Consider the following 55,442-nt stretch of genomic DNA (forward strand, 5'->3'; position numbering starts at 1 on the left):
CGAGATGTAGGCCGGGACGTCGATGGCGGAGGTGCCGTCGGCGCACTTGCCGAAGGAGCCGTCGAGCTCCTCGAGCTTCAGCGCGCGGTCCGAGCCGGCGAAGTCGGCGCCGCCGGCGATGAAGGCCTCACGGCCCGCGCCGGAGCCGTCGGGGGAGTAGTTGACGGTGACGCCGGTGTTCGCCTGCTGGAAGGCGGAGACCCAGGCCTCCTGGGCGGAGCCCTGCGAGGAGGCGCCGATGCCGTTGAGGGTGCCCTCGAGGGTGCTGGCGGAGCCGGAGGAGGACGAGTCGCCGGTGGCGGCGGGCCCCTCGTTGGCAGCACAGGAGGTCAGCGTGATGGCTGCGACGGCGGCGATGACGGCCGCCTGGCCGAGACGCGAGAAACGCACAAGTATCCCTTTCGGGTAGGAAAGCAGGGGGATGGACGGGCTTGGTGCGGCCCGCCAGCGAGAGTACGGAGGGGTCGTGTCCTGGCCCCGTCCGCTCGGTGAACGCGCGGTGAACGACGGGCCGCCCTCAGGCGCCGCCGAGCGCGGAGGAGCAGTATTCGCGCGGCAGGTCTGCGTCCCGCGCGCGGGCTCACTCGAGCGGTGCGTGCGTCTCGATCGCGACGATGCCGGAGCCCGGGTGCTCGACCGAGAGGTGCACGACCGCGAAGCCGCCGGTCGGCAGGTCGGAGGCCTCCTCGAGGTACGGGCCGATCGGGGTCGCGGTGGCCAGTGCCAGCTCGCGCAGGATCTCGGGGATCACCGGACCGTGGCTGCAGAGCACGGCGCTCTTGCGCGCGCGGACCCGCTTGCCGACGACGGAGCGGACGTCGGCGGTGCCGTGCTCGTGCGCGTCCTGGCTGAGGTCCTCCGAGAGGCGGACCGGCCGCTTGAGCAGCGCGGAGAGCGGAGTGATCGTGGTGCGGCAGCGCTTCGCGGTGCTCGAGACCAGCCGGCGGGGCCGCCACGCGGCGACGGCGCGGCCGGCCGCGGCCGCCTCCTCCTCGCCGCGGCGGTTGAGGCGCCGGGTCGAGTCGCGACCGTCCCAGGAGGACGCGGGGACCGCCTTCGCGTGCCGGAGCACCACGACCGCGAAGGTGTCGTGGGTGCCGCGCGAGACGATCCGCGAGAACTCGTCGACGATCTCGATGTCGTGCGGGTAGGTCAGGTAGCTGCGGGCGCGCTTGATCGTGACCCACTCGAGGGCCTCGACCTCGCGGTTCGGCACGAAGTCCGAGGCGAGCACCGCCTTCTCGGTCACCCGTGCCGCCCAGTAGTGCACGGTCTTCGGTCGCCCGTTCGGCAGCGCGTACTGCACGGTGCCGAGCGGCACTCCGAGCGCGACCGCGAACCCGGTCTCCTCGCGGATCTCGCGCACCGCGGTCTCCGGCAGCGACTCGCCCGGATCGACCTTCCCCTTGGGCAGGCTGACGTCCTTGCGGTGCGGCCGGTGGATCACCAGGACGTGCAGACGCCCCTCGATGATCCGCCAGCACACGGCGCCGGCCGCGTAGACGGTCCCCGTCACGGCGTCAGCGGGTGGAGGCTCGGGAGCCGGTCCGCGTCGCCGTGCGCTTGCGATGCGTGATGTGCGCCATCAGCCGGTTCTGCAGATCGGAGAGGGGTGCGCCGTCCTCGTCGAGGTGGTGCCGCGTCCAGATCCCGTCCGGGCCGAGCCACCAGGAGGCCGTCTTCTCGTCCATCGCGCGGTCGAACATGTCGGCGATCTCGCTGAGGTGCGCGGGCTCGACGATCCGCACCAGCGCCTCGACGCGGCGGTCGAGGTTGCGGTGCATCATGTCGGCGCTGCCGATGAAGACCTCGGGCTCGCCGCCGTTGACGAAGCTGAAGATGCGGGAGTGCTCGAGGTAGCGCCCGAGGATGGAGCGGACGCGGATGTTCTCCGAGAGTCCCTCCTGCCCGGGCTTCAGACCGCAGATGCCGCGGACCCAGACGTCCACGGGCACACCGGCCTGGCTCGCCCGGTAGAGCGCGTCGATCACGGACTCGTCCACGATCGAGTTCATCTTGATCCGGATGCCCGAGGGGCGGCCGGCGCGGGCGTTCTCGGTCTCGGCCGCGATCCGCTTCAGCAGTCCCTTGCGCAGGTGGCGCGGCGCGACCAGCAGGCGCTTGAACTTCTTCTCGATCGCGTAGCCGGAGAGCTCGTTGAAGAGGCGGGTGAGGTCCTTGCCGACCTCGGGGTCGGCGGTCAGGAGGCCGAGGTCCTCGTAGATCCGCGAGGTCTTCGGGTTGTAGTTGCCGGTGCCGATGTGGGAGTAGTGCCGCAGCACTCCGCCCTTCTCCTGGCGGATGACCAGCGCGAGCTTGCAGTGGGTCTTCAGCCCGACGAGGCCGTAGACCACGTGGACGCCGGCCTTCTCGAGCTTGCGGGCCCACGAGATGTTGGCCTTCTCGTCGAAGCGCGCCTTGATCTCGACGAGCGCGAGCACCTGCTTGCCGGACTCCGCGGCGTCGATCAGCGCCTCGACGATGGGGGAGTCGCCCGAGGTGCGGTACAGCGTCTGCTTGATCGCCAGCACGTCGGGGTCGGCCGCGGCCTGCTCGAGGAACGCCTGGACGCTCGTCGCGAAGGACTCGTAGGGGTGGTGCAGCAGCACGTCGCCGCGCGAGACCGCCTTGAAGATGTCCTGGCGCTGGTTCGGCTCGCTCGGCGAGAGCTGCACGGCCGTCGTCGGGACGTGGTTGGGGTACTTGAGGTCCGGTCGGTCGATCTTCTGCAGGCTGAACAGGCCACCGAGGTCGAGCGGCGCGGGGAGCTTGTAGACCTCCTGCGTGGTGATGTCGAGCTCGCGGACGAGGAGCCCGAGGGTCTCGTCGTCCATGTCGTCGGTCACCTCGAGGCGGATGGGCGGGCCGAACCGGCGGCGGAGGAGCTCCTTCTCGAGCGCCTTGATCAGGTTCTCGGTCTCGTCCTCGTCGACCTCGACGTCCTCGTTGCGGGTGACCCGGAAGACGTGGTGGTCGAGGATCTCCATGCCCGGGAAGAGGTCGTCGAGCTGGTTCGCGATCAGGTCCTCGAGCGAGATGAAGCGCATCGGCTCACCGGGAGCGGCGACGCCGGCGATCCGCACGAAGCGCGGCAGCATCTGCGGCACCTTGAGGCGGGCGAACTCGGTCTTCTGGGTCTTCGGGTTGCGCACGCGCACCGAGAGGTTGAGCGAGAGCCCCGAGATGTAGGGGAACGGGTGCGCCGGGTCGACGGCCAGCGGCATCAGCACGGGGAAGACCTGCGCCGAGAAGTAGTCGTCGAGCACCTCGCGCTCGGCGTCGCTGAGCTCGCTCCAGCGGACGATGTCGATCCCGGCGTCGCGGAGGGCCGGCTCGACGAGCTCCTTGAAGGCGCGCGAGTGCCGCTGCTGCAGCAGGTGCGCCTTCTCGGAGATGTCGGTCAGCACGTCGACCGGCACCCGGCCGATGTTGGTGGGCAGTGCGAGGCCGGTGAGGATGCGGCGCTTCAGCCCGGCGACGCGGACCATGAAGAACTCGTCGAGGTTGGACGAGAAGATCGCGAGGAAGTTGGCCCGCTCGAGCGCCGGGACCAGCGGGTCCTCGGCCAGCTCGAGCACGCGCTGGTTGAACGCCAGCCAGCTCAGCTCGCGGTCGAGGTAGCGGTCGTCCGGGAGCAGGGGGTCGGAGTGACCCTCCTCCTCCTCGTCGAAGTCGTCGTCGAGCTCGTCGCTCAGGCCGTCTTCGAGAATCAGGTTGTCGCCGTCCATGCGACCATCCTGGCACCGCGCCGGACGCGCCCGCGCCGCCCGTGGTGAATGCCGGGTGAACCCGCCCTGGGGAGGAGCCGCGGAGCCGGTGCGCCGCTCAGCGCACCGCGGGGCGGCGGTGCAGGTACTGCACGTCGACGGCCGCGTCGGTGAAGCCGAGCGAGCGGTACAGCGCCACGGCGGAGCGGTTCTCCGCCTCGACGTAGAGGTCCGCGACGGTGCAGCCGCGCTCGAGCATCCGGGCGAGTCCCGCCCCGAGGAGCGTCCGCCCCAGCCCGCGACCGGCGGTCTCGGGGGCCACGCCGAGGACGTAGATCTCGCCCGTCGTCGACTCCGGCTCGATCTTCAGCCAGTCGTATCCGACGAGCGCGCCGTCGGCGTCGCGGAGCAGGAGGAAGTCCCCGTCGTCGTACCAGGGCTCGGCCCGGCGCGCGGCCAGGTCGTCCTCGGTGATCCGGCCCTGCTCCGGGTGCGCGGCGAAGACCCGGGCGTTGAGGGCGACCCACTCGGCCGGGTCGAGGTCGCGGCCGTCGGAGAGCGCGAAGCCCTCGGGGACGCTCACCTCGGGGGCGACGAGCGGATCGAGCGCGAGGTGCAGCAGCGTCCGCACCGGCGCGAAGTCGTGCGAGGCGGCGAGGGCCCTGGCCGCCGGGTGGTCGCCGTGCGCCCAGGCCAGGAGCCCGGTGCGCCCGCTCGCGAGCACCTGATCGAGGACGGCGCGGCCGAACCCGACGCCGCGCCACTCCGGGTCGACGACGAACTCGAGCTCGCCCTGGCCGAGCACGGCGGCCGCCACCACGACGTCGGCGCGCAGGCCGACGAGGAGCGTGCGCGACCCGGCCCGCGCGTCGATCAGGGTCTGATCGCTGAACGGGGGCCGGCCGTCGAACCAGGCGGCCCGGCCGATCAGGTGCTCGAGCCCCGCGGCGACGGCGGGATCGGCCAGGTTCTCAACCGAGAGATTGAGCGACTCGTTCATTGTCCTCTTCGTACACGTTGAAGCGGTATCCGACGTTGCGGACCGTCCCGATGAGCGATTCCAGATCGCCGAGCTTGGCGCGCAGGCGCCGCACGTGCACGTCGACCGTGCGGGTGCCGCCGAAGTAGTCGTACCCCCAGACCTCGCTGAGCAGCTGCTCGCGGGTGAAGACGCGCGACGGGTGCGTCGCGAAGAACCGCAGCAGCTCGAACTCCTTGAAGGTGAGGTCGAGCGGGCGCCCGTGCACCTTCGCGGAGTAGCTGGCCTCGTCGATCACGACGCCGGACGCCTGGATCCGCGACGTCGACTGCTCCTGCGCGAGCCGGCCGATGACCAGCCGGATGCGGGCGTCGACCTCGGCGGGGCCGGCAGAGTCGAGGATGACGTCGTTCACGCCCCAGTCCGCGGAGACCGCGGTGAGACCGCCCTCGGTGAGGATGAGGATGAGCGGGACGTTGATCCCGGTGGTGGTCAGGATCTTGCAGAGCGACTTCGCGCTGGCCAGGTCCTGCCGGGCGTCGACGAAGATGAGGTCGCAGCTCGGGGCGTTCACGAGGTGCGCCGGCTCCGCCGGGATCTGCCGGGTCTTGTGGCTGAGCAGGCCCAGTGCGGGGAGGACCTCCGAGCCACCGGCTGAGGTCAGTATCAACAACTGCGCCACGGATCCTCCAGGATTGGTCTCCGGCAATACTAGCGGCGGGTCGGAGAGGCCGATTCCCTGGGGCACAATTGAGGGATGGGCAGGGATCGCGCGGGAGTGGCAGCGGTCTGGGTGCTCGCGCTCCTCGGCTCCGTCGTCACCCTGGTGATCGCCCCGGCCGCCTCGCAGCAGCTCTGGCTGGCGCTGACCTTCGGCGGCTGCGTCCTCGCGACCTTCGCCGTCCAGCTCGCCGTGGCGAAGGCGGACGGCTATCTGGTGCGCACGATGACGAGCGTCGTCGGCGCGATGGTCGTCGTCGCGGTCGCCAGCGGCATCGCCGCCCTCACCTCGCTCTGATCGGGCCTCCTCCACCCCGTCGCGTCGGTGCCGCCGGATAGGATGGGGTCATGCTTCTCGCCCTCGAACTCTTCTATCTCGGACTGCTCGGGCTCGCCTCCCTCGCGATCGCGTGGGTCTCCGGCGTGGTCGTCTACAAGCTCTACCGCGGCCAGCGCTAGCCGCCGCCGGAGCAGGTTTGATCTCCCTCCCCTCGGGCCTCCCGCCCGAACTCGTCCCGCTCTCCTGGCTGCTCGGCGTCTGGGAGGGATCGGGTGTCATCGACTACGCCGTCGGCGACGACTCCGTGCAGGCCGAGTTCGGCCACCGCGTGAGCTTCAGCTACGACGGCCTGCCCTACCTCAATTACAGCTCGTACACCTGGCTGCTCGAGGACGACAGCGAGGTGGGCCACCGGCCGCTCGTGAGCGAGATGGGCTACTGGCGGCTCAGCCGCCCGCTCACCGACGCCGACGCCGGTCCCGCCATGCTGCCGGGCCGCGGTGCGCCCGCGTTCCCCGACGCCGAGTCGGTCGAGACGCTGCGCAACGGCGCGGGCGGCTTCGACATCGAGGTGTCGCTGGTGCACCCCGACGGCGTCAGCGAGCTGTACCTCGGCCAGGTCAAGGGCCCGCGGATCGACCTCGCGACCGACGCCGTCATGCGCACCGCCGCCGCGAAGGACTACGCGGCCGCCACCCGCCTCTACGGCCTCGTCGACGACCACCTGCTCTGGGCGTGGGACATCGCCGCGCTCGGCCAGGGGCTCCGCACCCACTCCTCCGGAAGGCTCGCCCGTGTCGAGTGAGACCGCGTCCTCGGAGCGGCTGCCGATCTCCCCGCTCCTGTCGGTCTCGGGCGCCGTCGTCGGCACGAGTGCGGCCGAGCCGGGCGTCGCCGCGCACTACGGCGAGCCGTTCCGCGAGCAGCGGGCGCTCGCCGCGGGCACCGCGATCGTCGACCTCTCGGGCCGCGGCGTCGTCACCGTCACCGGCCCGGACCGCCTCACCTGGCTCGACTCGCTGACCAGCCAGGCGCTCGCCCGCCTCGCCCCCGGAGACTCGGCCGAGACCCTGCTGCTGGACCCGTCCGGCCGGATCGAGCACCTCATCCGCGTCGTCGACGACGGCGAGACCGCCTGGCTCCTCCTCGACCGCGACGAGACGCCGGGACTCGCGGCCTGGCTCGACCGGATGCGCTTCATGCTCCGCGTCGAGATCGCCGACCGGACCGCCGAGTTCGCGACCCTCGGGACCCTCGGCGACGGCCCCGCGACCGCGCTCGCCCTCGAGCTCGCGGGGGAGTCCGGCGTCAGCTGGCTCGACCCGTGGGCGCAGGTGCAGCCCGGCGGCTGGCAGTACGCCACCGCTCCCACGCATCCCGCGGCCGGCTGGACCGCCCGCGAGACCCTCGTGCCGCGCGCGGCGCTCGACGGGCTCGAGGCCCGGGCCCGCGCGGCGGGCGTGGCGCTCGCCGGCTCCGACGCCCTCGAGGCGCTCCGCATCGCCGCCTGGCGCCCGCGGCACGCGACCGAGGTCGACGACCGCTCGATCCCGCACGAGCTCGACCTGCTCCGCTCCTCGGTCCACCTGGCCAAGGGCTGCTACCGCGGACAGGAGACGGTCGCCAAGGTGCACAACCTCGGCCACCCGCCCCGCCGCCTCGTGCTGCTGCAGCTCGACGGCTCCGACTCCGCGCTGCCCGGCCACGGCGACGTCGTCACGGCGCTCAAGGGCGGCGAGCCGGTCGAGGTCGGCACCGTCACCGCGAGCGCCTGGCACTACGAGGAGGGCCCCATCGCCCTCGCCGTCGTCAAGCGCTCGGTCCCCGTCGACCTCGAGCTCACCGTGCTGGCCGGCGAGATCCGCGTCTCCGCCGCCCAGGAGGTCGTCGTGCCGCCGGGCGCCGGCGCCGAGGCGGGAGTGCCCCGCCTGCCCCGCCTCGGGGCAGCGACCAGGTAGGCCACGCCGTGGTGGCCGCAGGACCCGCTCGGCGGGACCGGGCGGCCGCGCGGATCCGGGCGCTCGTCCGCCTCGACGACGTCCGGCCCGGCCGGGGCGTCGCGCGCGCCGTGGCCTCGCTGCCCGCGGTGCTGCAGATCGTCCTCGCGGCGATCCTCGCCTACTCCGTCTCGCGCTTCGTCTTCGGGCACCCCGCCCCGGTGCTGTCGCTGACGGCGACCATCTCGAGCCTGGGCATCGCGCGCGACACCCGGCCGAAGCAGGTCGCCGAGACCGCGATTGGCATGCTGATCGGGATCACCGCGAGCGAGGTGCTGCTGCTGCTCTGGGGCACCGGCGTCTGGCAGCTGGCCGTCGTGCTCGGGATCGTCTTCACCGTGGGGCGGGCGCTCTCGCCGTCCCCCGGCTTCGCCGTCGCGGCCGGCACGCAGGCGATGCTGGTGATGATCCTGCCCGCGCCCGACGGGGGAGTGTTCACCCGGAGCCTCGACGGGCTGGTCGGCGGACTCGCCGCGCTGCTGTGCACCGCGATCGTGCCGCGCAACCCGCTCCGGGCGGCGCGCGCCGAGGCGCGGCGGCTGGTGTCGGCACTGGCGGAGACGATCGACGCGCTCGCCGACGCGCTCCGCCGAGGCGACCAGGCGGCCTCCGCGGCGGCGCTGGAGCGCGTCCGCGGCACGCAGCCGGTGATCGACGGTTGGACGGCCGCCCTCGACTCGGCGATCGGCGTCGCGCGGATCTCGCCGTTCGTCCGGCGGCACCGCGCCGAGCTGGAGCGGCAGCGCACGATGCTCGCCGCGCTCGACCTCGCGACGCGCAACCTCCGCATCGTCGCGCGGCGCACCGACTTCCTGGTCGGCGACGCCGTGCCGCGGCCGGCGCTCGCCGACGTCGTCGCGGACTTCGGCCCGGGGATCGCCCTGCTCGGCCGGGCCGTCACCGAGCCCGCGGTGCTCGCGCTCGCGCGTCAGGACCTCGTGCTGCTCGCGACGACCCTCGACCCGCAGGCGCTGATCCCCGAGGCGCGGCTGGCGGAGAAGACGCTGCTGGTCATCCTCCGCCCGCTCGTCGTCGACCTGCTGACGGCGACCGGGGCGAGCTCGGCCGAGGCGCGAGCCGCGCTGCCCGAGCTCGCCTGACCGGTCGGGCTCCTCCGGCGCTCACGCGTTGGTGGCGTCCTGCACCTCGCCCACGAGCTCCTCGATGATGTCCTCGAGGAAGAGGACACCGGTGGTGCGGCCCTCGGCGTCGACCACCCGGGCGAGGTGCGCGCCGGTGCGCCGGAGCGCGGCGAGCGCGTCCTCCAGCTCGTCGCCGGCCGAGACCGCGGCGAGCCGGCGGATCCGCTTGCGCGGCACCGGCATCTCGGTCGCGTCGAGGTCGGAGACGTCCTTGAGGTGCAGGTAGCCGCCGGGCAGTCCGTCGTCGTCCGCGAGCAGGTAGCGCGAGTAGCCGTGCTCGGCCACTGCGCGGCGCACGTCCGCGGGCGTGGCCTCTGCCGGCAGCAGCACCATCCGCTCGAGCGGTACCGCGACGTCCGCGACCCGCTTGGTCGTGAACTCGAACGCCGCTGTGACGGTGCCGGACGCGTCGACCAGCACGCCCTCGCGGGTCGACTGGCGGACGATCGCGGCGACCTCGTCGAGCGTGAAGGCGCTGGTCGCCTCGTCCTTCGGTTCCACCCGCACCAGGCGGAGGATGCCGTTGGCGACTGCGTTCAGCGACCAGATCACCGGCTTCACCAGGCGCGAGACGAGCACGAGCGGCGGAGCGAGGAGCAGCGCGGCCCGGGTCGGCACCGAGAACGCCAGGTTCTTCGGCACCATCTCGCCGAACACGACGTGCAGGAAGGTGACGAGCAGCAGCGCGGCGACGAACGCGATCACGCCGATCGCCTCCGCGGACAGCGCCGTGAAGCCGAGCGGGATCTCGAGCAGGTGGTGGATCGCCGGCTCGGAGACGTTGAGGATGACTAGCGAGCAGACGGTGATGCCCAGCTGGCTCGTCGCGAGCATCAGGGTGGCGTGCTCCATCGCCCACAGGGTGGTCTTCGCCGCGCGGCTGCCCGCATCCGCCCGCGGCTCGATCTGCGAGCGGCGCGCGGAGATGACGGCGAACTCGGCGCCGACGAAGAAGGCGTTGACGATCAGCAGGACCACGAGCCAGGCGATCCCCGGCAGGTACTCACTCATGGACGGCCCCCTCGGCTCGGAGCGCGGCGACGCCGACGGCATCGCCTCCGTCGGGACCGCCTTCGCCGGCGGCCGGGGTGAAGCGGACGCGGTCGACGCGGTGGGCGGCGACGCGGTCGACCCGCAGCACGCCGCCGGCCACGGCGACCTCGTCGCCGAGCTCGGGCACGCGTCCCAGCGTCGAGGCGAGGAAGCCCGCGACCGTGTCGTAGTCCTCGCCCTCGGGCACCACAGCGCCGAGGCGCTCGGCGACCTCGTCGGGGCGCAGCTCGCCGCCGAAGGTCGCCGAGCGGCCGGAGCGGACGACGCCGGCGCGGCTGCGGTCGTGCTCGTCCTCCAGCTCGCCGACGATCTCCTCGACCAGGTCCTCGAGCGTCACCACACCCGCGGTCCCGCCGTATTCGTCGACGACGACCGCGATCGCGAGGCCGCTGCCGCGCAGGGGAGCGAGCAGGGCGTCGGCGCGAGCGGTCTCGGGGACGCGCATCGGCGCGATCATCAGCGACTCCGCGGTCGCCTGCGCCCGGTCCTCCGGTGCCAGTGCGAAGGCGTGCTTGACGTGCAGGACACCGCGGACGTCGTCGGAGTCGCGGCCGATGACGGGGAAGCGCGAGAACCCGGTGCGGTTCGCGAGCCGGACCACGTCCTCCGCGGTGCTCGCGAGCGGGACGGAGGCCATCCGGACCCGCGGCGTCATCACGTCGGCGACGCTGCGGCTCGAGAAGCGGAGCGTGCGGTGCAGCAGGTCCGCGTGGTCGCGGTCGAGCGTGCCCTCGAGCACCGAGCGGCGCACCAGCGAGCCGAGCTCGTCGGCGCTGCGGGCGCCCGAGAGCTCCTCCTTGGGCTCGATGCCCATCGCGCGGATCAGAGCGTTGGCCGTGTTGTTGAAGAGCAGGATCACCGGCTTGAAGACCGTCGTGAAGAGGATCTGGAACGGCACGACGACCTGCGCCGTCTTCAGCGGCAGCGCCAGCGCGAAGTTCTTGGGGACCAGCTCGCCGATCACCATCGAGAAGACGGTGGCCAGCAGGACGCCGACGACCGTGCCGATGCCCGGCACGATCTCGGCCGGGATCCCGAGCGAGCGCAGCGGATCGCCGAGCAGCGAGCTGATCGCCGGCTCGAAGGTGTAGCCGGTGAGCAGCGTGGTGAGCGTGATGCCCAGCTGCGCGCCGGAGAGGTGGGTGGAGGTGATCCGCAGGGCGGAGATCGTCGGGTCGAGACGCTTCTCACCGCGGGCGCGGCGCTCCTCCAGCTCGTTGCGGTCGAGGTTGACCAGCGCGAACTCGGAGGCGACGAAGAGACCGGTGCCGACGGTGAGGAGGAGGCCGATGACGACGCCGAGCCATTCAGGCACCCGCGGCACCGCCGATCAGGGTCGAGGTCGGTGCGGCGGGCGAAGGTTCAGGGGGAGGGTCGTCCATGGGGCATGAGGGTAACGACCTTAAATATGAGAATGCTCACAGGAGCGACGGGGCCGGGTCGAGCGGAGCCACCGCCTCCCACGCGACGGTCACCTCCCCGAGCCGCCACCGCCGCCGGCCGCCGAGGATCGGCCACTCGCCGCGGAGCGACTCGACGGCGGCGATCCAGCGCTGCGTCGGCCCGTAGACGGCGAGCGGGGCGGCGTGCAGCCAGGCCCGCTCGAGCGCGAGCAGGAAGGCGTGCACCGGCTCGCCCGCGACGTTGCGGTGGATCAGCGCCTTCGGCAGCCGCTCCGCCGCGATCATCGGCGAGGGCGTGGCGCCGAGCCGGAGCGACAGCGTGAGCGAGCGCGGCCCCTCGGGACCGATCTCGATCCAGGTGCAGATCCGGCCGATCTCGTCGCAGGTCCCCTCCACCAGCACGCCGTCGGGGGTCAGCCGGTCGGTCATCGTCCGCCACGCCTCCGCGACCGCCGACTCGTCGTACTGCCGGAGGACGTTGAAGGCGCGGATCACGCTCGCCCGCTGCCGCCCGGGCAGAGGGACCTCGAAGCCGCCGCGCTCGAAGCGCACCCGCGCATCGGCCGGGAAGGCGGTACCCCCTTGGCGGACCCGCTCCAGCTGTCGTCGCGCGGTCTCGACGCGGGCCGGCTCGATCTCGAAGCCGACCACGTCGACGCCGGGCGCCGAGCGGACGAGGCGGCGGTGCAGCTCGAGCGTGGTGACCGCGCTCGCGCCGAAGCCGAGGTCGACGACGACGGGCTCCGGGGTGGTGCGCAGCACCGGCAGCTCGGCCAGTCGGCGGTCGACCCGGCGGAGGCGGTTCGTGCCCGTCGTGCCGCGGGTGACGGCTCCGATCGGCATGGTCTCCAGCGTATCCGTGGGCGCAGGGGCCGCCTCTAAGCTGGACGCATGTCCGAGACCTACACCCTCATCCTCGTGCGCCACGGCAACAGCGAGTGGAACCAGAAGAACCTGTTCACCGGCTGGGTCGACGTGCGGCTGACCGAGCAGGGCGTCGCGGAGGCGACTCGCGCCGGCGAGCTGCTGGTCGAGGCGGAGCTGCACCCCGACGTCGTGTACACCTCCCGCCAGACGCGTGCGATCCAGACCGCGAACATCGCGCTCGAGACGGCCGACCGCCTCTGGATCGACGTGAAGCGCTCCTGGCGCCTGAACGAGCGCCACTACGGCGCGCTGCAGGGCAAGGACAAGGCGCAGACCCTCGCCGAGTACGGTCCCGATCAGTTCATGACCTGGCGCCGCTCGTTCGACGTGCCGCCGCCCCCCATCGACGACGAGGACCAGTACTCGCAGGCGCACGACGAGCGCTACGCCGACCTCGGCGACGACCTGCCCCGCACCGAGTCGCTCAAGCTGGTCATCGAGCGGATGCTGCCGTACTGGGAGTCGGACATCAAGCCGGATCTCGCCTCGGGTAAGACCGTCATGATCACCGCGCACGGCAACTCGCTGCGCGCGCTGGTGAAGACCCTCGACGGCATCTCCGACTCGGACATCGCCGAGCTGAACATCCCGACCGGCATCCCCCTCGTCTACACCCTCGACGAGAACTTCGAGCCGATCGGCGAGGCCCGCTACCTCGACCCCGAGGCCGCCGCCGCCGGCGCCGCCGCCGTCGCCGCCCAGGGCGCCAAGAAGTAGCCCACCCCTCGCACCCCCGCACGGCCCGCCGGAGTCCCGACTCCCGCGGGCCGTCCGCGTCTGTCCCCTCGCACGCCGGTCGAGCAGCCGCGGCACGCGTCGTACCGAGACCCCGCCTCCGTTCGACGGCGGATCTCGATACGCACGCTGCGCGCGCTACTCGATCAGCATGAATGAGCAGGTCGCGGAACGCGCCTCTTGCAGGGCGGCGCGACTCCATAAGCGTGGACGCGAGAGCGAGGTCGCGGAACGCGCCTCCATGCTGTGCAAAAGAAGGCCGCGGAACGCGCCCCTTCCCTGCTGGTCGAGTAGCCGCGGCACGCGGCGTATCGAGACCCCGCGTCCGTACGACGGTGGATCTCGATACGCGCGCCGCGCGCGCTACTCGATCAGCATGGAAGTGCGGGCGATCGACCAGCGAGGCACGGTAGCTGTCACTCGACGCCCGGGCGTTGAGCGTGCAGACCAGCCGCCCCGCACGAGGCGAACGGGCGAATCGCGTGCCAGCGATTCGTCATAGCCGTTCGCGCCCCGCTCTGCGGAACGCAAGCACGCGGTCTGCCGACCGCGGTCGATATCGCGCTCGCGCGACATCGACGAATAAGCTCAGCCCCAGTCGCCCGAGATGAGGTACTGGACCTTCTTCGCGATGGACACCGCGTGGTCGGCGAAGCGCTCGTGGTAGCGGCTGGCGAGGGTGGCGTCGACGGTGTCGGCGGCCTGGCCCTTCCACGCCTCGCTGAGGACCTTGTCGAAGACGCTGACGTGCAGCTCGTCGATCTTGTCGTCCTCGTCGCGGATCTCCTCGGCGAGGCGGGGGTCCTGCGTGCGCAGCAGCTCGGTGAGCTTGTGCGCGACGACGACGTCGAGGCGGCCCATCTCGACGAAGGTCGGGCGCAGCGACTTCGGCACGACCTTGTCGGGGAAGCGGTAGCGGGAGAGCTGAGCGATGTGCTCGGCGATGTCGCCCATCCGCTCGAGTGAGGCGCTGATCCGCAGTGCGGACACGACGGTCCGCAGGTCGCGGGCGACGGGGCCCTGGCGGGCGAGGATGTCGATCGCGAGCTCGTCGAGGCTGATGGCCAGCTCGTCGATGCGGGCGTCGCTGGCGATGACCTCCTCGGCGAGGGACACGTCGGAGTGGTTGAACGCCTGGGTCGCCTTCTCGATCGCGATCTCGACGAGTCCGGAGATCTCGACGAGCCGATCCTGGACCTCGGCCAGCTCCTGCTGGAAAACTTCGCGCATCTTCTTCTCGACCCTCTCTGCGGCACGCACGGAGACCGGTGCCGATCCGCGCCGCGCACGGCGCTGCGACTGCACCAGTCCGGCGCAGGCGCAGCCATGATGACCACGGCAGGTTAACGAACGGTGCCGAGCGTTTGAACAGTACTCGACCCGCGACCCGTCGCCGGGCATCCGGTAGGGAGACGCGCGGTGGATGGATAGCCTGGGAGCGTGGATCCGGGCCTGATCGTCGTGCTGTCGCTCGTTCTCGGCATCGTCATCGGGATCGTCCTCACCAGCGTCGTCACCCTCGCCGCGCGCCAGGGCCGGATCGCCGCGGAGGTCGTCACCGTCGGCCTGCCCGAGGGCATCGGCGCGATCATCGACGCCGTCGGCGCTCCCGCGTTCGTGACCGACCCCTCCCACAACGTGCTGAAGGCGTCCGCCCGCGCGATCTCGCTCGGCCTCGTCTCCCAGGACACGCTGCTCCACCCGGACCTGGTCGCGATCGTCGACCGGGTGCGCCGCTTCGGCGACGACATCGAGCAGGACCTGGAGCTGGCGACGAGCCCGCTCTCGGACGCCGCGGTCACCCTCGTCGTGCACGCCACGCGGCTCGGCTCCCGCTTCGTCCTCGTCCTCGCCGAGGACCACACCGAGGCCCGCCGACTGGAGGCGGTGCGCCGCGACTTCGTCGCCAACATCTCGCACGAGCTGAAGACGCCGATCGGCGCGGTCGGCCTGCTCGCCGAGGCTCTCGACTCCGCCGCCGACGACCCGAAGCAGGTCCGCCGGTTCGCGCACCGCCTCACCCAGGAGTCGCACCGCCTCGCGAAGATCACCCGCGAGATCATCGAGCTCTCCCGCCTGCAGTCGGCGGACGTCGCCGGTTCCGCCGAGGTCGTCCGCGTCGACGACATCGTGGTCGCCGCGCTCGAGACGACGCACGTGATGGCGGAGTCGCACGACGTCACCCTCGTCAAGGGCGGGATGAAGAAGGCGTACGTCGCCGGCCAGGAGAAGATGCTCGTCTCGGCGCTGCACAATCTGCTGGCCAACGCCATCCAGTACTCCCCGCCCGGCTCCCGCGTCGGGATCGGCGTCCGCTCCACCGGCGGCGTCGTCGAGATCGCCGTCACCGACCAGGGCATCGGCATCCCCGAGGAGGACCTCGACCGCGTCTTCGAGCGCTTCTACCGCGTCGACCAGGCCCGCTCCCGCCACACCGGCGGCACCGGGCTCGGCCTCAGCATCGTCAAGCACGCCGTGCAGAACCACGGCGGCGACGTCCGCGTCTGGTCCAAGCCGGGCCGCGGCAGCACCTTCACCATCCGACTCCCCGAAGTAGACCCGGCCAGGACGCCCTTCGCGTCCGCCGCCCCGATAGGAGACACCGCGTGACCAGCATCCTGCTCGTCGAGGACGAGAGCGCCCTCAGCGAGCCGCTCAGCTACCTGCTCGAACGCGAGGGCTACGACGTCACCGTCGCCGAGGACGGCCTGCGCGCCGTCGCCGCCTTCGACGAGGGCGAGTACGACCTGATCCTGCTCGACCTCATGCTCCCCGGCATGCCCGGCACCGAGGTGTGCCGCGAGATCCGCACCCGCTCCGCGATCCCGATCATCATGGTCACCGCGAAGGACTCCGAGGTGGACATCGTCGTCGGGCTCGAGCTCGGCGCCGACGACTACGTCACCAAGCCGTACTCGACCCGCGAGCTGCTCGCCCGCATCCGCGCCGTCCTCCGCCGCCGCACCGAGGACCCGGGGGAGGAGCGCATCGTCGTCGCCGGCCCCGTCCGCATGGACATCGAGCGCCACACCGTCGAGGTCGACGGCGTCGAGACCCCGATGCCGCTCAAGGAGTTCGAGCTCCTCGAGATGCTGCTCCGCAACGCCGGCCGCGTCCTCACCCGCGGCCAGCTGATCGACCGCGTCTGGGGCAGCGACTACTTCGGCGACACCAAGACCCTCGACGTCCACGTCAAGCGCATCCGCTCCAAGATCGAGAAGACGCCCAAGGAGCCGGTGCTCCTGGTGACCGTCCGCGGCCTCGGCTACCGCTTCGACGCCTGAGATCGCGGGGCCTGGCAGGGGCGTCTGCGGCGTTGTCGAGCAGGTGCGGTGGAACATGCTGGTCGAGTAGCCCCGCAGGGGCGTATCGAGACCCGCCGTCGCCGGCGTGCGGAGTCTGCAGACCGGGCTTCTGATGCCGGTGGATCTCGATACGCCCGCTGCGCGGGCTACTCGATCAGCGAAGAGGAGCCAGTGCGCGGGACTACTCGATCAGCATCTGGTCGCACGACGAAGGGCCGCCCACCGAGGTGGACGGCCCTTCGCGGGAGCGGGTGCTACTCCGCCGGGGCGTCGACGCCGGGCTGCACGGTCGGGGTCGGCAGCGCCGTCTGTGCCGGGTTCGGCGTGGGCGTGAGGGTCGGGCTGGCCGACGGGGCCGGGGTCAGCGTGGCGTAGGCCTCGAGGGCGTTCGTCAGGATCGGGACGAGCAGCTCCTCGCCCTCCTCCGAGCCGTACTGGAAGTAGACGGGGAACAGGCTGCCGGGGATCGTGTCGAGGCCCTCCATGGTGACCGACTCGGTGCTGCCCGGGCGGACCTCCGTGCGACCGGGGACTGCGTCCACCGTGTCGCTGGTGCGGCCCGTGCTCGCCTCGTACTGCACCTCGACGCTCACCGTCTCGTCGGTGTCGTTGACCAGGGAGACGACCAGCGTGCCGGTCTCGCCGTCCTCGGAGATGATCATCGCGTTGCGGATGGCGAGATCGCCGATCGTCGCACCCACCCCGTCGCTCGGGTCGTAGATGGCCCGCGTCGCCTGCGGGGCGACCAGGTTGCAGCCGGCGGTGGCGAACGCGACGCCGACCGCGAGAACGACGGATGCAGCGATGCGCGCCTTCACGGGTTCCTCCAGATCATCGGCTCCGCCCGCCCCGGACAGGGCGGAATCGAGGTGCAGGAGCCGGAAAAAGACTAGCGCAGCCTCGTCGGCGTCCCGGCCGGGCTGCCCCCTCCTCCCGGCCGCTGCTACTGTGACCGGCGGCGAAAGGACGTCCCGTTGAACACCGTCTCCGGATCGGCGCCGACCGCGGCCGTCGTGATCGTCGCCGCCGGCAGCGGCACCCGTCTCGGGCGGGAGCTGCCCAAGGCCTACGTCGAGTGCGCCGGCGTCACGATCCTCGAGCGCAGCCTCCGCACGGTCCTCACCCTCGCCGAGCCGGTCCAGGTGGTCGTGGTGGCACCGGAGTCCCTCGTCGACGCGACCGTCGAGCTGTGCCGCCGCGCCTCCGGGCCCGCCGTCGAGGTCCTCGTCACCGCCGGCGGATCGACCCGCCAGGACTCCGTCGCCCGCGGACTCGCCCTCCTGCACCCGGGAGTCGACACCGTCCTCGTGCACGACGCCGCCCGGGCTCTCACACCCGTCGCGCAGTTCGAGCGCGTCCTCGCGGCCGTCCGCTCGACCGGCGGCGGCGCGATCCCGGGCCTGCCCGTCACCGACACCATCAAGCTGGTCGGCGCCGATGCGGCGATCCTCGACACGGTCGACCGCTCGCAGCTCGCCGCCGTGCAGACGCCGCAGGGCTTCCCCCGCCGCCTGCTCGACGAGGCCTACGCCGCCGCCGGCCGGGAGTTCACCGACGACGCCGCCCTCCTCGCCGCTCACGGCCGCGGCTCCGTCGTCGTCCCCGGCGATCCGCTCGCCTTCAAGATCACCACGCCCTGGGACCTCGCCCGCGCGGAGCAGCTGCTCGCGCCGACGCCGTCGTCCGCGGTACCGCGGGTCGGCATCGGCACCGACGTGCACGCCTTCGACGACGCGTCGCCGCTCTGGCTCGCCGGACTGCACTGGCCGGGGGAGCGCGGCCTCTCCGGGCACAGCGACGGCGACCCCGTCGCGCACGCGATCTGCGACGCCCTGCTCGCCGCCGCGAACCTCGGCGACATCGGCTCCCGCTTCGGCACCGCCGATCCGCGGTTCCAGGACGCGCACGGCGAGGTCTTCCTCCGCGCGACGCGCGAGCTCGTCGAGGCGGCCGGCTTCACGATCGGCAACGTGTCGGTCCAGCTGATCGGCAACCGCCCGAAGTTCTCCCCGCGGCGGGACGAGGCCCAGCAGCTGCTGTCCGCGCTCCTCGGCGCCCCGGTCAGCGTCGCCGCGACGACCTCGGACGCGCTCGGCTTCACCGGGCGCGGGGAGGGGGTCGCCGCGACGGCCACGGCACTCGTCCTCCCCACTCCCGGATCCGCGCACTGATCCACCGCGCCAGCCCGCCGCCAGGGCGCGCCCGCCCCGCCCGGTAAACTCGCGGCGTGACTCTGCGACTGCACGACTCGAAGGCCCAGGCCCTCGTCGACTTCGTCCCCCTCCGTGAGAACGAGGTCGGGATGTACGTCTGCGGACCCACGGTGCAGTCGTCGCCGCACATCGGGCACCTGCGCTCCGCCCTGGTCTACGACCAGCTGCGCCGCTGGCTGGCCCACCGCGGCTACCGGGTCACCCTCGTCCGCAACGTCACTGACATCGACGACAAGATCCTCGCGATCGCCGAGCAGGCCCGCCGCGCGGCCGGGGAGGACGAGCCCTCGGAGCAGTGGTGGGCGCTCGCCTACCGCGTCGAGCTCGAGTTCACCGCCGCCTACTCCGCGCTCGGCATCCTGCCGCCCACCTACGAGCCGCGCGCGACGGCGAGCATCGCCGAGATGGTCGCGCTCGTGCAGCGCCTGATCGAGCTGGGCCACGCCTACCCCGCTCCCGACGACTCCGGCGACGTCTACTTCGACACCCGCTCCTGGCCGGACTACGGCGCGCTCACGCACCAGCGCCTCGAGAGCATGGAGGCGGCGACCGACGCCGACCCGCGCGGAAAGCGCGACCCGCACGACTTCGCGCTGTGGAAGGGCATGAAGCCCGACGAGCCCGAGTCCGCCTCCTGGGCCTCGCCCTGGGGGAGGGGCCGTCCCGGCTGGCACATCGAGTGCTCCGCCATGTCGACCAAGTACCTCGGCACCCAGTTCGACATCCACGGCGGCGGGCTCGACCTGCGCTTCCCGCACCACGAGAACGAGCTCGCCCAGTCGAGCGCCGCGGGCCACGCCTTCGCCAGCTACTGGCTGCACAACGGTCTCGTCTCGGTCACCGGGCAGAAGATGAGCAAGTCGCTCGGCAACTCCGTCTTCGCCTCCGAGCTGCTCGACTCCGCCCGCCCGCTGGTCGTCCGCTACTACCTCGGCTCCGCGCACTACCGCTCGACGCTCGAGTTCCACGACGGTGCGCTCGAGGAGGCCGAGGCGGCGCTCGAGCGGATCGAGGGCTTCCTCGACCGCTCCCGTCGGCGCCTCGAGGGCACCCGCTTCGCCGCCGTCGGCGAGCCGGTCCTGCCCGACGAGTTCGCCGAGGCGATGGACGACGACCTCTCGGTCCCGCAGGCCATCGGCGTGCTACACGAGACCGTGCGGGCCGGCAACGCCGCCCTCGACGCGGAGGATCTCGGCACGGTGTCCGCGCTGCGCACACAGGTCCTCGCCATGGCATCGGTCCTCGGGATCGACCCGGAGGCCCCCGAGTGGGCGCGCTCCGACGACGAGCCCACCTACCGGGCCCTCACCGTGCTCGTCGACCGCCTGGTCGCCGAGCGGCAGACCGCGCGCGAGCAGCGCGACTGGGCGGCCGCCGACCGCATCCGAACCGATCTCGCTGCTGCGGGAATCACGATCGAAGACACCCAGACGGGTGCGCATTGGAGTCTCGATGGCGAATAAGCCCGGCCGCCCAGGAGCGGTCCGCAAGAAGAGCAAGGGCAAGGCCGTCGGTTCCGGCGGTCAGGGCCGTCAGGCCCTCGAGGGCAAGAAGCCCACACCCAAGGCCGAGGACCGGCCGTACCACCCCGCGGGCAAGGCGAAGCTGGCGCGCGAGCGCTTCGTCGCCGCCGGCGGCAAGGGCCGACCCGGAGCGGCGCTGAACGGCGCGGCCCGCGGCCAGGGCCGTCCGGCCCCGTCGCGGAAGCCCAAGAGCGGCGACGAGTCCGAGATGGTCACCGGCCGCAACTCGGTCCTCGAGGTGCTGCGCGCCAAGATCCCCGCGACGACGCTCTACCTCGCGACGCGCATCGAGATGGACGACCGGGTCAAGGAGGCGCTCAAGCTCGCCACCGCCCGCGGCATCCCTGTCCTCGAGGTCATGCGCCCGGAGCTCGACCGCCTCGCCGGCCCGGACTCCGTGCACCAGGGCCTCGTGCTCAAGGTCCCGCCGTACGAGTACGCGCACCCGAGCGACCTGCTCGAGCGCAGCGTCTCGCGCGGCGTCGTCCCGCTGTTCATCGCGCTCGACGGCATCACCGACCCGCGCAACCTCGGCGCGATCATCCGCTCCGTCGCGGCCTTCGGCGGACAGGGCGTCATCGTGCCGCAGCGCCGCTCGGTCGGACTGAACTCCGCCGCCTGGAAGACCTCGGCCGGAGCCGCCGCGCGCGTGCCCGTCGCGATGGCGTCCAACCTCACCGCGATGATCAAGGACTACAAGCGCGACGGCGTCTTCGTCATCGGCCTCGACGGCGACGGCGACACCATGCTGCCGGGCCTCGAGCTCGCCGACCGGCCGCTCCTCGTCGTCGTCGGCAGCGAGGGCAAGGGCCTCTCCCGCCTCGTCACCGAGCAGTGCGACGCCGTCGTCTCCATCCCGATCAGCGCCGCCACCGAATCGCTCAACGCCGGCATCGCGGCGTCGGTCGCGCTCTACGAGATCTCCAAACTCCGCGCCGCCTCCGAGTAGCGCGGGCAGCGCGGGCGCCGGCACGGCGATCTGCGGTGTTGTCGTCGGGCGCGATACCGCCGGTATCGCTTCCTCCTCCGCCTTGCAGCTCACCGCGCCGGTGCCCGCGCTGACGTCGGGGGAGGGGGAGGGGGCGCCGCCTTCGGCGAGCGAGGGCGCGGGCTGATCGGTCACCACCGGCCAGGGGGCGCTTCATGCTGATCGAGTAGGCCGCGGAGCGGGCGTATCGAGATCCGCGTCGGCACGCGCCGTAGACGATGGAGGGCTCACCCCGGATCCGGGATCCGCACGAGCCCTCCGGTGGGCCGGGTCAGACGTTCTTCATCCAGTCGACGTCGGCGTCCTCGTCGGTCAGCTCCGCGTCGCCGGCACCGTCGATGACGAGGTTCGGCAGGGTGATCGCCTCGGTCGGCGGGGCGATGATCGTCGCCTCGTCGCGGCGGTGCCGCAGGATGTCGTTCACGTAGGCGGTGACCGCCTCGGCCAGCGGCACGTCGCGCGCCTGCTGCTGCGACATGAACCAGCGGTGCTCGAGCAACTGGTGGAACATCTCCGCAGGCTCCAGCCGCCCCTTCAGGTCGCGCGGGATCGAGCGGATGACCGGCTCGAACACCTGCGCGAGCCACTCGTGGGCGACCATCTCCTCGTCCAGCCCCTGCTTGTCGTAGGTGGCCGTGTACGAATCGAGGTCGTTGAGCAGGCGGCGCGCCTGGTTCTCCTGCGCGTCCAGCCCGGTCAGCCGCAGCAGGCGGCGCTGGTGGTGACCCGCGTCGACGACCTTCGGCTGGATCCGCACCGTGGAGCCCGCCTCGTCGGTCTTGATCGCGAGCTCCTCGATGTCGAAGCCCAGCTCGTTGAGCCGGTTCACCCGGTCGTTGATGCGCCAGCGCTCGGAGGTCGAGAACGACTCCGCGCCGGTCAGCTCCTTCCAGAGACTGCGGTACGCGGCGACGATGCCGTCGGACACCGTGATCGGGTCGAGGTCGTCGTCGACGCGCCCGCCCGCCTCGAGGTCCAGCAGCTCGCCGGCGATGTTGACCCGGGCGATCTCGAGGTCGTTCTCGCGCTGGCCGTTGGAGAGGCCGCCCGAGTAGAGCTGCCCGGTCTCCGCGTCCACGAGGTACGCCGCGAAGGCGCCCGCGTCGCGCCGGAAGAGCGTGTTCGAGAGCGAGACGTCGCCCCAGAAGAAGCCGATGACGTGCAGGCGCACCAGCAGCAGCGCCAGCGCGTCGACGAGGCGGGTGGCAGTGTCGGGACGCAGCGTCTGCGAGAACAGCGCGCGGTAGGGCAGGGAGAACTTGAGGTGCCGGGTGACCAGCACGGCGGGCAGCTCGTCGCCCTCGTCGTCGGTGCGGTTCGTGATCACGGCGCCCGGCACGACGCACGGGACGTCGAGCCGCTGCAGGGTCTTGAGCATCTCGTACTCGCGCCGCGACATCTCCGCCGTCGTCTCCTTCACGGCGACGACGTGGCCGGAGAGGTGCGCGAAGCGGACCGTGTGCCGCGAGATGCCCTTGGGCAGCGCGGCGATGTACTCGTCGGGCCAGTCGTTCAGCCGCAGGTTCCACGGCAGGTCGAGAAGGGCGGGGTCGACCGTGGCCGAGGTGATGTTGAGGGAGCCGGACATAGCGCGCCGTTCGTGTCGGGAGTCGGACGGTGGAGGGGCCCGGACGAACGCTGCCGCCGCCTCGGAGGAGACGGCGGCAGCGTGTGCGCGGGGGCGGAGCCTAGGAGAGGCGCAGTCCCGACTCGCCGTCGAAGATGTGCACGCGGTGGTTCGCGGTCACGTAGACGCGGTCGCCCGCAGTCGGGTGCACGCGGCCGTCGACGCGCGCGACGATGTCGGTGCGGCGACCCTCGACCTCGGTGTGGCCGTAGAGGTAGCCGTCCGAGCCGAGCTCCTCGATCAGGTCGACCTCGATCGGCAGGCCGCCGGGCTGGGTCGAGACGGTGACGTCCTCGGGGCGCACACCGAGCGTGACGACCTTCTGGGTGGTCTTCGCGAGCGCCTCGCGGGCGATCGGGAGGACCGTGTCGCCGAACTTGACGCCGCCGTCGGTGACGTCCGCGTGGAACAGGTTCATCGCGGGCGAGCCGATGAAGCCGGCCACGAAGACGTTGTTCGGGTTCTCGTAGAGGTCGCGGGGCGTGCCGACCTGCTGGAGCAGTCCGTCCTTGAGGACCGCGATGCGGTCGCCCATGGTGAGCGCCTCGGTCTGGTCGTGGGTGACGTAGACGGTGGTGATGCCCAGGCGGCGCTGGAGCGTGCCGATCTGCGTGCGGGTCTGGACGCGGAGCTTGGCGTCGAGGTTCGACAGCGGCTCGTCCATGAGGAACACCTGCGGCTTGCGGACGATGGCGCGACCCATCGCGACGCGCTGACGCTGGCCACCCGAGAGGGCCTTCGGCTTGCGGTTGAGGTAGGGCTCGAGGTCGAGCATCTTCGCGGCCTCGAGGACCCGCGCGGCGCGCTCGTCCTTGTTGATGCCGGCGATCTTGAGCGCGAAGCCCATGTTCTCGGCGACCGACATGTGCGGGTAGAGCGCGTAGTTCTGGAAGACCATCGCGATGTCGCGGTCCTTCGGCGGAACGTCCGTGACGTTGCGGTCGCCGATCAGGATGCGGCCCTCGTTGACCTCTTCGAGGCCGGCGAGCATGCGCAGGGAGGTGGACTTGCCGCAGCCGGAGGGGCCGACGAGGACGAGGAACTCGCCGTCTCCGACCTCGAGGTTCAGCTTGTCGACCGAGGCACGCGTGGCCCCGGGGTAGACGCGGGACGCGTTGTCATAGGTTACGGACGCCATTGTTCTTGCTCCTTCACCGGCAGGTACGTGCCGGACGATCCGAGTGAATGGAAGTGACGGTCGTCGTCGCGTGGGCGACTCCGACCAACCGTCACAGTATGCCACGCGCCACTGGACGGGGGGAGCCGCGGTCCGACGGCGGGCGCCGGGACCCGGCGGTATCCGTCGTTTGGAGGTTTCCCAGGGCTCGCGCGTAGGATTCCGGCGAGTCGCAGCCCGGCGGCACTTCTTCCTCTCTCATTCGGAGCGTTCTTGTCATGACCATCGGCGGAGCCAACGACCGTCTCTCGAAGAACCAGCGTCGAGAGGCCGCCCGCGAGAAGGCCCGCCGACTCCGCGAGCAGCAGAAGCGCCGCGATCGCGTCAGCCGCTTCGCCCTGCAGGGCGGTCTCGCGATCGTGGTGATCGCCATCGTCGCGGTCGTCGTCTTCGCCGTCACCTCGAGCATCCGCCCGGCCGGCCCCGGCCCCGCCAACATGGCGAGCGACGGCGTCCTCGTCACCGAGGGTCTGGTCGCCTCGACCACCCCGGCGATCCCGGCCGACGGCACCCCGACCCCGAGCGTGCTCGACACCTCCACGGGCACCGTCGACATCCGGGTCTACCTCGACTACCTCTGCCCGTACTGCGGCCAGTTCGAGCAGACCAACGGCGACCAGATCAAGGAGTGGGTCACCAGCGGTGCCGCGACGGTCGAGATCCACCCGATCGCCATCTTGACCACCCGCTCGAACGGCACCAAGTACTCGGAGCGCGCGGCCAACGCCGCGGCCTGCGTCGCCGACCGGTCGCCCGACTCCTTCTTCGACTTCAACGCGGCGCTGTTCGCCGAGCAGCCGGCGGAGGGCACCGACGGCCTCTCCGACGACCAGCTCAAGCAGGCCGCCGCCGACGCGGGCGTCGAGGACACCGCCGCGGTGAACTCCTGCATCGACGACCAGTCCTTCGTCAGCTGGGTGCGCGCGGCCACCGAGCGCGCGACCTCCGGCCCGCTGCCGGGCACCGAGGTCGCGTCCGTCTCGGGCACCCCGACGGTCCTCGTCAACGGCGAGGCCTACACCGGCTCGCTGACCGACGCGGACGCCTTCAGCTCCTTCGTGCTCTCGGCCGCCGCCGACACCTACTCCTCGGCCACGCCGACCCCGACGCCCGCCGCGGGCTAGACCGCGAGCCCGCTGAGACGGGTCGGAACACACGAAGGGCCCCGGGAGACCGGGGCCCTTCGTCGTGCTCCTCGGGAGGCCTGAGCCCGGTCGCCACGGGGACGCGCTGCGGGACGGAGGACGGTCCACGATCGCGCGACAGCCGATTCCGCGCCTCCGCGTCGGCTATTCGCGCTCGTGGATAGGCTCACCCGATCTCTCCGGGGGGCCCCATGACCACGCCGCACATCGTGACGCCGACGACCGCCGGCACACCGATCGTCGAGGGCGTCCAGGCCCTGCGCTTCGTCGCGGCTCTCCTGGTCGTCATCGCGCACGCGACGTTCTACGCGCACGAGCGCCTCGACGACTCGATCGCCGTCTGGAACGGTGCCGCAGCGGGTGTCGACGTCTTCTTCGTCGTCTCCGGCTTCGTGATGGCGGTCACCGCGGGTCCCTTCGAGGTGCGGGGCGGCTGGCGGTTCTTCGCCGTCCGCCGCGTGATCCGGATCGTCCCGCTGTACTGGATCGCCACGACCCTGAAGATCGCGTCGCTCCTCGTCCTGCCCGGGGCAGTGCTGCACGCCGCCCTCACCCCGTGGTCGGGAGTCGCGTCCTACCTCTTCCTGCCCGCGCGCAACCCCGACGGCGCTGTGGAGCCGCTCCTCGGCGTCGGGTGGACCCTCACCTACGAGACGGCCTTCTACGCGGTCTTCACTCTCGGGCCGCTCCTGCGGCGGAACGTCCTCGTGTTCGCGTCGACGGTCGTGCTCGTCGTCGCGTCGGGCCATCTCCTCCGCCCCGCCGAGGACTGGCCGGCCTGGGCGGTCTACTTCGACCCGCTCGTCCTGTACTTCGCGGTCGGCATGGCGATCGGAAGGATCGCCGGGCTCCCGCGCGCGCGCCGCGGCCTGCTCCTCGCGCTGGGCGCCGCCGCCGTGTTCACCGTCGTCGCGGCTCTCGCGCCGGAGGGGATCTCCTGGGAGCGCGACGCGCTCTTCCGGAAGGGGATCGTCACCGCCGCGTTCGTCGCGGTGGTCCTGGCCGAACCGCTCTTCCGGCGACTGGCATCGCGTCGTGGCGCGAACCGCGTCCTCCGGCGACCGCTGCTCGCCCTGGGCGAGGCGTCCTACAGCCTGTACCTCTTCCATCCCTTGATCGGGCCGGTCGTGCCCGCCGTCCTGGCACTGATCGGCCTGCGATCGGGAGTGCTCTCCGCCGCGGGCACGATCGCCGTCTCGCTGGTCGCCGGGATCGTCATCCACCGCTGGCTCGAGAAGCCGATCACGCGGAGGCTGCGAGGACTGCCGTACGCCGGGCTGCCGCCGGACGGCCGGACGCAGCAGGGGGTCGCGGGGGAGCGGGTGGTCGATCGGCTGCTCACGAGGCCGCCTCGGAGCCGACGACGGGACTTGAACCCGTAACCGCCCGATTACAAGTCGGGTGCGCTACCAATTGCGCCACGTCGGCAGGTGCGTCACCGCACCGGGCCACCCTATCGCGGGGCCGGAAGCCGCCTCGGCTCCGGCCCGCGCGGGCGGATCACGGCTCGAGGATGCTCAGGTGCCGCTCGGCCGGCGTCGGCCGCTTCGGCCCGCCGATCTTGCCGTCGGGCCGGCCGACGTACAGCCAGCCGAGGAGCTCCTCGCCCTTCTCCAGGCGGTGCGCCTTCCGCACGGCCTTGGCGCGGGTGTACGAGCCGGTGCGCCAGAAGACGCCCCACCCGGCCTCGTCGAGCAGCAGGCTGAGCAGGTGCGCGACACCCGAGGCGACGGCCTCCTGCTCCCAGGCCGGGACCTTCGACTTCTTCACGCTCACGACGACCGCGAGGAGGAGGGAGGCGCGGTGCGTCTTCTCGATGTGCTTGCGCGCGTCCTTCTTGTCGCCGGACGCGGCGGCGAAGCTGCGCCCGATGCGGTCGCGCGCCGCCCCGCGGATCTCGATGACCCGCCAGGGCCGGAGCGAGCTGTGGTCGGCGAGCCGCGAGGCGGCCGAGACGTACGCCGCGATCTCCTCGTGCCCCGGCGCCTCCGCGGTCACCTTCGAGCGGGAGCGCCGGGCCAGGACGGCCTCGAGCACGGGAGTCGCGGACACGGTCACTCGCCCTCGGTCGTGAAGTTCATCGCGATCGAGTTCATGCAGTAGCGGTCTCCCGTGGGCGTGCCGAAGCCGTCCGGGAAGACGTGGCCCAGGTGCGAGCCGCAGTTGGCGCAGCGGACCTCGGTGCGGACCATGCCGAGGGTGCTGTCCTCGATGAGCTGCACCGCGTCGGGGCGGATGGACTCGTAGAAGCTCGGCCAGCCGCAGCCGGAGTCGAACTTGGTGCCGCTCTTGAACAGCTCGGCGTGGCACGCCGCGCAGGTGTAGAGCCCCTCGCGGTGCTCGTCGAGCAGCTCGCCGGTCCACGGGCGCTCGGTGGCGGCCTGGCGCAGCACGGAGTACTGCTCGCGGTCGAGCTCCTCGCGCCACTCGGCGTCGGTCTTGTTGACGGAATACGACGACATGGGTCTCCCTAGGAATCCTGGTCAGTGTACGGGGGAGGGCGCTCCCCTTACCTCTCGTAAACTCTCCGCCGTGCAGCTGAATTCCGTGATCTCGAAGGCGTGGAGCGAACTCACGACCGAGGAGGTCTACGCGTTCGCGCGGCTGCGGACCGACGTGTTCCTGCGCGAGCAGCGGGTCGACGACGAGGAGCTCGACGGCCGCGATCTGGAGCCGACGACGCGGCACTGGTGGATCGCCGACGAGCGCGGCACGGCGGCCTACCTCCGCACCCTCCGGGACGAGCGGCCCGAGCACCGCGACGCCCACCGGGTGATCGGGCGGGTGGTGACCCGGGCCGACCGGCGGGGCGAGGGCCTCGCGCACCGGCTGGTGAGCGCGGTCCTGGAGCGCCACGGGGACGAGCCGCTCCTGCTCCACGCGCAGTCGTACATCGCGGGTCTCTACGCGCGGTCGGGCTTCGAGCCGTTCGGCGACGAGTTCGACGAGGCGGGCATCCCGCACATCGGCATGTACCGGAGCGCCTCAGCCGCCGCCGAGCCGTCCCTCCCTACTGTGGAGGGATGAGCAGGGCCACGGACGTCGAGCGCAGCACGGGCGCCGTCCTGTCCGAGCGGGACCGCCGCGTCCTCGAGTTCGAGGGCGAGTGGACGGCCCGCGCCGGGGACAAGGACGACGCGATCCGGGAGAGGTTCGGCCTCTCGGTCGCCCGCTACTATCAGGTGCTCAGCGCGGTTCTGGCCTCACCGGCCGCCCTCGCGCACGACCCGATGCTCGTCAAGCGGCTGCAGCGCATCCGCGACGGGCGCGCCGGCGCCCGCGCCGCGCGCCGCCTCGGGCGCCCCGAGTAGACGAGCTGCTCGGGCCCACTGACGGAAGGCCGGCCGTACCGACGATGACCACCACCGCTCCGAAGGACCGCTTCGACGAGATCCCGGCCACCGAGGGCCGCGTCGGCGCCCACCGTCGCCCGCCCGCCCCGCACGCCCGGGCCGTCGCCCTGGCCTGGGCGGCGCTGGCGACCGGAGTGGTCGTGCTGCTCGGGTTCATCGGACTGCTGGTGATCGACAACCGGGTGCAGTTCAACGACGTCTTCACACCGCCCACCGGCATCGCCGAGACGGAGGCGACCCCGGCGGTGACGCCGACCGTCGACCCGACCCTCGCGCTCGCGGTCCTGAACGGAACGGCGACGGCGGGCCTCGCCGCGAACGCCGGGGAGGCGCTGGCCGCTGCGGGCTGGAGCGTGCCCACGGTCGCGAACGCGAACACCGAGGACGAGGCGGCCACCACCGTCTACTACACCGACCCGCGACTCGAGGGAGCGGCGCTCGGCGTCGTCCAGTCGCTCGGCGTCGGGACGATCGTCCTGACCGCGGACTTCGTCGAGACCGGCGCCGTCGTCGTCGTGCTCGGCTCGGACTACCCGACGCCGTAGCGAGAGGCCGCGAGCACCCCCGGAACACGGTCGTCGAGCCGCTCTCCGGGGGTGCTCTGTTTCCGGCACGTTTAATTCATGTTGAATCCCGGACAACTCTTTCCCCCGGGCGCTTTCCGCCCCATTCCGGGCCGAAACGCTGGCTTATGCTCCCTAGTCAGGCACCTGCGCATCGCTCGTGTCGCAGGCAGCACAGCACTTTGGGAGTGAGAGATGGCGAACGGAACCGTCAAGTGGTTCAACTCTGAGAAGGGCTACGGCTTCATCACGGTCGACGGCGGCGGACAGGACGTGTTCGTCCACTACTCCGCCATCGACATGTCGGGATACAAGGTCCTCGAAGAGGGCCAGCACGTCGCGTTCGAGGTCGGCACCGGGTCCAAGGGTCCGCAGGCCGAATCGGTGCGCGTGGTCTGAGGCCCCCGCCCTGCCTGGAGCCGTCGTCCGCCTCGTGCGGACGGCGGCTCCTCGCGTTGCGCCAGGCGCCGACGTCACTTGCACTCCTCCCGGGTGAGTGCCAGAATCGCTGTTGGCACTCGCTCCAGTCGAGTGCCAACGACGGAATTCCCCTGACGTCCGGGAGGGACGAAGAACACACATGGCCAAGATCATTGCTTTTGACGAAGAAGCCCGCCGCGGCCTCGAGCGTGGACTCAACACCCTGGCCGATGCGGTCAAGGTGACCCTCGGCCCGCGCGGCCGCAACGTCGTGCTCGAGAAGAAGTGGGGCGCCCCCACCATCACGAACGACGGCGTCTCGATCGCCAAGGAGATCGAGCTCGACGAGCCGTACGAGAAGATCGGCGCCGAGCTCGTCAAGGAGGTCGCCAAGAAGACCGACGACGTCGCCGGCGACGGCACCACCACCGCGACCGTCCTCGCCCAGGCGCTCGTCCGCGAGGGCCTGCGCAACGTCGCGGCCGGCGCCGACCCGATCAGCCTGAAGAAGGGCATCGAGAAGGCCGTCAAGGCCGTCACCGCCGAGCTCGTCGCCGGTGCCAAGGCGATCGAGACCAAGGAGGAGATCGCGGCCACGGCCTCCATCTCCGCTGCGGACCCCGAGATCGGCGCGATCATCGCCGAGGCGATCGACAAGGTCGGCAAGGAGGGCGTCGTCACCGTCGAGGAGTCGAACACCTTCGGCACCGAGCTCGAGCTGACCGAGGGCATGCGCTTCGACAAGGGCTACCTGTCGCAGTACTTCGTCACCGACCCCGACCGCCAGGAGGCCGTGTTCGAGGACCCGTACATCCTGATCGTCAACTCCAAGGTCTCGAACATCAAGGACCTCCTCCCCGTCGTCGACAAGGTGATCCAGGCGGGCAAGCAGCTGCTGATCATCGCCGAGGACGTCGACGGCGAGGCGCTGGCGACCCTGGTCGTCAACAAGATCCGCGGCATCTTCAAGTCGGTCGCCGTCAAGGCCCCCGGCTTCGGCGACCGTCGCAAGGCGCAGCTCCAGGACATCGCGATCCTCACCGGCGGCCAGGTCATCTCCGAGGAGGTCGGCCTCAAGCTCGAGAACGTCACCCTCGACCTGCTCGGCTCGGCCCGCAAGGTCGTCATCACCAAGGACGAGACCACGATCGTCGAGGGTGCCGGCGACGCCGAGGCCATCGCCGGTCGCGTCGCGCAGATCCGCGGCGAGATCGAGAACACCGACAGCGACTACGACCGCGAGAAGCTCCAGGAGCGCCTCGCGAAGCTCGCCGGTGGCGTCGCGGTCATCAAGGCCGGAGCCGCGACCGAGGTCGAGCTCAAGGAGCGCAAGCACCGCATCGAGGACGCCGTCCGCAACGCGAAGGCCGCCGTCGAGGAGGGCATCGTCGCCGGTGGTGGCGTCGCCCTCATCCAGGCCGGCAAGCTCGCCTTCGAGAAGCTCGAGCTGGTCGGAGACGAGGCGACCGGCGCGAACATCGTCAAGGTCGCCATCGATGCGCCGCTCAAGCAGATCGCGCTGAACGCCGGTCTCGAGCCCGGTGTCGTCGCCGCCAAGGTCCGCGAGCTGCCCACCGGACACGGCCTCAACGCCGCGACCGGCGAGTACGTCGACCTGATCGCCGCCGGCATCATCGACCCGGTCAAGGTCACGCGCTCCGCTCTGCAGAACGCCGCCTCGATCGCCGGTCTGTTCCTCACCACGGAGGCCGTCGTCGCCGACAAGCCCGAGCGGAACCCCGTCGCCGCAGGCGGAGACCCCACGGGTGGCATGGACTTCTAGTCCGACCCGAACGACGCAGAAGGCGGTTCCCCTCCGGGGGAGCCGCCTTCGGCGTTCCCGGGCGGCGTCCTCGGCCCGCAGACGGTCGAGGACGCCGCCGGCGGGTCAGAACGCGAACAGGCGCGCGTTGGCCTCCTCGGTCTCCGCGTACTGCTGCCCCGCCGCCCCCAGGGCGAGCGCGATCGACTCGAGCCCGTCGTCGACCTGCCCCTGCGTGGTCCGCCAGAGGCCGACCACCCCCTGGAACGCGGTCGAGGCCTGCCCCGTCCACGAGCTCTCGAGGCCGGTGAGCAGGCCGAGCATGCCGGCCACCTCGGCGCGGATGCGGTCCGCGGAGCCGTGGATCGAGCCGCTCGCGGTGCTGATCGCCTCGATGTCGGTCTGGAAGTGGGTCATGTCAGGTCCTCTCACTTGTCCGCGCCGTTCGGCGCGTGGGAGAGAACCTAGGGCGGACCGCGTCGGCCGCGCGGGCCGTCAGGCCGCAGCTGGGGACGGATCGCCGTCCGGGTCGACGGTGAGGAGAGGCAGGGCGACCCGGAAGGTGGCGCCGCCGCCCGGAGTCTCGACGACGTCGACACGGCCCTTGTGCGCCGCGACGATGGAGGAGACGATCGCGAGCCCCAGGCCGCTGCCGCCGGTCTCGCGGGTGCGCGAGGTGTCGGCGCGCCAGAAGCGCTGGAAGATCTTCTCCCGGATCTGCGGCGGGATGCCCTCGCCGTGGTCGATGACCTCGAGGAACGCCAGCCTCCGCGCGCGGTCGACGGCGACGCCGACCTCGATCGGGGTGTCCTCGGGGGTGTAGCGGACGGCGTTGCCGATCAGGTTGGTCAGCACCTGGCGGATCTTGTTCTCCTCCGCCATCACGAGCGCCGGGACGCCGACCTGCTCGGGCTCGGGCGCGGTGCCCGCGGCGAGGTCCTCGGCCGGCACGCGGCGGGGGCGGCGGCGGAAGCGCGCGAGGCGCGCGCCGGCGGCCGCGATCGGGCCGGTGAGCCCGGCGGCGGCCGGAACCTCCATGGTCTGCGTCGCGGTGCCGGACGGCTCGTCCATCTCGAGCGCGGGCGTCTCGACGGGGGTGTCGTCGCGGGTCTCGACGCCGAAGTCGCGGTCCGGCCAGGAGGCCATCGCGTCCATGGCGGCGTCGCGGGCGAGGGGCATCAGGTCGACGGGGGAGAGGGCGAGCGGCTTGGTCTCGTCGAGGCGGGCGAGCTCGAGGAGGTCCTCCACGAGGCCGCCCATCCGGATCGCCTCCTTCTCGATGCGCTCCATCGCCTGGCCGACCGCCTCGGGCGTCTGCAGCGCGCCCATCCGGTAGAGCTCGGCGTAGCCGCGGACGGAGACGAGGGGGGTGCGCAGCTCGTGGCTCGCGTCGCCGACGAAGCGGCGCATCTGGTCGATGGTGCGGGCGCGATCGCGGAAAGCGCTGTCGATGCGCACCAGCATCGCGTTGAGCGAGCGGTTGAGGCGGCCGACCTCGGTGTTCGGCGTGGTGCCGTCCAGGCGCTGGCTGAAGTCGCCGTCGGCGATGGCGGCGGCGGTCTGCTCGACCTGGCGCAGGGGAGCGAACGTGGTGGTGACGAGCAGCCGCGTCAGCATCGCGCCGATGACGACGATCGCGACGCCGAACCCGAGGAAGATCGTCAGGTAGATCGTCATGATGTTGTCGATGTCGCGGGTCGACGTGGCGAGCAGCAGCGTCTGGTAGTCGTTCCCGCGGGAGTAGACCGTCGAGACGGCGTGGTACTCGATCCGGTCGTTGACGCTCATCAGCGTGTTCGGCTCGCTGGAGGCGTTCAGGGCCTCCTCGATCGTGTAGCGCGAGGGGAAGGCGGGGTCGGTGCCCTGCGCAGCGTTGGAGTAGACGAGCGTCCCCGAGGAGTCGTACACGGCGCCGTAGTAGTCGTCGGACTCGGAGAACTGCGAGACCCCCTGTGCCGACAGGTCGGTCGCCACCTTCTGCACCTTGTCCGCGAGCTGCGCGTCGAGCTGGGAGATCAGCTGCGGCTTCAGCATCGTCATCGTGCCGATGCCGGAGACCAGCAGGCCGAGCGTCAGCAGGAGGACGGTGACGGCCGTGATCTTCGTGCGCAGCGAGATGGAGTTCCACCGCTCGGCCAGACCCTGGTGCATGGCGGTGGAACTCCCTCGAGATCGTGCGGGCGCCCGCCCCCTCACGGGGCCGGCGCCGGGGCGGCGGAGGTCAGACCTTCGCGACCTTCAGCATGTATCCGAATCCTCGCTTGGTCTGGATGAGCGATTCCTCCGAATGCGTGTCGAGCTTACGTCGCAGGTAGGAGATGTAGGACTCGACGATGCCCGCATCGCCGTTGAAGTCGTACTCCCAGACGTGATCGAGGATCTGCGCCTTGCTGAGCACCCGGTTGGGGTTGAGCATCAGGTAGCGCAGCAGCTTGAACTCGGTCGGGCTCAGCTCGACCGGCTCGTCGCCGACGAGGACCTCGTGCGTGTCCTGGTCCATCGTGAGCTCGCCGGCGCGGATGACCGCGTCCTCCTCGGCGTGCATCGTGCGGCGGAGGATCGCCTTGATGCGCGCCACGATCTCGTCGAGGCTGAACGGCTTGGTGACGTAGTCGTCGCCGCCGACGGTGAGACCGGTGATCTTGTCCTCGGTGTCGTCCTTCGCCGTGAGGAAGAGGATCGGCGAGGTGTAGCCGGCCGAGCGCAGGCGCTTGGTGACGCCGAAGCCGTTCATGTCCGGCAGCATCACGTCGAGGATGATGAGGTCCGGCTCCTCCTCGAGGACTGCGGAGATCGCCTGGGCGCCGTTGCCCACCGCGCGCACGGCGAAGCCGGCGAAGCGGAGGCTCGTGGTGAGCAGGTCGCGGATGTTGGGCTCGTCGTCGACGATGAGAATGCGGGGTCCGTCCATGCGGACAGTATCTGCGCGTGGCCTGGATGAAGTCTGGGAGTCGCGTGACCGGTTGCTCGTCGAGGGCTCGGCACGGCCGGAGAGGTCTCCGCTAGGAGGAACGGCGGCGGCGGACGCCGACCACGAGCATCGCGATCATCATGAGGAACGCGATCGGCAGGCCGACGAGCGGCAGCGCGAGGACGAACTGCCAGAGGCTCCCGCTGTAGTCGCGGACGCCCATCATCGGCGCGACGAGGACGGCGATGAACGCGATGACGGTCACGACGATGATCGCGACGAACATGTAGGCGAGCACGCGCTCCGCGCGTCCGATACCCGCGGGCTGCTGTGGCTTCACGGGTCAAGGATAGGGCGGGTGCCGTCCTCTAAACTGATGGCTGCTTCATTTCCAGGAGGGGTTCTGCATGCCTACCGGCAAGGTCAAGTTCTACGACGAGGAGAAGGGCTTCGGCTTCATCAGCACTGATGACGGCCAGGAGGTCTTCCTGCACGCTTCCGCGCTGCCCTCCGGGACCGCGGTCAAGGCCGGCACCCGCCTCGAGTTCGGCATCGCCGACGGCAAGCGCGGTGCGCAGGCCCTCTCGGCCCGGATCATCGACACCCCGCCCAGCATGGTCAAGCTCAGCCGCAAGTCGGCCGACGACATGTCCGTGATCGTCGAGGACACGGTCAAGCTGCTCGATGGCATCGGCACCGGCCTCAAGCGCGGCCGCTACCCCGACAAGGCCCACGGGCGCACCATCGCGACGCTGCTGCGCCGGGTCGCGGACGAGCTCGATGCCTGACGCCGGCGAGACGACCGGCGATCCTTCGCCCGAGACCGACGAGACTCCGGACACCGGGTCCGAGGCCACGACCGAGGGTCCCGTGGACTCGCAGGACGGCGTCCCGGCGTTGCGCACTCCCGTGCCGGCGGTCTGGAGCGACGAGATCGACGAGGAGGACGAGGACGACTCCGACGAGGACTCCGACGACGGAGGAGACCCGGACGCCGGGTCCGCAGCGGCCGCCGGAGAGCTGGAGCCCGCGCCCGTGTACGAGCTCGACGCCGTCCTCGCCGGCTCGGAGGACCGAGCGCGCGAGGCGCTCCTCGACATCACGACCGCCGACACGATCGGCGACCTGGTCGCGACGCTCGCCCAGGGCGAGCACGTGGTCTCGCTGCAGTTCACGAATCTGATGCGCGGCTACCCGGGCTGGCTCTGGACGGCGACGCTGTCGAGGATCGACGAGTCCGGGGACGTCAACGTCCTCGAGGTCGAGCTGCTGCCGGGCGAGGGCTCGGTGCTCGCGCCCGACTGGGTGCCGTGGTCGGTCCGGCTCGCGGACTACCGCGCGGCGCAGGACGCCAGCGGTGAGCGCGACGAGACCGAGGACGACGAGTACGACGACGACACCGTCGTCGACGGCGACGCGGCGGAGGCGGACGAGGACGAGATCCTCGACGACGACGAGGCTGACGACGACTCGGACGAGGACGACTCGGACGACGACGACGACGACGACTCCGACGACTCCGACGAGGACGACTCCGACGACGACGACGACTCCGATGAGGACGACTCGGACGGCCAGGACTCCGGCGCCGAGGACGGGTCGGTGGCCTCGGCCGCCGGACGACGCGGCGGCAGCGGTCGCGGACGACGGCGCCGCCGCCGGTGAGGACCCGGCCGAGCGGGGACGCCCTCGCTCGGCCACGGCGCCGACCTCGCGCACCACGCGCGCGGACGCCGGTGGATCAGCGGCGGTTGCGACTGTAGAACAGGCCGATCGTGCCGAGGACGACGCCGATCACGACGGTCGACAGGACGAGCGGCGGTACGGACGCGCCGGCCGCCACGGCGATCAGCACGCCGACGAGGGCGAGCACCCAGACGATGCAGCCTGCGAGGAGCGCCGTCGCGTCGTCGGAGGCGTAGGGCGGGGGAGCGGGGCGGCGCTCGTCCGGACGGAGCCAGAGCCTCATCCCGCGCCTCCCCGTTCCCCGGTCGCTCAGTCGGCCAGGCGCTCGATGACGTGGTCGATGGAGCCGAGCAGCGAGCGGACGTCGTCCGGCTCGATGGCGACGAAGGTCGCCACGCGCAGCTGGTTGCGGCCGAGCTTGCGGTACGGCTCCGTGTCGACGATGCCGTTCGCGCGCAGGATCTTCGCGATCAGCGCGGCGTCGACGGAGGCGTCGAAGTCGACGGTGGCGACGACCTGCGAGCGGTGCTCGGGCACCTCGACGAACGGGGTCGCGACCGGCGAGGCCTCGGCCCAGTCGTAGATCGCCGACGAGGACTCGAGGGTGCGCGCCGACGCCCAGGCCAGTCCGCCGCTCTCGTTCATCCACTGGAGCTGCGACTCCATCAGCAGCAGAGTGGAAAGGGCCGGGGTGTTCAGCGTCTGGTTCAGGCGCGAATTGTCGACGGCGTTCTGCAGGCTCAGGAACTCGGGGATGTAGCGGCCGCTCGCCGCGATCCGCTCGATCCGCTCGATCGCGGCCGGCGAGAAGAGGCCGAACCACAGGCCGCCGTCCGAGGCGAAGTTCTTCTGCGGAGCGAAGTAGTAGACGTCGGCCTCGGCCGCGTCGAAGTCGATGCCGCCGGCGGCGCTGGTCGCGTCGATCACCGTGAGCGCGCCCTCGTCGCCGTGCACGCGGCGGACCGGCGCCATGACGCCGGTGGAGGTCTCGTTGTGCGGCCAGGCGTAGACGTCGACGCCCTCGAGGACCTCGACCTCGCTGCGCGATCCGGCCGGGGCCGAGACGACGTGCGCGGGCTCGAGGAACGGCGCGGACGCCGCCTTCGCGAACTTCTGGCCGAACTCGCCGAAGGTGAGGTTCTCGGCGCGGCGGTCGATCAGCGAGAAGGCGGCCGCGTCCCAGAAGGCGGTGGAGCCACCGTTGCCGAGCAGGACCTCGTAGCCCTCGGGGATGCGGAAGAGCGTCGCGAGGTGCTCGCGCACGGACCCGACCAGGTTCTTCACCGGGGCCTGCCGGTGCGAGGTGCCGAGGAGGTGCGCGCCCTGCGTCGCGAGGTGCGCGAGCTGGTCGTGCCGCACCTTGGACGGGCCGCAGCCGAACCGCCCGTCGTGGGGGAGGAGCTCGCGAGGAATGGTGACGTCCGGCATGCGTTAATACTAGGGTTCCCGGCCCGCCCCGCCTTCGACCATCGGAGGCCCTGCGCCCTGCCCCGTCGACGGAGACGGGACACGGTGCCCAGTAAGGTTGTGCGCGCTGAGACCGGAAGGCTGAGATGACGGATCTGATCGACACGACCGAGATGTACCTGCGCACCATCCTGGAGCTGGAGGAGGAGAACATCATTCCCCTGCGGGCCCGCATCTCCGAGCGGCTCAGCCACTCGGGCCCCACCGTCTCGCAGACCGTCGGCCGGATGGAGCGCGACGGCCTCGTCGTCGTCTCCGGCGATCGCCACCTCGAGCTGACCGGCGACGGACGCCGCAAGGCGATCCACGTCATGCGCAAGCACCGCCTCGCCGAGCGCCTCCTCCACGACGTCATCAAGCTCGACTGGGAGTTCGTGCACGAGGAGGCGTGCCGCTGGGAGCACGTGATGAGCGAGCAGGTGGAGCGCCGCCTCCTCGAGATGCTCGACCACCCCACCGAGTCGCCCTACGGCAACCCGATCCCGGGGCTCGACGAGCTGGGCGACACCCCGGCGTCGCGCTTTGCGGACGGCGTCATCAGCATCCCCCGCTTCGTCGCCGGCTCGGCCGAGCCGCAGCGCGGCACCGTGCGCCGGCTCGGCGAGCCCGCGCAGGTCGACCCGGAGCTGCTGCTGCAGCTCAAGCAGGCCGGCGTCGTCCCCGGGGCCGAGGGCGAGTTCTCGGCGCTCAACGGCTACGTGCTCGTGCGCATCGACGGCGCGGAGGCGGGCATCGAGCTGCCGAACGAGGTCGCTGCGCACATCTTCCTCGTCAGCTGAACGTCCGCTCCACGCGCACTACAGCATCGGAGGGTCGGAGCGGGACACGATCTCGTCTCCGGTTGGTGACAAATCGGTAACGGTCGCTTACGCTCTGTGGAGCCCTGCGCCCGAACCCCGGTCGTGAGGCGCGGGGTCCGACGTCCCTTCCCGTCTCGGACTCCGTGAACGCCGATGCTTCGCGCACTCGAGACGGGACAGCTGCCTGGGCTGGCGGGACGTCGGAGGTCCTCCCCCTTGCCCCAGAACCCCACCACCCCCGCCGGTTCCCCCGACCGGTTCCGCTCCACCCACCCGGACAGCCCCCGCAACGCGTCCTCCTTCGAGAACCGTCCGCCGGTGATCCGCGCCCGCTACACCGACGAGGCGCCCGTCGCCCGCCGGGCCGTGCCCACGGCGCCGTCCCGCCGGGCCGACGTCACCGACTTCGTCCCGACGCCTGCCGGCTCGCCGCGCAAGCGCAGCCGCGGCCGCACGATCGGCAAGGTCGCCATCGTCGGATTCGCCGGAGCGCTCGTCGCGACGATGGCGCTGCCGGCCTACGCCTTCTCGCCCGGCACCGAGAGCGACGGGCTGTTCGCCGCCTCGCAGGCCGACCTTCTGCGACAGGGCGACGCGCAGACCGTCGCCGTCGCCGGGGGAGTGGTCCAGGCCGCGATCGCCCGCGACGGCTTCACCGCCGAGGCCGCGCCGCCGCCGCCCGAGCCGGAGCCGGTCGTCGAGCCCGTCGTCGACACCAGCGACGTCGCCGAGGCCCGCGCCGAGACCGCAGAGAGCTTCAACTCCTACGAGGGCGCCTCGGCCAGCGAGCTCGCGGCGAGCGCGCCGAGCACGAGCTACAGCCTCTCCGCCGTGTTCGACACGGCGCTGCAGTACCAGGGCGTGCCCTACGTCTTCGGCGGTGCGGACCCGAGCGGCTTCGACTGCTCCGGCCTCGTCATGTACGTCTTCGCGCAGTACGGCATCTCGATGCCGCACTCGGCGGCCGGCCAGGCGGCCATGGGCACGCAGATCCCGGTGTCCGAGGCGCAGCCCGGCGACCTGGTGATCATGCCCGGCCACGACGGCTTCTACGCGGGCAACGGCAACATCCTGCACGCGCCGTACGAGGGCGCGAGCGTCCGCGTGCAGCCGATCTGGACGACCGACTACACGATCGTCCGCATCTCCGGCTGACGACGACCGCGAGCATCGGCCGAGAGCCCGTCCCCTCACCGGGGCGGGCTCTTCCGCGTGCCCGGCAGTGCCGGCCCACCGCGCGCCGTGTGAACTGCGGATGACGAAAACCCCGGTTCCTCTGGTGTTCCGGGCGCGAAGGGTTAATCTGAATCTCAGTCCGCTCGCGTGGCGAGCGGAGCGATTCGTCGAGGGACGGAGTGCCGGGATGGCCGAGCGGAACGGGCACCACTGCGTGGGGCTGCGTTCGCGCGTGCGGCGCACCGACGCGATCCGGGCGGGGATCCTCCTCGCCGCACTCCACTCCGCCGACACTCGGATACGGCACCACGTCACCGTGCGGCTCTGCGCCGCGGCCTCGAAGGGCGCCGTCATCACGACGGCGCCCTTTCGCGTGGTCGCGGCGTCTCCGTGCGGCGGCGTGCGACAGCACGGAGGTCACTGATGCGCACACTCGTCCTCAACGCCGGCTACGAGCCGCTCGCGGTGGTGTCGTTCAAGCGGGCGCTGGTGCTGCTGATGACCGAGAAGGCGATGATCATCGTCGCCGACCAGGAGCACCCGGTGCACGGAGCGACCGGCGACTACATCCGGCCCTCGGTGATCGTGCTGACGCGCTACGTCCGCATCCCGAGCTCGCGCAGCGTGCCGGTCTCGCGCCGCGGGGTGCTGCGGCGCGACAACCACCGCTGCGGCTACTGCGGCCAGCACGCCAACACGATCGACCACATCCAGCCGAAGTCGCGCGGCGGGCGGGACACCTGGGAGAACCTCGTCGCCTGCTGCCACCGCTGCAACAACGTCAAGAGCGACCGCACGCCGCTCGAGATGGGCTGGCAGCTGCGCTCCGTGCCGCGGATGCCGCGCGCCGGCTCCTGGCTCGTGCGCGGTGCCGAGCGCACCCAGCCCGAGTGGGACGACTACCTCACGGCGGCGGCCGCCTGACCCCCGCCGCGAGATGCCACTTGTGCACGCCCGACACGGCGTGTCGCGTGCACAAGTGGCATCTCGCGGGGTGCGGGGCGGAGGTGGGGGCGGGGCTACTCGTTGTCGCCGCCGGTGGCCTCGGAGGCGTTGCCGGAGCGGGAGCCGGACCAGGTCCAGTTCGCGACCTCGGGGATGTCCTCGCCGTGCTCGCGGGTGTACGCGCGGGCGCGGATCCGGGCGTCCTGCATCTCCTGGCGGAGGCCCGCCGCCTTCGCGCCGAGGCCGGGTGTGCGGTCGATGACGTCCATCACCAGCGAGTAGCGGTCGAGGTCGTTGAGCATCACCATGTCGAACGGCGTGGTCGTCGTGCCGTTCTCCTTGTAGCCGCGGACGTGCAGGTTGCCGTGGCCGGTGCGCTTGTAGGTCAGCCGGTGGATCAGCCACGGGTAGCCGTGGTACGCGAAGATCACCGGTCGGTCGGGCGTGAAGACCGCGTCGAACTCGCGATCGGAGAGTCCGTGCGGGTGCTCGGACTCGGACATCAGCCGCATCAGGTCGACGACGTTGACGGTGCGGATCGCGAGGTCGGGCAGCGCCTCGCGGAGGATGCTGACGGCCGCGAGGGTCTCGAGGGTCGGCACGTCGCCGGCGCAGGCCATCACCACGTCCGGTGACGCGCCGCGGCGCTCGTTGCTCGCCCACTCCAGGATGCCGAGGCCGCGGGTGCAGTGCGCCACCGCCTCCGCCATGGTGAGCCAGGCGGGAGCGGGCTGCTTGCCGGCGACGACGACGTTGACGTAATCGACGCTGCGGAGGCAGTGGTCGTAGACGGAGAGCAGCGTGTTGGCGTCGAACGGCAGGTAGACGCGCACCACCTCCGGCTTCTTGTTGACGACGTGGTCGATGAAGCCCGGGTCCTGGTGGCTGAAGCCGTTGTGGTCCTGGCGCCAGACGTGGCTGGAGAGCAGGTAGTTGAGGCTCGCGATCGGGCGGCGCCACTCGATGTCGCGGGTGCCGTCCAGCCACTTCGCGTGCTGGTTGAACATCGAGTCGATGATGTGGATGAAGGCCTCGTAGCAGGTGAAGAGCCCGTGCCGGCCGGTGAGCAGGTAGCCCTCGAGCCAGCCCTGGCACTGGTGCTCGGAGAGCACCTCCATCACGCGGCCGGCGCGGGCGAGGTGGTCGTCGAGCGGGCTGAGCTCGGCGTTCCACTGCTTGTCGGTCGCGGCGTAGACGCTCTGCAGCCGGTTGCTGGCGACCTCGTCGGGGCCGAAGATCCGGAAGTTCGCCGGGTTCTCGCGGATGACGTCGGCGAGCCACTCGCCGAGCACCTTCGTCGCCTCCGCGACGGTGCCGCCCGGCTCGTGCACGACGACCTCGTAGCGCCGGAAGTCTGGCAGCCGGAGGGTCTGGCGGAGCAGGCCGCCGTTGGCGTGCGGCGTCGCGCTCATCCGCAGCTCGCCCTCGGGGGCGAGTGAGCGGACACGGTCGGCGATCCCGCCCTCCTCGGTGAAGAGCTCCTCCGGACGGTAGGAGCGCATCCAGGTCTCGAGCAGGCGGGTGTGCGCCTCGGTGTCGCGGGCGTTCGCGAGCGGGACCTGGTGCGCGCGATAGGTGCCCTCGACCTGCACGCCGTCGATCTCCGCGGGGCAGGTCCAGCCCTTCGGGGTCTTCAGGATGATCATCGGCCAGGCCGGGCGGGTGAGGTCGCCCTCGGCGGCGCGCGCCTTGATCGCGGCGATGCGGTCGAGCACGGTGTCGAGGACCGCGGCGAAGCGCTCGTGCACGCGCATCGGGTCCTCGCCGTCGAAGCCGCCCTCGACGGTGAACGGCTCGTGGCCGTAGCCGCGCATGAGACTCTCGAGCTCCTCGTGCGGGATGCGGGCGAGGACCGTCGGGTTGGCGATCTTGAAGCCGTTGAGGTGCAGGATCGGCAGCACGACGCCGTCGGTCGCGGGGTTCACGAACTTGTTCGAGTGCCAGCTGGTGGCGAGCGGGCCGGTCTCGGCCTCGCCGTCGCCGACCACGGCGGCGACCAGCAGGTCCGGATTGTCGAAGGCGGCGCCGTAGGCGTGGCTGAGCGAGTAGCCGAGCTCGCCGCCCTCGTGGATGCTGCCGGGGGTCTCGGGGGCGGCGTGGCTCGGGATGCCGCCGGGGAAGCTGAACTGGCGGAAGAGGCGGCGCAGGCCGTCCTCGGTCTCGTCGATGTGCGAGTAGATCTCGCTGTAGGTGCCGTCGAGGTAGGCGTTGGCGACCATGCCCGGTCCGCCGTGGCCGGGGCCGGTGATGTAGAGGGTCGGCTGCGCGCGCTCGGCGATGGCGCGGTTGAGGTGCGCGTAGATCAGGTTGAGGCCGGGAGTCGTGCCCCAGTGCCCGAGCAGGCGCGGCTTGATGTGCTCCCTCGCGAGGGGCTCGCGCAGCAGCGGATTGGCGAGGAGGTAGATCTGGCCGACCGCGAGGTAGTTCGCGGCGCGCCACCACGCGTCGATCGTGTCGAGGGTGGCGGGGTCGAGCGGACTGTCGTCGCGGGCGGCCCAGACGTGCTGAGCAGCGGCGGTGGTGAGGGATGCGGCCATGCTGCAACGCTCCCAGGCGAGCGGGCGGGGCGGAAGGGCCTTGCGGGCGGCGGGGCCTTGCGGGTGGCGGGGCGCCGTCCGGACGGGGCTGCTCGCCGCAGAACATCAGCTGAGACGGGAGGGCATCGCTCCTCAGCGGACGCCCCCCTCGCTCAGCTGATGTTGTGCGGCCGGATCAGCCGCGCGGGGTGGCTCGGCCCAGGATCAGGGCGCCGAGGACCGCGGACAGGACCGTCGGGACGAGCAGCAGGGCGAAGGCGCCCGTGAAGCCGATGGCCTGGAAGGCGAGCCAGACGGAGTCCCAGCTCTCGGTGAGGGTGAGCAGGGCGATCAGGCCGACGATCAGCGCGGCGAGGGCGAGGAAGAAGACGGTCATCCCCGTGGCCCGCCAGCGGACGAAGACCGCGGCGACGGCCGAGCCGGCGAAGAAGAAGAACAGGAAGAGGCTGAAGACCGCGAAGGTCTGGGCGAGCCAGGAGACGTCGCTGTAGGGGGCGGCGCGGAACATGTAGCCGCCGAGCCCCCAGCCGTTCGTCGCCTGCTCGAGCGCGGACATCGTGGAGTAGAGGACGGTCCAGGCGGCGGACATGCCGAAGAAGGTTAGTGCTGTGCCGAGGGAGTAGTCGCGGCGGGTCGAGCCGTAGCCCAGCGCGAGGGCGAAGGTGACGTTGGTGGCCTGGACGGCGACGACCAGCATGTAGATGAAGATGAAGGTCGTGCCGCCGGTGATCTGCACGCCGGAGTCGCCGCCGGCGGCCGGGACGCCGACCATCCGCAGCACGAGCAGCCAGATGATCAGGCTGCCGACGAAGATCGCGCCGAGGATCGCGAGCGGAGTGACGAGCAGCGTCGCCGGGTTCGCGAGGTGCAGGCGGACGATGCTGAGCAGGCGGTGGCGCGCGACGGAGCGCTGCGGGGCGAGGGCGGTCATGAGGCGGCCTTTCCGGTGGTCAGCTGGACGACGAGCTGCTGGAGCGAGACGGGCTCGAGCTCGAGGCCGCGGTGGCGGGCCTCGTCGCGGTCGGCGGTGCCGAGGTGGGGGAGCGTCGCGGTGGCGAGGCCGCCGACTCCGCTCCGGGAGAGGACCTCCCGGCCCTCGGTGAAGGAGTCGACCGCCGCACGGCTGCCGGTGACGGTCGCGGCGGCACCGCGCAGCTCCTCCGTGTCGCTGTCGACGAGCAGGCGGCCGTCGTCGATGACGAGGACGTGCTCGAGGAGGCTGCTGACCTCGTCGATCAGGTGGGTGGAGAGGACGACGGTGCGCGGGTGCTCGCCGAAGTCGGCGAGCAGGCGGTCGTAGAAGAGCTGCCGGGCGACGGCGTCGAGGCCGAGGTACGGCTCGTCGAAGAAGGTCAGCGGGGCGCGGGAGGCGAGGCCGACGATGACGCCGATCGCGGAGAGCTGGCCGCGGCTGAGCTTCTTGACGCGGCGGTCGAGCGGGAGGCGGAAGTCGACGATGAGCTCTTGGGCGAACTCCTCGTCCCAGCCCTCGAAGAACCAGCGGGCGCTGCGGAGGACGTGCGTGACCTTGAAGTCCTCCGGGTACTTCTGGCTCTCCTTGATGAAGCAGGTGCGGGAGAGGACGGCGGCGTTCTCGACGGGTGTCTCGCCGAAGACGCGGATGCTGCCGGTGCTCGCGAACTCCTGGCCGGTGAGCAGCGACATCAGGGTGGTCTTGCCGGCGCCGTTGCGGCCGAGGAGGCCGTGGATCCGGTTCTCCTCGAGGGTGAAGCTGACGTCGGCGACGGCGTGCGTGCTGCCGTAGCGCTTGCTGAGGCCGGCGACCTCGATGACCGCGCTCATCGCGATCCTCCTTCGATGTCGGTGATCATGGCGGTGAGCTGCTCGCGGGTGAGGCCGAGCTTGGCGGCCTCCGCGAGGAGCGGTGCGACGAACTGGTCGCGGAACTGCGTGCGGCGCTTCTCGACCAGGCGGTCGCGCGCTCCCTCGGCGACGAACATGCCGATCCCCCTCTTCTTGTACAGGACGCCCTCGTCGACGAGCAGGTTCACGCCCTTGCCGGCCGTGGCCGGGTTGATGCGGTGGAACGCGGCGAACTCGTTCGTGGACGGGACCTGGTCCTCCTCGGGCAGCGCGCCCGCGATGATGTCGTTCTCGATCTGCTCGGCGATCTGCAGGAAGATCGGGCGGGAGTCGTCCATGGGGCTCCTTCCCTCGGTGTCGGTGGTTCGTGGTGTGTTGGTTCGTTGGTGCAGTAACTAACCAATCATGCAGCTCGTGCCGTGTCAAGAGCGACGGCTCCGGGCGATCGGTACACTGGACGGCACCGGCCTCTGTAGCTCAATGGAAGAGCGACTCCGTCCTAAGGAGCAGGTTGGGGGTTCGAGTCCCTCCAGGGGCACCACTGCTCTTCTCTCCGCGAATCGCGTCCGGTCGTTCGCCGGATCCCGTTCGGCGGCACGGCAGCTGCGTCCGCGGCGCTCCGGTGGCCACGCTCGATCGAGCACTGTGAGGCGGCGTCAGGCGCCAGTCCGGCGATGCTGAGGGAAGCTCGCCTATCGTTGTCCGCAGAGACCTCGGGTTCCTCGGTCAGTGGTGCGCCGTCCGCCGTCAGCGGAGGTGCGGATGCGCTGGACGGGGCGCGGCGGGAGCCGGCCGGTGTGCGGTGGGCGTCTCGCGTTGCTGCGCTCGCCGATCGTCCCGCTCGCGCTCCTCGCGTTCGCGGTCTACTCGGTCTACTCGATCTCCCGGGCCGACCAGCTGCTCACGGCGGGGTACGACCTCGGCATCTTCGACCAGGCGGTGCGGGCGTACTCGCAGTTCCGTCCGCCGCTCTCGCCGCTGAAAGGCGACGACTTCACCCTGCTCGGCGACCATTTCCATCCGATCCTCGTCGTCCTCGCTCCGCTGTACTGGATCTGGGACGACGCGCGGGTGCTGCTCGTGGCGCAGGCCGCGCTGGTGGCCGGCTCCTCCGTCTTCGTCTGGCGCGTCGCGCGCCGGCGCGTGGGAGTGGGGGCGAGCTGCCTGCTGGCCGTGGGCTATCTCCTCGGCCGGCCTTTGCAGTCGCTGGCCGACTTCGACTTCCACGAGGTCGCGTTCGCGGTGCCGGTCCTCGCCTGGGCGGTCGACGCCTTCGACAGGAGGAGTGATCGCCAGCTCGTCGCCGCGTCGGCGGTCCTCCTCCTGATCCGGGAGGACATGGGGGCGGTGGTGCTGATCCTCGGACTGCTGCGAGCGGCGAGGAGACCGAGGATCGTCGGGGTGCTGCTGGCGTGTTCGGGGGCCGCGGCGTTCGCGGTCGTCGTCGGGGTGGTGATCCCTTCGATCGGCGGACGCGGGTACGCCTACTGGGACTACGGAGCGCTCGGAGCAAGCGGGGGCGAGGTCGTCCGGACGATGCTCGAGCGGCCGTGGATGGTGGTCGGGCTCTTCTTCACGCCGATCGTGAAGACGATGACGCTTCTGGGGCTGCTCTCACCCCTCCTCCTGTTTCCGCTGCTCTCGCCGGTGTCGCTGCTCGCGCTGCCGCTCCTGGCCGAGAGGTTCCTCTCCGACCGGCCCGCGCTCTGGACGAGCGGGTTCCACTACGACGCGCCCGTCTGGGTCGTGCTGGTCCTGGGCGCGATCGACGGGGGAGGACGGCTCCTGCGGCGGCTTCCGTCCTCCGAGTGGAGAGCTCGGTCGGCGCTGGTCGTCGGCGCGGTCGTCTTCGCCGTGCCGGTGATCGGGACGATCGTGTGCCTCGACGACGAGGCCTTCCCGCTGGCGCGGATGGTCACCGGCGATACGTGGTCACGGACGGCGCATCGAAGGGATCAGGTCGCCGCGATCGAGAGGGTGCCGGCGAGCACGTGCATCGCGGCCGACGACCGGCTCGTACCCCTGCTGACGTGGAGCAACCGGGTATCGCTGCCCGGCGTACTCAGTCGGCCGCCCGACTTCCTCCTCCTGGACCTGAGCCAGGAGGAAGCGGGGTCGGTGCGCGGGCTGGAGCTGCGGACGACCACGATCCGCGACGACGCGCTGGCGGACGGGTATCGCGTCGTCGCGAGGTTCGGCGAGGTGGAAGTCCTCGAATCGCCTCAGTACCGAGGACCGTCAGCTGAGTGCGCCCGCTGACGCGTGGGTGCAGCTGGGGCTGCCCGCGTCGGGTGAGGCCGATTCGTCGGCAGTCCGGTCACTCGTCGACCTCGTAGTCGGCGATCTGGTCGATCGTCACCCGGTGGTAGGTGTCGAGCTGCTCCTCGACGCCGTCGGGGCAGAATCCGTCGACGACCTCCACCTTCTTCGATCCCAGCTCCCCGAGGTAGCGGACGCAGAGGAGGACACTGGCGGGTCTCGTTGAGAACGGTCCGCTCGACAGCTGGCCGCGGATGGTGATCAGCGCATCTGCGGTGATATCGGCGCTGGCTCCAAAATAATCGAGGCCGGTGATCCAGTTGCCGCCGGATGAGATGGTCGACTCACCCTTCACCCACAGATCCGCTCCACCGTATGCGGATCGAGCTTCGTTCTCCACTTGCTTCTCGACGCCCGACGGCGTGCGCTGTTCGGCGAAGACCTTGCCCATGTACTCGCCCAGCCAGTGCACACGATAGGCGGCGTCGCGATAAACGAAGTCTGCAACCTTCGACGATGTGCAGGCCGACAGGGCCAGAAGAGTGGCGACGCCAATAGCGACGGAGGTGAAGACCCGTCGACCTGATCCCTCAGTTCCGGCCGGGCGCGAAATATAGCTCGTCATTGGTCAACACCTCTGAGCGCTGCGTGCATGACCTGTGCGTAGAGTGCCGCAACCATGCTGTTCCGGTGGAACGACTGCTCTGAGACGCATACGGGAACGTGGGTGTGTCTGGTTCGATCCGAGGACCTGGAGTCGTCCGCTACTAGCTGAGAGCGCACCGGGCCACTGGTCGCATTCGGGTCCCCGCTCACTCGTCGACCTCGTAATCGGCCAGTTGGTCGACGGTCACCCGCTGGAAGGAGGGAAGCTTCGTCTCGACTCCGTCAGGACAACGTCCCTCAACGGCACTCACTCTCTTCGAGTTGAATTCGCCGAGGTAATGAACGCAGAGGAAGACGCTGGCGGATTCGGATCCGAAGAACTCATCTGACGACGAAGCCGCGATGGTGATCAGGGCGTCAGCGACGATGTGGGTCTCCGATGAGCCCTGGTCGATGCCTGTGATCCAGTTCCCGCCCCACGCGGCGTGCTGTTCGGTGTCGTCCCAGAGTCGGGCACGGGGGACCTCTGCTTCTGATTCGCGCCTGAGTTGCAGTTCGACGCCAGCGAAGTCGCTCTGTTCGGCGTAGACGTCGCCGAGGTACTCAGCGACGGTATGGACTCGGCGCGCTGCTCTGCCGAAGACGAAGACGTCGATCTCGGTCGGTGCGCAGCCGGCGATGAGGAGCAACACACTCCCGACGGCGGTCGCGCTTGCGATCCTGCGTCGAAGCGGTGCTCTTCGATCCATCGGCCGTGGTACTTCTCGCGTCATCGCCTCCGCGGCGATGTCGTCGACGCCGTCGCCGTCGTGGGTCACGTTCGAGAGCGAGACCTTCGGAGTACCGGCGAAGTCCCAGCCGATGGAGGTCGATCCTGCCGAGGTACTGGCCCAGGGTGGACCGGACGCCCGGCGCGAGGGATGCGAGAGGACGCGCATCGAGATCTCCTGATCGATCGGCCGGCCGAGATGCGGCGATTCGGCAAGGGTCCGGCGCGCGACCAGGGGTACGGAAGGGAACGGGAGAGCGCCTGAGGGGAACTGCAAGAAGCACGGTGCCACGCGGTGGTGTCGCGGGGATCATTCGAGGCGGAAATGCATCACTGTGGCAGTTCGCCGCAGTATTGGCGGATTTCGTCGAATCTGTCGTCCGTCGACGAGATTCAGGGTCTCCCTGCGCGGGCGCTCCTTGCTTCCGGGTCGCGGAGGAGGTGGCGTTGATCGTCGATCGAAATGCACATCGGCTGCCAGAACATTGATCGGCGCCGCTTCTGCGATGATCGGGCACCATCGGATGTACGGTGTCCGCACCACGCAGAGTCCGCTCACAATGCCGTTCGCGCTCGACGCGACGTCGAGCTCCTGGCGGCGTGCGGGCACGATCAAAGTGGCCGAATAGTCACTGGCAGACTTCCGGGAGCTTCGATGTCAATCGCGAAACGAATCATTGCTGTCTTCGGCATAGCAGGCGTTCTCGTGGCGTGTGCCGTTGCCGGTGTTCAGGTCGCCTTTGCCGGCCAGCAGGCGACTGGCGCGCGGTCCAGCGAGACCGTGAATCGCGTACCAAGGGCTGTTGCTGAGGACGAATCGGCTCCTGCTCCGAACGTCGCGCATCCTCCGGCAGCAGCGAGCAGCGCAAGCGCGGAGGACGGCGTGCCCCACTACGACGCCTCCAGTGACATCTCGCTGATCGCCTACCCCACGTCGTTCGACTCCGTCGAACTGGCGGCTGCGCGGGAGTGGGTCGAAGTTCAGTCCGAGACGGCGGGGTGCATGCGCGACAAGGGGTTCGATTACGACTTCGTGCTCTGGTGGGATCGACCGCTCTCTCAGAACGGAGAGGGTCTGCCCTCGTCCGACGAGAAGTACGGCTCGCCGGAATTCGAGGCGCTCTACGGCGATCCGTACGCCTCCGACGACGACGTGAGCAGCGGCGCGGGTTGTCGCGGACAAGTCCTCGCGAGGAGAGACGGGTAGGAAGAGAACATCCGCGACCGGTTTGTGCGATGTCCCTGCAGCCGCGAGCGAAGTGGCGAGGGAGGGGGCTTTCAGCGCAGCGCCTCGCCGTGGAACTCGGCGCGGTACTCCGAGGGGCTCGTGCCGTTGATGGCGCGGAACTGGCGGGAGAAGTAGAAGGCGTCGGAGTAGCCGACGGCGCGGGCGATGTCGGCGATCGAGGCGTCGGTGGTGATCAGGAGCTCGCGGGCGCGGGCGCTGCGAAGACGCTTGACGTACTCGACGGCGCTCATGCCGGCGGCCTTCTTGAAGAGGGCGGAGAAGTGCGACGTGCTCATGCCGGCGAGGGTGGCGAGCTCGGTGATACTGGTGGGGGAGTCGAGGTGCTCGCGGAGGTGGTCCTGGGCCATGCGGATCCGGTCGCCCGACTCGAGGGTGCCGCGGGTGCGGTCGGAGGCGAGCTGGGCCAGGAGGTTCCAGGCGGCGCCGCTCGCGGCGTAGAGGCTCGAGTCGGTCTCGTCGCGCTCGAGGGCGGCGACGGCGTGCTCGATCAGGGTCCTCGCGGAGAAGGCGTCGCGCGCGGTGACGACGGGGGACGTCCGCCCGTGGACGACGGCCGAGATCAGGGCGGCGGCATCGGCGCCGGCGACGTGCAGCCACCAGATCGTCCACGGGTCGTCGAAGTCGGCCCAGTACCGGTGCGGGGTGCCCGCGGCGATGACGGCGACCTCGCCGGGATCGACGCGAACGGTCGAGTCCGCGATCGAGACCCAGCCCCGGCCGGCGGTGCAGAGGATCACCACGGCCTCCCGCGTGCCCTCGGGGCGGCTGCGGCCGTGAGCGGCGGCGTGCGGGAAGTGTCCAGCATCCGTCACCAGCAGACGCTCGGTGATCGGGGCCGCGAGCGCCTCGGCCACCCGCGGTTTCGGGAGGACATGCAGGCGCTGGCCGAGGAAGCCGTCGGGGATCAGCATGTCGACGAGTGTAGGTCAGGCTAGAGAATCGTCCAGCTAATGGCGTCCAACGCTTCATTGGTCGGCGCTGGGCGCGTGCCTAGGCTGGCGCCATGCTCACTGCGGAGTACCCCTCGTCCCCCTACCAGCCGGTGCCGCTCGCGGACCACCTCCCCGAGCGCCTCACCATCACCCTCTGGGACTTCTCCTGGTACGTCCGCACCGGACCGGGCGAGCCCTTCGAGGATCTCGACGCGGCCTTCGCCGGCGCCGTCGAACGGGGGTACAACACCATTCGGATCTGCGCGATGCCGTTCCTGCTGTTCGAGTCCGGTCTCGATACCCGGGAGCTCCGGCTCGGACCGCTCGGCGGCTCCTACGCGCAGCGGGTGCGCTGGTACGACGTGGCCGAGCCGACCGTCATCGACGGTCGCGCCCACCTGCTCGCGCTGTTCGCGGCGGCGAAGCGGCACGGGGTGTTCGTCATCGTCTCGTCCTGGGAGTACCAGCAGTCCTCCTCGTTCGCGCTCGAACGGGACTGGTTCGACGCGCTGATGGCGGTGCCGCCGGAGGACCGCGCCGAGCGGCTCGCCGAGGCGCAGGCCGCGCTCGTCGTCTTCCTCGCCGAGCACGACCTCGACGACCGGATCGCCTTCGTCGAGCTGCACAACGAGGTGCAGGCGGGGCACCTCACCGAGGGGCTCGACTACGACCGCGCCGACCTCGACGCGGCGACGCTCGCTCTCACGCCGCGGCTCACCCGCGGCATCGACCGGTTCCACGAGCTGACCGACGGCGTCCCGTGCTCCGTCAACTACGCGCACGTGCCCGTCGGCGGGATGCGCGGGATTCCGTGGAACTCGGACGTGCTCATCCTGCACCCCTACATCTACGGGGTGCTCAACGAGTTCATCGCCGAGTTCGCGCTCCGCAGCCCGGTCGAGGAGTTCGAGCAGGACCTCGCCGCCGAGGCCTTTCTGCTCGAGGGCGCGCCGCCCATCGCGGAGTGGACGCTCCCGGCGGAGGACCAGTGGAAGCTGACCGCGACGATCGTCGGCAAGGGCGAGATCTACGCGCACGACTGGGGCGACGCCGAGCAGATCGACCGCTGGCTGTACGAGCGCTACGGCGCTCACCACCTCGAGATGCGCTCGACGCTGAGGATCTGGATCGCCGTCGCCGCCGACCACGCCGCCCTGCGCGGGGTGCCGCTCGTCTTCGGCGAGGGCTGGGTCGGCTACACGCCGCTCGAGGGCCGCTTCGAGGAGGGGCCGATCGGCGCCGAGTACTGCCGGCTCGCGATGCGCGAGTCGCGGCGGGTCGGCGCCCGGGGATCGATCGTCTGCTCGAACGGCGCACCCCAGCACCCGATGTGGGACGACGTCGCCCTGCAGCGCGAGTGCAACGCGATCTTCGCCGCGCCCGCCTAGGCGGATCCGGCGACGGCACGACCAGCACGACCAGCACGACAGAAGGACCGGCACCACAGCACAGCACGGCCCCCCGGCATCACGGAGTCAAGGAGGACACCATGACCAACGAACAGCGATTCCCGAACCTCACCCGACGAGGCTTCCTGTACGGCGCGACCGCGCTCGGCAGCACCGCGCTCCTCACCGGCTGCATGGGCGGCGGCGGGGGTGGCGGCGGCGCGGGCGGCGGTGGGATCGTCCTGCAGTCCTCCCTCTCCGACCCGGCCCCGAAGGCGGCACTCGAGGCGCTCGTGAAGAGCTACTCGAGCGGCTCCGTCACCCTCAACACGGTGGCGATCGAGCAGTTCCGCGCCCAGCTCTCCACCTATCTCACCTCGGGCAACCCGCCGGACGTGCTCACCTGGTACGCCGGCTCCGTCGCCCGCGACTACGCCGCGCAGGACCTGCTGCTCGACCTCTCCGACCTCTGGACCGGCGACGGCGCCGCGGCCGGCTACTCCGCCGCGCTGAAGGACCTCTCGACCGACGCGAGCGGCAAGCAGATCTTCCTGCCGACGAACTACTACTGGTGGGGCGTCTTCTACCGCAAGTCGGCCTTCGAGGAGTGGGGCGTGGAGGTTCCTACCACCTGGGACGAGTTCATGGCCCTCTGCGAGACGCTGCAGGGCCAGGGGATCGTGCCGCTCTCCAACGGCATCGGCTCCACGCCGTGGATGGCGTCCGGCTGGTTCGACATCCTCAACCTCCGCGTGAACGGCGCGGATTACCACAAGGAGCTCCTGGCCGGGAAGTCGTCGTTCGACTCGACTGAGGTGAAGAACGTCATGAAGTACTACGCCGACATCGTGCCGTTCATGGACCCGAACGCCCCCTCCTACGCCTGGCAGGACGCGGTCACGCCGCTGGTGCAGAAGAAGAACGCGATGTACCTCGTCGGCGCGTTCATCAGCCAGAACATGCCGGAGGGCGAGGGCGACGACCTCGACTTCTTCTCCGTCCCGGTGATCGACGCGAGCATCCCGAGCGCGGAGGAGGCGCCGACCGACGGCTACTTCGCCAGCGCGAAGACGAAGGACGCGGACGCCACCAAGGCCTTCCTCTCCTATCTCGCGGGGGCCGAGAGCCAGTCCGCCTACATCGCGGCCTCGCAGTCGTCGAACCTGCCGACCTCGCCCGACGTCGACACCTCGGTGTTCTCGCCGCTGGTGCAGAAGGGCGTCGCGCTGCTGGCCGGCACCGAGCAGATCACCCAGTTCTTCAACCGCGACTCCTCCGACGACCTGCAGACCACGGCCGACGCGGCGCTCACCAAGTTCATCGCCCAGCCCGGCGAGGTCGACAGCATTCTGAAGGAGTGGCAGACGGCGGCCGACAAGGTCTTCAACCCGTGACCGGGACGACCAGGGCGGCCGCCGTGGAGCGGCCGCCCGCCCCTTCGCCGGGGACGCCGCCGGAGCCGACGGCCCGCCCGCTGGTCCGCTCGGGGAAGGGGCGCCGGATCACCCGGGTGCCCGCGGTGGTCTGGCTCTTCCTGCTCATCCCGCTCGCGGTCGAGCTGGCCTGGGTCTTCTGGCCGGCGATCAACTCCTTCTACCTCTCGCTCACCCGGTGGAACGGGATCGGCGAGCCGGAGTTCATCGGCCTCGAGAACTTCACCGACCTCGGCTCCGACCCGATCTTCGCGACCGCGCTGGTCAACAACGTCATCTGGGTGGTCGGCTTCGGCGGGCTCTCCGTGGCGATCGGGCTGGCGCTCGCCGTCGCTCTGAACAAGCCGCGGCGCGGCGTCGGGATCTACCGCAGCGCGATCTACCTGCCGATGGTCTTCTCGCTCGCGGTGACCGGCCTCTTCTGGCGGGTGATCTACCAGCCGGACGGCGTCGTCAACAGCTTCCTCGGCGGGATCGGCCTGGGCGACCTCGAGCGGCAGTGGCTCGCGGACCCGACGCTCGCGCTCTACGCGGTGCTGGTCGCCGCGGTCTGGCGGCAGTGCGGCTACATCATGGTGCTCTACCTGGCCGGGCTGAAGGGTGTGGACCCGAGCCTCGAGGAGGCCGCGCAGGTCGACGGCGCCTCGCGGACGCAGCGCTTCTGGCGGATCGTGATGCCGCAGCTGAAGGGCGTGAACGGCGTCGTCTTCGCGGTCACCGTGATCGACTCGCTGCGCACCTTCGACATCGTCTGGGCGATGACCCGCGGCGGTCCGTACAACTCGACGCAGCTGCTCTCGACCTACATGTTCCAGGAGAGCTTCACCGTGCTGAACCTCGGCTACGGCTCCGCGATCGCGGTCGTCATCTTCCTGCTCGCGATCGTCTTCATCATCAGCTATCTCGTGCGCGCCACGAAGGAGGAGGACTGAGATGGCCGTCATCGCTCCGGTCGCGCCTGGTCTCGCCGCGCCGACGCTCCCTCGCCGCCGGGTGAAGGGCTCGTGGATCTTCCACGCGATCATGGCGCCGGTCGCGCTGCTCTGGGTGCTGCCGATGCTGTTCGTGCTCTTCGTGGCCGTCCGCAGCTTCGACGACATCACCGGCAACGGGCTCGGCGCCCTGCCGGCGAGCTTCAGCTTCGACGGCTTCGTCACGGTGTTCACGGCCGGGCTGGTCGGCGAGGCGCTGGTGAACAGCCTGATCGTCACGGTCTTCACCGTTTTCCTGTCGCTGCTGCTCGCCTCCTGGGCGGCGTTCGCGCTCAGCCGGTTCCACATCCCGTTCCGCCGGGGGATCCTGCTGCTCATGCTGGCGGGCAACCTGCTGCCCCCGCAGATCCTGCTGATCCCGGTCTCGCGGATCACCGAGAGCCTCGGCATCTACGACACGCTCTTCGCGCTGATCGTGGTGCAGGTCGGCTTCGGGCTCGGCTTCTACACCTTCGTGCTGCACGGCTTCATGCGGTCGATCCCGGCCGAGATCTTCGAGGCGGCGCAGGTCGACGGCGCGGGGGTGCTGCGCACCTACTGGCGGATCCTACTGCCGCTGTGCCGGCCGTCGCTCGCGGCGCTCGGCGCTCTCGCGACGACCTGGATCTGGAACGACCTGATCTGGGCGGTGACCGTGCTGCGGACCGAGACGAACTTCCCGATCACGGCGGCGCTGCTGAACATCCAGGGCGGTTACGTGAGTCAGTGGAACGTGGTCGCCTCGGGGGCGGTGGTCGCGGCGATCCCGACCGCGATCGTGTTCTTCGCGTTCCAGAAGCAGTTCGTCTCGGGGCTGATGGTGGGCTCGAGCAAGTAGACGCAAGTCACGAGGAGAGGGCCGGCTGTTCGCAGCCGGCCCTCTCCTCGTGTGCGCGGTGTGCGCGGCGCGTGACGCCCCCGCCCCCTCAGTCGCGGTGGAAGAGCAGCAGTGCGGGCAGGCTCGTCGCGAAGTAGTCGGTGGAGCCGTCCTCGAGGGTCGCCTGCGGGGCGTCGAAGCGGGGACGCGCCTCGCCGAGCGTCGACGGCGGCGTCGCCGGGTCGAGGCCGAGCGCGGCGCGGGCCGCGTCCCAGGCCGCGAGGGTGCGGCCCTCGCCGCCCTCCCACGGCTGGAAGCGGCGCGACTCGAGGAGCGACAGCGCCTCCTGGGCGCGCCCCGCCTCGATCAGCAGACCGGCGTACTCGACGGTCAGGTCGTCGCGGGAGAGCGTGAGGTCGTGCTCGTCCTCGAGGCGCTCCAGGCGGTCGGCGGCGGAGTGGCCCAGGCGGTCGGCGAGCTGGTCGAGCTCGTAGAGCAGGCGGGCGTCGCGCGGGGCGAGCTCGCGGGCGCGGAGGTAGTGCGCCCAGGCGGCGTCGTCGTCGGCCTCGTCGTTGTAGGCGGCGAGGCCCGCGTTGCGGTGGGTCACGGCGTCGGCGCCGCCGTCCGCGATCGCGCGGCGCCAGTGCTCGGCG

General features: G+C 70.9%; 56 protein-coding genes and 2 tRNA genes (2 of these 58 only partly in view). 29 read left to right on the forward strand and 29 right to left on the reverse strand.

Going from position 1 to position 55,442, the window contains the following annotated elements:
- The 5 genes from MT350_RS02500 to MT350_RS02520 all read right to left on the reverse strand — a co-directional run.
- Positions 1-390, reverse strand: the 5' end (the start) of a protein-coding gene (locus MT350_RS02500) for a phosphate ABC transporter substrate-binding protein PstS (protein ID WP_243598730.1). It extends 714 nt beyond the left edge of the window; only the first 390 of its 1,104 coding nucleotides appear in the window; it begins with the start codon at positions 388-390; its stop codon lies off the left edge, out of view.
- 190 nt (positions 391-580) lie between these two features.
- Positions 581-1,516, reverse strand: a complete 936-nt coding sequence (locus MT350_RS02505) for an NUDIX domain-containing protein (protein ID WP_243598731.1) — start codon at positions 1,514-1,516, stop codon at positions 581-583.
- 4 nt (positions 1,517-1,520) lie between these two features.
- Positions 1,521-3,728 (reverse strand): RNA degradosome polyphosphate kinase, encoded by a 2,208-nt coding sequence (locus tag MT350_RS02510; RefSeq protein ID WP_123702233.1) that lies wholly within the window; start codon positions 3,726-3,728, stop codon positions 1,521-1,523.
- A 97-nt stretch (positions 3,729-3,825) separates the two neighbouring features.
- A complete protein-coding gene (gene mshD / locus MT350_RS02515; protein ID WP_127885970.1) occupies positions 3,826-4,707 on the reverse strand; it encodes a mycothiol synthase in 882 nt (293 codons plus the stop codon).
- The gene (locus MT350_RS02520; RefSeq protein WP_123445147.1) at positions 4,679-5,368 is read right to left on the reverse strand and encodes a winged helix-turn-helix domain-containing protein; all 690 of its coding nucleotides are present in this window, start codon (positions 5,366-5,368) and stop codon (positions 4,679-4,681) included. Before MT350_RS02520 ends, mshD begins: the two co-directional genes overlap by 29 nt.
- Before the next feature lie 75 nt (positions 5,369-5,443).
- Here MT350_RS02520 and MT350_RS02525 point away from each other — a divergent pair, with 75 nt between their 5' ends.
- The 4 genes from MT350_RS02525 (at position 5,444) to MT350_RS02540 (ending at position 8,783) form a co-directional block, all read left to right on the forward strand.
- Positions 5,444-5,704, forward strand: coding sequence for a hypothetical protein (locus tag MT350_RS02525; protein ID WP_243615334.1), 261 nt, complete (start codon positions 5,444-5,446; stop codon positions 5,702-5,704).
- A gap of 178 nt (positions 5,705-5,882) precedes the next feature.
- Positions 5,883-6,491: an FABP family protein gene (locus MT350_RS02530; RefSeq protein WP_123702239.1), complete on the forward strand. Its 609-nt coding sequence runs from the start codon at positions 5,883-5,885 to the stop codon at positions 6,489-6,491.
- Positions 6,481-7,644 (forward strand): folate-binding protein YgfZ, encoded by a 1,164-nt coding sequence (locus MT350_RS02535; RefSeq protein ID WP_374206625.1) that lies wholly within the window; start codon positions 6,481-6,483, stop codon positions 7,642-7,644. The genes MT350_RS02530 and MT350_RS02535 overlap by 11 nt, the downstream gene beginning before the upstream one ends.
- A gap of 8 nt (positions 7,645-7,652) precedes the next feature.
- Positions 7,653-8,783, forward strand: coding sequence for an aromatic acid exporter family protein (locus MT350_RS02540; RefSeq protein ID WP_132435963.1), 1,131 nt, complete (start codon positions 7,653-7,655; stop codon positions 8,781-8,783).
- Between the two features lie 21 nt (positions 8,784-8,804).
- On the opposite strand, the gene MT350_RS02545 is transcribed toward MT350_RS02540, so the two are convergent.
- The 3 genes from MT350_RS02545 to MT350_RS02555 all read right to left on the reverse strand — a co-directional run bounded on the left by MT350_RS02545 (position 8,805) and on the right by MT350_RS02555 (position 12,124).
- Positions 8,805-9,836, reverse strand: a complete 1,032-nt coding sequence (locus MT350_RS02545) for a hemolysin family protein (RefSeq protein WP_243598734.1) — start codon at positions 9,834-9,836, stop codon at positions 8,805-8,807.
- Positions 9,829-11,193, reverse strand: a complete 1,365-nt coding sequence (locus MT350_RS02550; protein ID WP_243598735.1) for a hemolysin family protein — start codon at positions 11,191-11,193, stop codon at positions 9,829-9,831. Before MT350_RS02550 ends, MT350_RS02545 begins: the two co-directional genes overlap by 8 nt.
- 103 nt (positions 11,194-11,296) lie before the next feature.
- The gene (locus MT350_RS02555) at positions 11,297-12,124 is read right to left on the reverse strand and encodes a class I SAM-dependent methyltransferase (protein ID WP_243615335.1); all 828 of its coding nucleotides are present in this window, start codon (positions 12,122-12,124) and stop codon (positions 11,297-11,299) included.
- Positions 12,125-12,172: 48 nt separating this feature from the next.
- Here MT350_RS02555 and MT350_RS02560 point away from each other — a divergent pair, with 48 nt between their 5' ends.
- Complete coding sequence (locus MT350_RS02560) at positions 12,173-12,925, forward strand: phosphoglyceromutase (protein ID WP_243615336.1); 753 nt, start codon at positions 12,173-12,175, stop codon at positions 12,923-12,925.
- A gap of 606 nt (positions 12,926-13,531) precedes the next feature.
- Here the strand turns inward: MT350_RS02560 and phoU are convergent.
- On the reverse strand, positions 13,532-14,173 hold the full coding sequence (gene phoU, locus MT350_RS02565) for a phosphate signaling complex protein PhoU (RefSeq protein WP_123445152.1): 642 nt from the start codon (positions 14,171-14,173) through the stop codon (positions 13,532-13,534).
- A 210-nt stretch (positions 14,174-14,383) separates the two neighbouring features.
- Here phoU and MT350_RS02570 point away from each other — a divergent pair, with 210 nt between their 5' ends.
- Both MT350_RS02570 and MT350_RS02575 read left to right on the forward strand, forming a co-directional pair.
- Positions 14,384-15,553, forward strand: a complete 1,170-nt coding sequence (locus tag MT350_RS02570; RefSeq protein WP_123445153.1) for a cell wall metabolism sensor histidine kinase WalK — start codon at positions 14,384-14,386, stop codon at positions 15,551-15,553.
- Positions 15,550-16,227: a response regulator transcription factor gene (locus tag MT350_RS02575; protein ID WP_123445154.1), complete on the forward strand. Its 678-nt coding sequence runs from the start codon at positions 15,550-15,552 to the stop codon at positions 16,225-16,227. Before MT350_RS02570 ends, MT350_RS02575 begins: the two co-directional genes overlap by 4 nt.
- 275 nt (positions 16,228-16,502) lie before the next feature.
- Here the strand turns inward: MT350_RS02575 and MT350_RS02580 are convergent, their stop codons facing one another.
- Positions 16,503-17,066: a hypothetical protein gene (locus tag MT350_RS02580; RefSeq protein WP_123445155.1), complete on the reverse strand. Its 564-nt coding sequence runs from the start codon at positions 17,064-17,066 to the stop codon at positions 16,503-16,505.
- 156 nt (positions 17,067-17,222) lie between these two features.
- On the opposite strand from MT350_RS02580, the gene ispD reads away from it, so the two are divergent.
- The 3 genes from ispD to rlmB are packed head-to-tail and all read left to right on the forward strand — an operon-like array spanning position 17,223 to position 20,933.
- Complete coding sequence (gene ispD, locus MT350_RS02585) at positions 17,223-18,419, forward strand: 2-C-methyl-D-erythritol 4-phosphate cytidylyltransferase (RefSeq protein ID WP_243615337.1); 1,197 nt, start codon at positions 17,223-17,225, stop codon at positions 18,417-18,419.
- Between the two features lie 56 nt (positions 18,420-18,475).
- The gene (gene cysS, locus MT350_RS02590) at positions 18,476-19,924 is read left to right on the forward strand and encodes a cysteine--tRNA ligase (protein WP_243615338.1); all 1,449 of its coding nucleotides are present in this window, start codon (positions 18,476-18,478) and stop codon (positions 19,922-19,924) included.
- The gene (rlmB, locus tag MT350_RS02595; protein WP_243598739.1) at positions 19,914-20,933 is read left to right on the forward strand and encodes a 23S rRNA (guanosine(2251)-2'-O)-methyltransferase RlmB; all 1,020 of its coding nucleotides are present in this window, start codon (positions 19,914-19,916) and stop codon (positions 20,931-20,933) included. Before cysS ends, rlmB begins: the two co-directional genes overlap by 11 nt.
- A gap of 310 nt (positions 20,934-21,243) precedes the next feature.
- Here the strand turns inward: rlmB and MT350_RS02600 are convergent, their stop codons facing one another.
- Positions 21,244-22,560 (reverse strand): DUF4032 domain-containing protein, encoded by a 1,317-nt coding sequence (locus tag MT350_RS02600; protein ID WP_123445159.1) that lies wholly within the window; start codon positions 22,558-22,560, stop codon positions 21,244-21,246.
- 100 nt (positions 22,561-22,660) lie between these two features.
- Positions 22,661-23,737, reverse strand: a complete 1,077-nt coding sequence (locus MT350_RS02605; protein WP_123702257.1) for an ABC transporter ATP-binding protein — start codon at positions 23,735-23,737, stop codon at positions 22,661-22,663.
- Positions 23,738-23,994: 257 nt separating this feature from the next.
- Between MT350_RS02605 and MT350_RS02610 the strand changes: the two genes are divergently transcribed.
- Positions 23,995-24,900, forward strand: coding sequence for a thioredoxin domain-containing protein (locus MT350_RS02610; RefSeq protein WP_123445161.1), 906 nt, complete (start codon positions 23,995-23,997; stop codon positions 24,898-24,900).
- Between the two features lie 212 nt (positions 24,901-25,112).
- Complete coding sequence (locus tag MT350_RS02615; RefSeq protein ID WP_243598740.1) at positions 25,113-26,303, forward strand: acyltransferase; 1,191 nt, start codon at positions 25,113-25,115, stop codon at positions 26,301-26,303.
- Here MT350_RS02615 and MT350_RS02620 read toward each other — a convergent pair.
- The 3 genes from MT350_RS02620 to msrB form a co-directional block, all read right to left on the reverse strand.
- A tRNA-Thr gene (locus MT350_RS02620) sits at positions 26,277-26,349 on the reverse strand. The genes MT350_RS02615 and MT350_RS02620 overlap by 27 nt on opposite strands.
- Before the next feature lie 72 nt (positions 26,350-26,421).
- On the reverse strand, positions 26,422-26,979 hold the full coding sequence (locus tag MT350_RS02625) for a nitroreductase family protein (protein WP_123733794.1): 558 nt from the start codon (positions 26,977-26,979) through the stop codon (positions 26,422-26,424).
- Positions 26,976-27,383: a peptide-methionine (R)-S-oxide reductase MsrB gene (gene msrB, locus MT350_RS02630; protein ID WP_123445164.1), complete on the reverse strand. Its 408-nt coding sequence runs from the start codon at positions 27,381-27,383 to the stop codon at positions 26,976-26,978. Before msrB ends, MT350_RS02625 begins: the two co-directional genes overlap by 4 nt.
- A gap of 70 nt (positions 27,384-27,453) precedes the next feature.
- Between msrB and MT350_RS02635 the strand changes: the two genes are divergently transcribed.
- The 5 genes from MT350_RS02635 (at position 27,454) to groL (ending at position 31,040) form a co-directional block, all read left to right on the forward strand.
- A complete protein-coding gene (locus MT350_RS02635; RefSeq protein WP_243582848.1) occupies positions 27,454-27,948 on the forward strand; it encodes a GNAT family N-acetyltransferase in 495 nt (164 codons plus the stop codon).
- Positions 27,945-28,232 (forward strand): DUF3263 domain-containing protein, encoded by a 288-nt coding sequence (locus MT350_RS02640; protein ID WP_123445166.1) that lies wholly within the window; start codon positions 27,945-27,947, stop codon positions 28,230-28,232. The genes MT350_RS02635 and MT350_RS02640 overlap by 4 nt, the downstream gene beginning before the upstream one ends.
- A gap of 44 nt (positions 28,233-28,276) precedes the next feature.
- The gene (locus tag MT350_RS02645) at positions 28,277-28,819 is read left to right on the forward strand and encodes a LytR C-terminal domain-containing protein (protein ID WP_243598741.1); all 543 of its coding nucleotides are present in this window, start codon (positions 28,277-28,279) and stop codon (positions 28,817-28,819) included.
- Between the two features lie 213 nt (positions 28,820-29,032).
- The gene (locus MT350_RS02650) at positions 29,033-29,236 is read left to right on the forward strand and encodes a cold-shock protein (RefSeq protein ID WP_123445168.1); all 204 of its coding nucleotides are present in this window, start codon (positions 29,033-29,035) and stop codon (positions 29,234-29,236) included.
- 181 nt (positions 29,237-29,417) lie between these two features.
- Positions 29,418-31,040 (forward strand): chaperonin GroEL, encoded by a 1,623-nt coding sequence (groL, locus tag MT350_RS02655; RefSeq protein ID WP_123445169.1) that lies wholly within the window; start codon positions 29,418-29,420, stop codon positions 31,038-31,040.
- A gap of 105 nt (positions 31,041-31,145) precedes the next feature.
- Here groL and MT350_RS02660 read toward each other — a convergent pair whose 3' ends face one another.
- The 4 genes from MT350_RS02660 to MT350_RS02675 all read right to left on the reverse strand — a co-directional run bounded on the left by MT350_RS02660 (position 31,146) and on the right by MT350_RS02675 (position 34,270).
- A complete protein-coding gene (locus MT350_RS02660; RefSeq protein ID WP_123735107.1) occupies positions 31,146-31,436 on the reverse strand; it encodes a WXG100 family type VII secretion target in 291 nt (96 codons plus the stop codon).
- A gap of 78 nt (positions 31,437-31,514) precedes the next feature.
- Positions 31,515-33,170 (reverse strand): cell wall metabolism sensor histidine kinase WalK, encoded by a 1,656-nt coding sequence (locus MT350_RS02665; protein ID WP_243598742.1) that lies wholly within the window; start codon positions 33,168-33,170, stop codon positions 31,515-31,517.
- A gap of 70 nt (positions 33,171-33,240) precedes the next feature.
- A complete protein-coding gene (locus MT350_RS02670) occupies positions 33,241-33,930 on the reverse strand; it encodes a response regulator transcription factor (protein ID WP_085475163.1) in 690 nt (229 codons plus the stop codon).
- A 91-nt stretch (positions 33,931-34,021) separates the two neighbouring features.
- On the reverse strand, positions 34,022-34,270 hold the full coding sequence (locus tag MT350_RS02675) for a hypothetical protein (RefSeq protein WP_243582849.1): 249 nt from the start codon (positions 34,268-34,270) through the stop codon (positions 34,022-34,024).
- A 67-nt stretch (positions 34,271-34,337) separates the two neighbouring features.
- Here MT350_RS02675 and MT350_RS02680 point away from each other — a divergent pair, with 67 nt between their 5' ends.
- Positions 34,338-34,718: a cold-shock protein gene (locus tag MT350_RS02680; protein ID WP_123445172.1), complete on the forward strand. Its 381-nt coding sequence runs from the start codon at positions 34,338-34,340 to the stop codon at positions 34,716-34,718.
- The gene (locus MT350_RS02685) at positions 34,711-35,595 is read left to right on the forward strand and encodes a DUF3027 domain-containing protein (protein WP_243598743.1); all 885 of its coding nucleotides are present in this window, start codon (positions 34,711-34,713) and stop codon (positions 35,593-35,595) included. Before MT350_RS02680 ends, MT350_RS02685 begins: the two co-directional genes overlap by 8 nt.
- 76 nt (positions 35,596-35,671) lie before the next feature.
- On the opposite strand, the gene MT350_RS02690 is transcribed toward MT350_RS02685, so the two are convergent.
- Entirely contained in the window at positions 35,672-35,899 is a 228-nt protein-coding gene (locus tag MT350_RS02690; RefSeq protein ID WP_243598744.1) for a DUF2530 domain-containing protein, read from the reverse strand.
- A gap of 26 nt (positions 35,900-35,925) precedes the next feature.
- The gene (gene serC, locus MT350_RS02695) at positions 35,926-37,044 is read right to left on the reverse strand and encodes a phosphoserine transaminase (protein WP_243598745.1); all 1,119 of its coding nucleotides are present in this window, start codon (positions 37,042-37,044) and stop codon (positions 35,926-35,928) included.
- 125 nt (positions 37,045-37,169) lie between these two features.
- Here serC and MT350_RS02700 point away from each other — a divergent pair, with 125 nt between their 5' ends.
- The 3 genes from MT350_RS02700 to MT350_RS02715 all read left to right on the forward strand — a co-directional run bounded on the left by MT350_RS02700 (position 37,170) and on the right by MT350_RS02715 (position 39,983).
- On the forward strand, positions 37,170-37,862 hold the full coding sequence (locus tag MT350_RS02700; RefSeq protein WP_123445176.1) for a metal-dependent transcriptional regulator: 693 nt from the start codon (positions 37,170-37,172) through the stop codon (positions 37,860-37,862).
- A 237-nt stretch (positions 37,863-38,099) separates the two neighbouring features.
- The gene (locus MT350_RS02710; protein WP_279392132.1) at positions 38,100-39,038 is read left to right on the forward strand and encodes a C40 family peptidase; all 939 of its coding nucleotides are present in this window, start codon (positions 38,100-38,102) and stop codon (positions 39,036-39,038) included.
- 444 nt (positions 39,039-39,482) lie between these two features.
- On the forward strand, positions 39,483-39,983 hold the full coding sequence (locus tag MT350_RS02715) for an HNH endonuclease (protein ID WP_243598746.1): 501 nt from the start codon (positions 39,483-39,485) through the stop codon (positions 39,981-39,983).
- Positions 39,984-40,078: 95 nt separating this feature from the next.
- Here the strand turns inward: MT350_RS02715 and MT350_RS02720 are convergent, their stop codons facing one another.
- From MT350_RS02720 to MT350_RS02735, 4 genes are all read right to left on the reverse strand, one after another.
- On the reverse strand, positions 40,079-42,541 hold the full coding sequence (locus MT350_RS02720; RefSeq protein ID WP_243598747.1) for a phosphoketolase: 2,463 nt from the start codon (positions 42,539-42,541) through the stop codon (positions 40,079-40,081).
- A gap of 175 nt (positions 42,542-42,716) precedes the next feature.
- Positions 42,717-43,472 (reverse strand): ABC transporter permease, encoded by a 756-nt coding sequence (locus MT350_RS02725; protein ID WP_243598748.1) that lies wholly within the window; start codon positions 43,470-43,472, stop codon positions 42,717-42,719.
- Positions 43,469-44,344 carry an ABC transporter ATP-binding protein gene (locus MT350_RS02730; RefSeq protein ID WP_243598749.1) on the reverse strand — a complete coding sequence of 292 codons (876 nt, stop codon included), beginning with the start codon at positions 44,342-44,344 and terminating at the stop codon, positions 43,469-43,471. Before MT350_RS02730 ends, MT350_RS02725 begins: the two co-directional genes overlap by 4 nt.
- Positions 44,341-44,703 carry a GntR family transcriptional regulator gene (locus MT350_RS02735; protein WP_123445182.1) on the reverse strand — a complete coding sequence of 121 codons (363 nt, stop codon included), beginning with the start codon at positions 44,701-44,703 and terminating at the stop codon, positions 44,341-44,343. The genes MT350_RS02730 and MT350_RS02735 overlap by 4 nt, the downstream gene beginning before the upstream one ends.
- A gap of 128 nt (positions 44,704-44,831) precedes the next feature.
- Between MT350_RS02735 and MT350_RS02740 the strand changes: the two genes are divergently transcribed.
- Positions 44,832-44,906: transfer RNA gene (locus MT350_RS02740), tRNA-Arg, on the forward strand.
- A gap of 275 nt (positions 44,907-45,181) precedes the next feature.
- Entirely contained in the window at positions 45,182-46,624 is a 1,443-nt protein-coding gene (locus MT350_RS02745; protein WP_243615339.1) for a DUF2079 domain-containing protein, read from the forward strand.
- Positions 46,625-46,682: 58 nt separating this feature from the next.
- Here MT350_RS02745 and MT350_RS02750 read toward each other — a convergent pair whose 3' ends face one another.
- A complete protein-coding gene (locus tag MT350_RS02750) occupies positions 46,683-47,249 on the reverse strand; it encodes a hypothetical protein (protein WP_243598751.1) in 567 nt (188 codons plus the stop codon).
- 187 nt (positions 47,250-47,436) lie between these two features.
- A complete protein-coding gene (locus MT350_RS02755; protein WP_243598752.1) occupies positions 47,437-48,168 on the reverse strand; it encodes a hypothetical protein in 732 nt (243 codons plus the stop codon).
- 486 nt (positions 48,169-48,654) lie between these two features.
- On the opposite strand from MT350_RS02755, the gene MT350_RS02760 reads away from it, so the two are divergent.
- Complete coding sequence (locus tag MT350_RS02760; RefSeq protein WP_243598753.1) at positions 48,655-49,206, forward strand: hypothetical protein; 552 nt, start codon at positions 48,655-48,657, stop codon at positions 49,204-49,206.
- Between the two features lie 71 nt (positions 49,207-49,277).
- Here MT350_RS02760 and MT350_RS02765 read toward each other — a convergent pair whose 3' ends face one another.
- A complete protein-coding gene (locus MT350_RS02765) occupies positions 49,278-50,159 on the reverse strand; it encodes an AraC family transcriptional regulator (RefSeq protein ID WP_243598754.1) in 882 nt (293 codons plus the stop codon).
- 92 nt (positions 50,160-50,251) lie between these two features.
- Between MT350_RS02765 and MT350_RS02770 the strand changes: the two genes are divergently transcribed.
- The 4 genes from MT350_RS02770 to MT350_RS02785 all read left to right on the forward strand — a co-directional run bounded on the left by MT350_RS02770 (position 50,252) and on the right by MT350_RS02785 (position 54,810).
- Positions 50,252-51,568: a cellulase-like family protein gene (locus MT350_RS02770; protein WP_243598755.1), complete on the forward strand. Its 1,317-nt coding sequence runs from the start codon at positions 50,252-50,254 to the stop codon at positions 51,566-51,568.
- 101 nt (positions 51,569-51,669) lie between these two features.
- Positions 51,670-52,962, forward strand: coding sequence for an ABC transporter substrate-binding protein (locus MT350_RS02775; RefSeq protein ID WP_243598756.1), 1,293 nt, complete (start codon positions 51,670-51,672; stop codon positions 52,960-52,962).
- Positions 52,959-53,933 carry a carbohydrate ABC transporter permease gene (locus MT350_RS02780; protein WP_243598757.1) on the forward strand — a complete coding sequence of 325 codons (975 nt, stop codon included), beginning with the start codon at positions 52,959-52,961 and terminating at the stop codon, positions 53,931-53,933. Before MT350_RS02775 ends, MT350_RS02780 begins: the two co-directional genes overlap by 4 nt.
- A 1-nt stretch (position 53,934) precedes the next feature.
- Positions 53,935-54,810, forward strand: coding sequence for a carbohydrate ABC transporter permease (locus MT350_RS02785; RefSeq protein WP_185019943.1), 876 nt, complete (start codon positions 53,935-53,937; stop codon positions 54,808-54,810).
- Between the two features lie 88 nt (positions 54,811-54,898).
- Here the strand turns inward: MT350_RS02785 and MT350_RS02790 are convergent, their stop codons facing one another.
- Positions 54,899-55,442, reverse strand: the 3' portion of a protein-coding gene (locus tag MT350_RS02790) for a DUF5107 domain-containing protein (protein ID WP_243615340.1). Its footprint extends 2,372 nt past the window's final position; 544 of the gene's 2,916 nt are visible here — the last part of the coding sequence; its start codon lies beyond the right edge, outside the window — the gene reads right to left on this strand; it ends in the stop codon at positions 54,899-54,901.

Source organism: Rathayibacter sp. VKM Ac-2928 (genome assembly GCF_022815545.1).
In the GTDB taxonomy this organism is placed as follows: Bacteria; Actinomycetota; Actinomycetes; order Actinomycetales; family Microbacteriaceae; genus Rathayibacter; species Rathayibacter festucae.

Coding starts and splice junctions, on each gene's coding strand:
- MT350_RS02510 (WP_123702233.1), bottom strand. CDS start 3,728: ATGGACGGCGACAACCTGATTCTCGAAGACGGCCTGAGCGACGAGCTC.
- mshD (WP_127885970.1), bottom strand. CDS start 4,707: ATGAACGAGTCGCTCAATCTCTCGGTTGAGAACCTGGCCGATCCCGCC.
- MT350_RS02525 (WP_243615334.1), top strand. CDS start 5,444: ATGGGCAGGGATCGCGCGGGAGTGGCAGCGGTCTGGGTGCTCGCGCTC.
- MT350_RS02545 (WP_243598734.1), bottom strand. CDS start 9,836: ATGAGTGAGTACCTGCCGGGGATCGCCTGGCTCGTGGTCCTGCTGATC.
- MT350_RS02555 (WP_243615335.1), bottom strand. CDS start 12,124: ATGCCGATCGGAGCCGTCACCCGCGGCACGACGGGCACGAACCGCCTC.
- MT350_RS02560 (WP_243615336.1), top strand. CDS start 12,173: ATGTCCGAGACCTACACCCTCATCCTCGTGCGCCACGGCAACAGCGAG.
- phoU (WP_123445152.1), bottom strand. CDS start 14,173: ATGCGCGAAGTTTTCCAGCAGGAGCTGGCCGAGGTCCAGGATCGGCTC.
- rlmB (WP_243598739.1), top strand. CDS start 19,914: ATGGCGAATAAGCCCGGCCGCCCAGGAGCGGTCCGCAAGAAGAGCAAG.
- MT350_RS02600 (WP_123445159.1), bottom strand. CDS start 22,560: ATGTCCGGCTCCCTCAACATCACCTCGGCCACGGTCGACCCCGCCCTT.
- MT350_RS02605 (WP_123702257.1), bottom strand. CDS start 23,737: ATGGCGTCCGTAACCTATGACAACGCGTCCCGCGTCTACCCCGGGGCC.
- MT350_RS02610 (WP_123445161.1), top strand. CDS start 23,995: ATGACCATCGGCGGAGCCAACGACCGTCTCTCGAAGAACCAGCGTCGA.
- MT350_RS02615 (WP_243598740.1), top strand. CDS start 25,113: ATGACCACGCCGCACATCGTGACGCCGACGACCGCCGGCACACCGATC.
- msrB (WP_123445164.1), bottom strand. CDS start 27,383: ATGTCGTCGTATTCCGTCAACAAGACCGACGCCGAGTGGCGCGAGGAG.
- MT350_RS02640 (WP_123445166.1), top strand. CDS start 27,945: ATGAGCAGGGCCACGGACGTCGAGCGCAGCACGGGCGCCGTCCTGTCC.
- MT350_RS02645 (WP_243598741.1), top strand. CDS start 28,277: ATGACCACCACCGCTCCGAAGGACCGCTTCGACGAGATCCCGGCCACC.
- MT350_RS02650 (WP_123445168.1), top strand. CDS start 29,033: ATGGCGAACGGAACCGTCAAGTGGTTCAACTCTGAGAAGGGCTACGGC.
- groL (WP_123445169.1), top strand. CDS start 29,418: ATGGCCAAGATCATTGCTTTTGACGAAGAAGCCCGCCGCGGCCTCGAG.
- MT350_RS02660 (WP_123735107.1), bottom strand. CDS start 31,436: ATGACCCACTTCCAGACCGACATCGAGGCGATCAGCACCGCGAGCGGC.
- MT350_RS02665 (WP_243598742.1), bottom strand. CDS start 33,170: ATGCACCAGGGTCTGGCCGAGCGGTGGAACTCCATCTCGCTGCGCACG.
- MT350_RS02670 (WP_085475163.1), bottom strand. CDS start 33,930: ATGGACGGACCCCGCATTCTCATCGTCGACGACGAGCCCAACATCCGC.
- MT350_RS02680 (WP_123445172.1), top strand. CDS start 34,338: ATGCCTACCGGCAAGGTCAAGTTCTACGACGAGGAGAAGGGCTTCGGC.
- MT350_RS02685 (WP_243598743.1), top strand. CDS start 34,711: ATGCCTGACGCCGGCGAGACGACCGGCGATCCTTCGCCCGAGACCGAC.
- MT350_RS02690 (WP_243598744.1), bottom strand. CDS start 35,899: ATGAGGCTCTGGCTCCGTCCGGACGAGCGCCGCCCCGCTCCCCCGCCC.
- serC (WP_243598745.1), bottom strand. CDS start 37,044: ATGCCGGACGTCACCATTCCTCGCGAGCTCCTCCCCCACGACGGGCGG.
- MT350_RS02700 (WP_123445176.1), top strand. CDS start 37,170: ATGACGGATCTGATCGACACGACCGAGATGTACCTGCGCACCATCCTG.
- MT350_RS02715 (WP_243598746.1), top strand. CDS start 39,483: ATGCGCACACTCGTCCTCAACGCCGGCTACGAGCCGCTCGCGGTGGTG.
- MT350_RS02720 (WP_243598747.1), bottom strand. CDS start 42,541: ATGGCCGCATCCCTCACCACCGCCGCTGCTCAGCACGTCTGGGCCGCC.
- MT350_RS02725 (WP_243598748.1), bottom strand. CDS start 43,472: ATGACCGCCCTCGCCCCGCAGCGCTCCGTCGCGCGCCACCGCCTGCTC.
- MT350_RS02730 (WP_243598749.1), bottom strand. CDS start 44,344: ATGAGCGCGGTCATCGAGGTCGCCGGCCTCAGCAAGCGCTACGGCAGC.
- MT350_RS02735 (WP_123445182.1), bottom strand. CDS start 44,703: ATGGACGACTCCCGCCCGATCTTCCTGCAGATCGCCGAGCAGATCGAG.
- MT350_RS02750 (WP_243598751.1), bottom strand. CDS start 47,249: ATGACGAGCTATATTTCGCGCCCGGCCGGAACTGAGGGATCAGGTCGA.
- MT350_RS02755 (WP_243598752.1), bottom strand. CDS start 48,168: ATGCGCGTCCTCTCGCATCCCTCGCGCCGGGCGTCCGGTCCACCCTGG.
- MT350_RS02760 (WP_243598753.1), top strand. CDS start 48,655: ATGTCAATCGCGAAACGAATCATTGCTGTCTTCGGCATAGCAGGCGTT.
- MT350_RS02765 (WP_243598754.1), bottom strand. CDS start 50,159: ATGCTGATCCCCGACGGCTTCCTCGGCCAGCGCCTGCATGTCCTCCCG.
- MT350_RS02770 (WP_243598755.1), top strand. CDS start 50,252: ATGCTCACTGCGGAGTACCCCTCGTCCCCCTACCAGCCGGTGCCGCTC.
- MT350_RS02775 (WP_243598756.1), top strand. CDS start 51,670: ATGACCAACGAACAGCGATTCCCGAACCTCACCCGACGAGGCTTCCTG.
- MT350_RS02785 (WP_185019943.1), top strand. CDS start 53,935: ATGGCCGTCATCGCTCCGGTCGCGCCTGGTCTCGCCGCGCCGACGCTC.